44 protein-coding genes (1 of these 44 running past the window's edge) are annotated in these 57,671 nt (G+C 63.6%); 21 read left to right on the forward strand and 23 right to left on the reverse strand.

Annotated features, from left to right (window positions below; all coding sequences use genetic code 11):
• Positions 1-80: 80 nt before the first annotated feature.
• Together HU729_RS02955 and HU729_RS02960 are read left to right on the forward strand one after the other, a co-directional pair.
• Positions 81-1,169 carry a polyamine ABC transporter substrate-binding protein gene (locus HU729_RS02955; RefSeq protein WP_186664490.1) on the forward strand — a complete coding sequence of 363 codons (1,089 nt, stop codon included), beginning with the start codon at positions 81-83 and terminating at the stop codon, positions 1,167-1,169.
• Positions 1,170-1,183: 14 nt separating this feature from the next.
• On the forward strand, positions 1,184-2,479 hold the full coding sequence (locus tag HU729_RS02960) for an FAD-binding oxidoreductase (RefSeq protein WP_186708291.1): 1,296 nt from the start codon (positions 1,184-1,186) through the stop codon (positions 2,477-2,479).
• Here HU729_RS02960 and HU729_RS02965 read toward each other — a convergent pair whose 3' ends face one another.
• Positions 2,480-2,785, reverse strand: coding sequence for a DNA-binding transcriptional regulator (locus HU729_RS02965; RefSeq protein ID WP_186664486.1), 306 nt, complete (start codon positions 2,783-2,785; stop codon positions 2,480-2,482).
• On the reverse strand, positions 2,766-3,149 hold the full coding sequence (locus tag HU729_RS02970) for a type II toxin-antitoxin system RelE/ParE family toxin (protein WP_186708294.1): 384 nt from the start codon (positions 3,147-3,149) through the stop codon (positions 2,766-2,768). Before HU729_RS02970 ends, HU729_RS02965 begins: the two co-directional genes overlap by 20 nt.
• A 198-nt stretch (positions 3,150-3,347) precedes the next feature.
• On the opposite strand from HU729_RS02970, the gene HU729_RS02975 reads away from it, so the two are divergent.
• Positions 3,348-4,025, forward strand: a complete 678-nt coding sequence (locus HU729_RS02975) for a DUF3313 domain-containing protein (RefSeq protein WP_186708295.1) — start codon at positions 3,348-3,350, stop codon at positions 4,023-4,025.
• 90 nt (positions 4,026-4,115) lie between these two features.
• On the opposite strand, the gene HU729_RS02980 is transcribed toward HU729_RS02975, so the two are convergent.
• The 3 genes from HU729_RS02980 to HU729_RS02990 all read right to left on the reverse strand — a co-directional run bounded on the left by HU729_RS02980 (position 4,116) and on the right by HU729_RS02990 (position 8,031).
• Positions 4,116-4,997, reverse strand: a complete 882-nt coding sequence (locus tag HU729_RS02980; protein WP_186664480.1) for an alpha/beta hydrolase — start codon at positions 4,995-4,997, stop codon at positions 4,116-4,118.
• A 128-nt stretch (positions 4,998-5,125) separates the two neighbouring features.
• A complete protein-coding gene (locus HU729_RS02985) occupies positions 5,126-6,433 on the reverse strand; it encodes a serine/threonine transporter (RefSeq protein ID WP_186708296.1) in 1,308 nt (435 codons plus the stop codon).
• A 221-nt stretch (positions 6,434-6,654) separates the two neighbouring features.
• The gene (locus HU729_RS02990) at positions 6,655-8,031 is read right to left on the reverse strand and encodes an L-serine ammonia-lyase (protein WP_186664476.1); all 1,377 of its coding nucleotides are present in this window, start codon (positions 8,029-8,031) and stop codon (positions 6,655-6,657) included.
• A 146-nt stretch (positions 8,032-8,177) separates the two neighbouring features.
• On the opposite strand from HU729_RS02990, the gene HU729_RS02995 reads away from it, so the two are divergent.
• Positions 8,178-9,113 (forward strand): LysR substrate-binding domain-containing protein, encoded by a 936-nt coding sequence (locus tag HU729_RS02995; RefSeq protein ID WP_186664474.1) that lies wholly within the window; start codon positions 8,178-8,180, stop codon positions 9,111-9,113.
• A gap of 46 nt (positions 9,114-9,159) precedes the next feature.
• Here HU729_RS02995 and mnxG read toward each other — a convergent pair whose 3' ends face one another.
• The 6 genes from mnxG to HU729_RS03025 form a co-directional block, all read right to left on the reverse strand.
• Complete coding sequence (gene mnxG / locus HU729_RS03000) at positions 9,160-15,000, reverse strand: manganese-oxidizing multicopper oxidase MnxG (protein ID WP_186708298.1); 5,841 nt, start codon at positions 14,998-15,000, stop codon at positions 9,160-9,162.
• 146 nt (positions 15,001-15,146) lie between these two features.
• Positions 15,147-16,481: an LLM class flavin-dependent oxidoreductase gene (locus HU729_RS03005; protein WP_186708300.1), complete on the reverse strand. Its 1,335-nt coding sequence runs from the start codon at positions 16,479-16,481 to the stop codon at positions 15,147-15,149.
• 16 nt (positions 16,482-16,497) lie between these two features.
• The gene (locus HU729_RS03010) at positions 16,498-18,606 is read right to left on the reverse strand and encodes a TonB-dependent receptor (protein ID WP_346655283.1); all 2,109 of its coding nucleotides are present in this window, start codon (positions 18,604-18,606) and stop codon (positions 16,498-16,500) included.
• Positions 18,607-19,003: 397 nt separating this feature from the next.
• Entirely contained in the window at positions 19,004-20,419 is a 1,416-nt protein-coding gene (locus HU729_RS03015; protein WP_186664466.1) for an aspartate ammonia-lyase, read from the reverse strand.
• Positions 20,406-21,395, reverse strand: a complete 990-nt coding sequence (locus HU729_RS03020) for a LysR family transcriptional regulator (RefSeq protein WP_186708302.1) — start codon at positions 21,393-21,395, stop codon at positions 20,406-20,408. Before HU729_RS03020 ends, HU729_RS03015 begins: the two co-directional genes overlap by 14 nt.
• Positions 21,396-21,417: 22 nt before the next feature.
• Complete coding sequence (locus HU729_RS03025) at positions 21,418-22,770, reverse strand: MFS transporter (protein ID WP_186708304.1); 1,353 nt, start codon at positions 22,768-22,770, stop codon at positions 21,418-21,420.
• Between the two features lie 268 nt (positions 22,771-23,038).
• Between HU729_RS03025 and HU729_RS03030 the strand changes: the two genes are divergently transcribed.
• Positions 23,039-23,356, forward strand: a complete 318-nt coding sequence (locus HU729_RS03030; RefSeq protein ID WP_186664460.1) for a DUF2388 domain-containing protein — start codon at positions 23,039-23,041, stop codon at positions 23,354-23,356.
• Between the two features lie 84 nt (positions 23,357-23,440).
• On the opposite strand, the gene HU729_RS03035 is transcribed toward HU729_RS03030, so the two are convergent.
• On the reverse strand, positions 23,441-24,253 hold the full coding sequence (locus HU729_RS03035; RefSeq protein ID WP_186708306.1) for an AraC family transcriptional regulator: 813 nt from the start codon (positions 24,251-24,253) through the stop codon (positions 23,441-23,443).
• A 125-nt stretch (positions 24,254-24,378) separates the two neighbouring features.
• Between HU729_RS03035 and HU729_RS03040 the strand changes: the two genes are divergently transcribed.
• From HU729_RS03040 to HU729_RS03060, 5 genes are all read left to right on the forward strand, one after another.
• Positions 24,379-24,897: a carboxymuconolactone decarboxylase family protein gene (locus HU729_RS03040; RefSeq protein ID WP_186664457.1), complete on the forward strand. Its 519-nt coding sequence runs from the start codon at positions 24,379-24,381 to the stop codon at positions 24,895-24,897.
• A gap of 166 nt (positions 24,898-25,063) precedes the next feature.
• Complete coding sequence (locus HU729_RS03045) at positions 25,064-26,077, forward strand: zinc-binding alcohol dehydrogenase family protein (RefSeq protein ID WP_186708308.1); 1,014 nt, start codon at positions 25,064-25,066, stop codon at positions 26,075-26,077.
• Positions 26,078-26,267: 190 nt separating this feature from the next.
• Positions 26,268-27,509: a multidrug efflux RND transporter periplasmic adaptor subunit MexE gene (gene mexE, locus HU729_RS03050; protein ID WP_186664453.1), complete on the forward strand. Its 1,242-nt coding sequence runs from the start codon at positions 26,268-26,270 to the stop codon at positions 27,507-27,509.
• Positions 27,510-27,521: 12 nt separating this feature from the next.
• Complete coding sequence (locus HU729_RS03055; protein ID WP_186664451.1) at positions 27,522-30,701, forward strand: efflux RND transporter permease subunit; 3,180 nt, start codon at positions 27,522-27,524, stop codon at positions 30,699-30,701.
• Positions 30,698-32,113, forward strand: coding sequence for a TolC family protein (locus HU729_RS03060; RefSeq protein ID WP_186708310.1), 1,416 nt, complete (start codon positions 30,698-30,700; stop codon positions 32,111-32,113). Before HU729_RS03055 ends, HU729_RS03060 begins: the two co-directional genes overlap by 4 nt.
• 117 nt (positions 32,114-32,230) lie before the next feature.
• Here HU729_RS03060 and HU729_RS03065 read toward each other — a convergent pair whose 3' ends face one another.
• A complete protein-coding gene (locus HU729_RS03065) occupies positions 32,231-32,779 on the reverse strand; it encodes a TetR family transcriptional regulator (protein WP_186708312.1) in 549 nt (182 codons plus the stop codon).
• A gap of 185 nt (positions 32,780-32,964) precedes the next feature.
• On the opposite strand from HU729_RS03065, the gene leuC reads away from it, so the two are divergent.
• From leuC to HU729_RS03080, 3 genes are all read left to right on the forward strand, one after another.
• Complete coding sequence (leuC, locus tag HU729_RS03070; protein WP_186708314.1) at positions 32,965-34,389, forward strand: 3-isopropylmalate dehydratase large subunit; 1,425 nt, start codon at positions 32,965-32,967, stop codon at positions 34,387-34,389.
• Between the two features lie 3 nt (positions 34,390-34,392).
• Positions 34,393-35,001: a 3-isopropylmalate dehydratase small subunit gene (gene leuD, locus HU729_RS03075; protein ID WP_186708316.1), complete on the forward strand. Its 609-nt coding sequence runs from the start codon at positions 34,393-34,395 to the stop codon at positions 34,999-35,001.
• A 189-nt stretch (positions 35,002-35,190) separates the two neighbouring features.
• A complete protein-coding gene (locus HU729_RS03080; RefSeq protein WP_186664442.1) occupies positions 35,191-35,619 on the forward strand; it encodes a hypothetical protein in 429 nt (142 codons plus the stop codon).
• A 105-nt stretch (positions 35,620-35,724) separates the two neighbouring features.
• Here the strand turns inward: HU729_RS03080 and HU729_RS03085 are convergent, their stop codons facing one another.
• Complete coding sequence (locus HU729_RS03085; RefSeq protein WP_186708318.1) at positions 35,725-36,639, reverse strand: LysR substrate-binding domain-containing protein; 915 nt, start codon at positions 36,637-36,639, stop codon at positions 35,725-35,727.
• An 82-nt stretch (positions 36,640-36,721) separates the two neighbouring features.
• A complete protein-coding gene (locus tag HU729_RS03090; protein WP_186708320.1) occupies positions 36,722-38,041 on the reverse strand; it encodes a Na+/H+ antiporter NhaC family protein in 1,320 nt (439 codons plus the stop codon).
• Between the two features lie 252 nt (positions 38,042-38,293).
• On the opposite strand from HU729_RS03090, the gene HU729_RS03095 reads away from it, so the two are divergent.
• Positions 38,294-40,438, forward strand: coding sequence for a methyl-accepting chemotaxis protein (locus HU729_RS03095; protein ID WP_186708322.1), 2,145 nt, complete (start codon positions 38,294-38,296; stop codon positions 40,436-40,438).
• A gap of 38 nt (positions 40,439-40,476) precedes the next feature.
• Here the strand turns inward: HU729_RS03095 and HU729_RS03100 are convergent, their stop codons facing one another.
• The gene (locus tag HU729_RS03100; RefSeq protein ID WP_186708324.1) at positions 40,477-42,372 is read right to left on the reverse strand and encodes a S8 family serine peptidase; all 1,896 of its coding nucleotides are present in this window, start codon (positions 42,370-42,372) and stop codon (positions 40,477-40,479) included.
• 177 nt (positions 42,373-42,549) lie between these two features.
• Here HU729_RS03100 and HU729_RS03105 point away from each other — a divergent pair, with 177 nt between their 5' ends.
• On the forward strand, positions 42,550-43,575 hold the full coding sequence (locus HU729_RS03105; protein WP_186665417.1) for an ABC transporter substrate-binding protein: 1,026 nt from the start codon (positions 42,550-42,552) through the stop codon (positions 43,573-43,575).
• A gap of 149 nt (positions 43,576-43,724) precedes the next feature.
• Positions 43,725-44,810, forward strand: coding sequence for a TerC family protein (locus tag HU729_RS03110; protein WP_186664432.1), 1,086 nt, complete (start codon positions 43,725-43,727; stop codon positions 44,808-44,810).
• A gap of 23 nt (positions 44,811-44,833) precedes the next feature.
• On the opposite strand, the gene HU729_RS03115 is transcribed toward HU729_RS03110, so the two are convergent.
• A complete protein-coding gene (locus HU729_RS03115) occupies positions 44,834-46,063 on the reverse strand; it encodes an acyl-CoA dehydrogenase (protein ID WP_186664430.1) in 1,230 nt (409 codons plus the stop codon).
• Between the two features lie 141 nt (positions 46,064-46,204).
• On the opposite strand from HU729_RS03115, the gene HU729_RS03120 reads away from it, so the two are divergent.
• From HU729_RS03120 to HU729_RS03135, 4 genes are all read left to right on the forward strand, one after another.
• The gene (locus HU729_RS03120) at positions 46,205-47,143 is read left to right on the forward strand and encodes a LysR family transcriptional regulator (protein WP_186708326.1); all 939 of its coding nucleotides are present in this window, start codon (positions 46,205-46,207) and stop codon (positions 47,141-47,143) included.
• Between the two features lie 94 nt (positions 47,144-47,237).
• Positions 47,238-48,281, forward strand: a complete 1,044-nt coding sequence (locus HU729_RS03125) for a hypothetical protein (protein WP_186664426.1) — start codon at positions 47,238-47,240, stop codon at positions 48,279-48,281.
• A 156-nt stretch (positions 48,282-48,437) separates the two neighbouring features.
• A complete protein-coding gene (locus HU729_RS03130) occupies positions 48,438-49,592 on the forward strand; it encodes an aminotransferase class V-fold PLP-dependent enzyme (protein WP_186664424.1) in 1,155 nt (384 codons plus the stop codon).
• A gap of 105 nt (positions 49,593-49,697) precedes the next feature.
• Positions 49,698-50,330, forward strand: coding sequence for a LysE family translocator (locus HU729_RS03135; protein WP_186664422.1), 633 nt, complete (start codon positions 49,698-49,700; stop codon positions 50,328-50,330).
• A 6-nt stretch (positions 50,331-50,336) separates the two neighbouring features.
• Here HU729_RS03135 and HU729_RS03140 read toward each other — a convergent pair whose 3' ends face one another.
• From HU729_RS03140 to HU729_RS03160, 5 genes are read right to left on the reverse strand one after another with little or no spacing between them, the layout of a single operon-like run.
• Positions 50,337-50,714, reverse strand: a complete 378-nt coding sequence (locus tag HU729_RS03140; RefSeq protein WP_186708328.1) for a response regulator — start codon at positions 50,712-50,714, stop codon at positions 50,337-50,339.
• A gap of 44 nt (positions 50,715-50,758) precedes the next feature.
• Entirely contained in the window at positions 50,759-51,985 is a 1,227-nt protein-coding gene (locus tag HU729_RS03145) for a hybrid sensor histidine kinase/response regulator (protein ID WP_186664418.1), read from the reverse strand.
• A complete protein-coding gene (locus HU729_RS03150; protein ID WP_186664416.1) occupies positions 51,979-52,554 on the reverse strand; it encodes a chemotaxis protein CheB in 576 nt (191 codons plus the stop codon). The genes HU729_RS03145 and HU729_RS03150 overlap by 7 nt, the downstream gene beginning before the upstream one ends.
• The gene (locus HU729_RS03155; RefSeq protein WP_065862793.1) at positions 52,551-53,372 is read right to left on the reverse strand and encodes a protein-glutamate O-methyltransferase CheR; all 822 of its coding nucleotides are present in this window, start codon (positions 53,370-53,372) and stop codon (positions 52,551-52,553) included. The genes HU729_RS03150 and HU729_RS03155 overlap by 4 nt, the downstream gene beginning before the upstream one ends.
• Positions 53,369-56,836 carry a response regulator gene (locus HU729_RS03160; protein WP_186708330.1) on the reverse strand — a complete coding sequence of 1,156 codons (3,468 nt, stop codon included), beginning with the start codon at positions 56,834-56,836 and terminating at the stop codon, positions 53,369-53,371. Before HU729_RS03160 ends, HU729_RS03155 begins: the two co-directional genes overlap by 4 nt.
• Positions 56,837-57,096: 260 nt before the next feature.
• On the opposite strand from HU729_RS03160, the gene HU729_RS03165 reads away from it, so the two are divergent.
• Positions 57,097-57,447, forward strand: a complete 351-nt coding sequence (locus HU729_RS03165) for a response regulator (RefSeq protein ID WP_186664412.1) — start codon at positions 57,097-57,099, stop codon at positions 57,445-57,447.
• 8 nt (positions 57,448-57,455) lie between these two features.
• On the opposite strand, the gene cobF is transcribed toward HU729_RS03165, so the two are convergent.
• Positions 57,456-57,671 carry the 3' portion of a precorrin-6A synthase (deacetylating) gene (cobF, locus tag HU729_RS03170; protein WP_186664410.1) on the reverse strand. 534 nt of this gene lie beyond the right edge of the window, so only the last 216 of its 750 coding nucleotides appear in the window; the start codon falls outside the window, past its right edge; its stop codon occupies positions 57,456-57,458.

Here is a 57,671-nt window from a genome sequence, read left to right on the forward strand (position 1 = left end):
GAGCGGCTGCTCCCGCAGGCAACGCGCTGCCCTGCTTCTGCTTCATCGAACCCGAAGAACAAGACCAACGAGGTGCCGACATGCGTCACTTGCAAACCCTGATTCCCGCAGCCTTCGCCCTGCTGTTCGGCGCGGCCGCCCATGCCGAGCCCACGGTCAGCGTGTACAACTGGACCGACTACATTGGCGACACCACCCTGGCCGACTTCCAGGCCAGTACCGGGATCAAGGTGGTGTATGACGTCTTCGACTCCAACGAAACCCTCGAGGGCAAGCTGCTCGCCGGGCGCACCGGCTACGATGTGGTGGTGCCCTCGAACCACTTCCTCGCCCGCCAGGCCAAGGCCGGCGCGTTCCTGCCGCTCGACCGCAGCAAGCTGCCGAACTGGCAGCACCTGGACCCGAAACTGCTCAAGCAACTGGAGCAGAACGACCCGGGCAACCAGTACGCCGTACCGTACCTGTGGGGCACCAATGGCATCGGCTACAACGTCGAGAAGGTCAAGGCCGCGCTGGGCATCGACAAGGTCGACTCCTGGGCCGTGCTGTTCGAGCCAGAAAACCTGAAGAAACTCAAGCAATGCGGCGTGGCCTTCATGGACTCGCCCGACGAGCTGTTCCCGGCCATGCTCAACTACCTGGGCATGAACCCACGCAGCGAAGACCCGAAAGACTACGCCAAGGCCGAAGCACGGCTGATGGAGCTGCGCCCGTACATCACCTACTTCCACTCCTCCAAGTACGTCTCGGACCTGGCCAACGGTGACGTGTGCGTGGCCTTCGGCTACTCCGGCGACGTGTTCCAGGCGGCCAACCGCGCCGTGGAAGCCAAGAACGGCGTGAAAATCGCCTACAGCATTCCCAAGGAAGGCAGCAACCTATGGTTCGACCTGCTGGCCATCCCCAAAGACGCCAGCAATCCTGACCAGGCCCTGGCTTTCATCAACTACCTGCTCGACCCGAAAGTGATCGCCAAGGTCAGCGCCACGGTCGGCTATGCCAACGCCAACCCTGACGCCAAGGCGTTCATGGACAAGTCGCTGGTGGAAAATCCCGAGATCTATCCGCCCCAGGAAGTGCTGGACAAGCTCTACGTCTCCAGCACCCCCAGCCCGCAGATCATGCGGGTCATGACTCGCTCCTGGAGCAAGATCAAGTCCAACCGCTGATTCGAGTGTTTCCGATGCCTCATCAAACCGAACACACCGCCTCCTACTACGCCGCCACGGCCCGCGCCACGGCCCCCTACCCTGAGCTCGAAGGCGAGTTGAGCGCCGACGTGTGCGTGGTCGGCGGCGGCCTGACCGGCGTCAACACCGCGCTGGAGCTGGCCGAGCGGGGCCTGTCGGTGATCCTGCTGGAAGCCCGGCGTATCGGCTGGGGCGCAAGCGGGCGCAATGGCGGGCAACTGATCCGTGGTATCGGCCATGACGTGTCGGGTTTTGCCCGCTACGTCGGCCAGGACGGCGTGCGTTACCTCAAGCAGGCAGGCCTGGACTCGGTCGAACTGGTGGCCAGGCGCATCGAGCAGTACAACATCGAGTGCGACCTGCGCTGGGGCTTCTGTGAGCTGGCCAATACAACGGCGCAGTTCGATGCGTTCAACGACGAACTGCAGGACCTGGCCGAACTGGGCTACCGGCACGAAACCCGGCTGATCGCCCCAGAGCGCATCCGCGAGGTCGTTGCCAGTGACCAGTACGCCGGCGGCCTGGTGGACATGGGCTCCGGCCACCTGCATCCACTGGACCTGGTGCAGGGCGAAGCCCGCGCCGCCAGCAGCCTTGGCGTGCGCATCTTCGAGCAGACCGCTGTGCAACGCATCGAACACGGCCCTACCGTCACCTTGCACTGCGCCCGCGGGAAGGTACGGGCCAAGAGCCTGGTGTTGGGGTGCAATGCGCACCTGGACGAGCTGGAGCCGCGCTTGACCGGCAAGGTGCTGCCCGCCGGCAGCTACGTGGTGGCTACCGAACCGCTGTCAGAAGCCCTGGCGCGCAGCCTGATCCCGCAGAACATGGCCCTGTGCGACCAGAAGGTCGGCCTTGACTACTATCGCCTGACCGCCGACCGCCGCCTGCTGTTTGGTGGCGCCTGCCACTACTCCGGGCGCGATCCGAAGGACATCGCCGCCTACATGCGCCCGAAAGTGCTGAAGGTGTTCCCGCAACTGGCCGATGTGCGCATCGACTTCCAATGGGGCGGCATGATCGGCATCACCGCCAACCGCTTCCCCCAGGTGGGCCGCCTGAGCCAGCATCCGAACGTGTATTACGCCCAGGGTTACTCCGGGCATGGCCTGAACGTGACCCACTGGACCGCCAAGCTGTTGGCCGAGGCCATCGCCGTCGGCCACAGCCAGGGCCTGGATATCTTCAGTACCGTACCGCACCTGACCTTCCCCGGCGGCAAGGCCCTGCGCTCGCCGCTGCTGGCACTGGGGATGTTGTGGTATCGCGTACGGGAGGTGCTGGGCTGATCAGAGAATGGCCTGGAGGCCCTTGTCGGCAATGATATTGAGCAGTTTCAGCGCGGGCCCGGCTGGCCGGGTCTCCCCCTGCTCCCATTTGCGTACGGTAGACGCACTGGTATGCAAATGCAGTGCGAAAACCGGCTGGCTGAAATTGAGCGCCTCGCGCAGGCGCTTGATGTCCAGCGCAGTGAAATCCCTGACGGGCGCAGGACAGATGGCCTCGAATTCGCGCATCGTTACCTTGCCAACCACGCCAGCCTGGTAAAGCACAGACAGGTCGTCACGCAACGACTCAATCAATTTGCTGGTCACAATACACCTCCTCAAGTACGCCGCAACTTATTGCCTTGGCCAAGTTTTGCGACGACATTTCAACCAGTACCCTGCCCATCAACTGCAGCGCTTTTTGCTCAGTTGGGGTGACGTTTGCTTTTTCAGCCTTGGCGAACCCATGAAGAAACACATAACGCTCACCCAAACGGGCAGATAACAATGTTCTGTATCCGCCACTCTTCCCTGAACCAGGCGAGGCAATGCGTTTTTTGAAGAGCAACCCTCCGAGACTTGCATCCACCAATCCGCTTTGCATTTCCCTGACTGCTGTGCATAGCAGCGAGTCCGATAGCTTCTCGCGGGCCTGCCAACGGGAAAAATCCCTGCGTTTGTAAATACTCACTTTTCACCATCAAAACATACCCGTGACGGGCATAGATTTCCAGTGATCCACCTAGAGCGATAGCCAGACGGCTCTTGATTTCCTGTGGGAATTCACATCACCGAACCAAGGACGCCTACCAACCCACCTGCACACTGGCCAATCGCCAAGCACCTGCTAGCGTTGATCTGGCCTCCCCCTCAATGGACGCTACCGATCATGAAACCGCTGCCTCGCGCCACCCTGCTGTGCGCTGCCTTGCTTGCCCTGGCCGCCTGCTCCAGCAACCGCGTCGATCCGAGCCAGTATTCCGGGTTTCTCAAGGACTACAGCCGGCTCAAGCCGGCAGAAAGTGTTTCCGGGGCGCCGGTGATGCGCTGGATCGACCCGGGGCTCAAGGCCAGCCAGTATCGACAGGTCTACATCGAGCCCAGCCAGTTCTATCCCAAGCCACAACCCACCGCGGTGATCTCGGCGCAGACCCTGCAGGCGATCACCCGCTACTTCGACGACGCCATGCGCCGGGAACTGGGCAGCGTGCTGACGGTGGTCAGCGCTCCAGGCCCGGGAACGATCGTGGTACGCCCCGCAATCACCGCAGTGTCGACCAAGACCGAGGGCCTGAAGCCCTATGAAGTGGTGCCCATCGCCCTGGTGGCGGCAGCGGTGAACACCGCCGCCGGCGGTCGTGACCAGGAAGTGGACATCGCCGTGGAGGCGGCCTTCCTCGACGGTGCCAACCAGAAAGTGCTGGCCCAGGTGGTGCGCAAGGGCGCCGGCGAGGCGCTGGAGAACGACACCGCGCAGCTCAAGCTGGAGAACGTCAAGCCGTTGCTCGATGGCTGGGCCAGCGACATGCGCCGCAGTGTCGTGGAGCTGCGCAGGAAGGGCCAGTGAACGGCGCCGGGTCAGTCTTTCGCGACCGCGGGAAACAGCACAGCGAGGCTCCTGTAGATGTTGATGTCGTCCAGGACAGGTCAGGTCGTATCAGGCGTGCTGCAGGAACGGCAGGGCGTGCTCGAGCAGGGCTTGCGGGGCTTCTTCGGGAATGTAGTGACCACAGGGCAGCTCGTTGCCGCGCACGTCCTCGGCACAGGCGCGCCACTCCTTGAGCGGGTCGAAGCACTTGCCGATCACGCCGTCACGGCCCCACATCACCAGCAGCGGGGTCTTCACAGCGTTGCCGGCATCGATATCGGCCTGGTCATGTTCCAGGTCGATGCCTGCAGCGGCCCGATAGTCTTCGCACACACCATGCGCCGCGCCCGGTAGCGACAGGCAGCGACGGTACTCGGCGAACGCCTCGTCGGTGAACGGCGCAAGGCCGGCACTGCGCCCGCCCATGACACTGCGCAGGTAACCTTCCGGGTTGGCTTCGATCAAGGTTTCAGGCAGCGGCGCCGGGCGGATGAGGAAGAACCAGTGCCAGTAGGCACGGGCGAAAGCTTCGTTGGTCTGGCGGTACATCGCCAGGGTCGGGGCGATGTCCAGCAGCACCAGGTGGGTGAGGCGCTGGGAGTGGTCGAGCGCCAGGCGATGCGCGACCCGCGCGCCGCGGTCGTGGGCCATCAGGGCGAATTGCTCGAACCCCAGGGCCTGCATGAGCCCGACCATATCGGCCGCCATGCGGCGCTTGGAATACGCCTCATGCCAGTCGTCGGCCTCAGGCTTGGCCGAATCGCCGTAACCGCGCAGGTCGGCGGCGACCACGGTGAAATGCTCGGCCAGCTTCTCGGCCACCTTGTGCCAGATCACATGGGTCTGCGGGTGGCCGTGCAACAGCAGCAATGCCGGCCCCTTGCCGCCGATACGGTAGGCGATCTCGATACCTTCGACGTGCTGGAAGGCTTTCTTGAAACCCTGGAACATGCCAATCACTCCGTTTCGTGTGCACTCAGGCCGCAAGGCGACCCTCCAGGTGCCGAGCATAGCTGCGGCACCAAAGGCATCAAGAACGCAAATGCAGAGCGAAGCAACACGAATCGTGGAGCATGGCCTCAGGCAACGAAGCCGTAGAAGATCGCCGACAAGGTGATCAACCCCACCAGCACGACGAAGACGTTCGACAGCGCGCCCGAGTACTTGCGCAGCGAAGGCACCTTGCGCACTGCATACATCGGCATCAGGAACAGCAGGCAGGCCAGCACCGGGCCACCGAGGCTTTCGATCAGGCCGAGGATGCTCGGGTTGAGGGTCGCCACGATCCAGCAACCCAGCACCATGAACAGCGCCGTGACACGCTCCAGGCGCTTGGCCGACCAGCTTTTACCGCGGCTGCGCAGGCTCTTGACGATCATGCCCTGGAAGCCTTCGCTGGCACCGATGTAGTGGCCCAGGAACGATTTGGTGATCGCCACCTGAGCAATCAGGGGCGCGACAAAAGCGATGACCGGGGTCTGGAAGTGGTTGGCCAGGTACGACAGGATCGAGATGTTCTGCACCTTGGCCGCAGCCAGGTCGGCCGGGCTCAGGGCCAGCACGCAACTGAAGCAGAAGAACATCACCGTCAGCACCATCATCAGGTGGGCGGTGGCCAGGGTGCGGCCGCTCTTGCGGTCGGCGTCGGCGCCGTAGCGGTGCTTCTGGTCGACGGCGAAGGCCGAGATGATCGGCGAGTGGTTGAACGAGAACACCATCACCGGAATCGCCAGCCACAGGGTCAGCAGCAGCCTGGAGGCGCTCAGGCCTTCGCTGGCCTGGGCAAAGAAGGCGCCGTTCCAGTTGGGGATCAGGCTCAGGGCCAGCAGCAGGAGCGAGGCGACGAAGGGATAGACCAGCACGCTCATGACCTTGACGATGATCTGCTGGCCGCAGCGCACCACCACCATCAGGCCGGCGATCAACAGCAGCGACAACAGCGCACGCGGCGGCGCGGTCACGTGCAACTGGTGTTCGAGGAAACTGGTGAGAGTGTTGGTCAAGGCCACGCTGTAGACCAACAGGATGGGGAAGATCGCCAGGAAGTAGAGCAAGGTGATGAGCTTGCCGGCGCCCACACCGAAATGCTCCTCGACCACCTCGGTGATGTCTTCGTTGCCGCCACGGCGCCCGGACAGCACGAAGCGGGTCAGCGCACGGTGCGCATAGAAGGTCATCGGGAAAGCCAGCAGCGCGAGGATCAACAGCGGCCAGAAGCCCCCTACCCCGGCATTGATCGGCAGGAACAGGGTGCCGGCGCCGATGGCGGTGCCGTACAGACCCAGGGCCCAGGTGGTGTCGTGGCGGTTCCAGCTGCGCGTGGCTGTGGTCGAAGCCGGCGCAGCCGAATCCGCACGAACGGTCGTGGAGTTGTGTACATCAGTCATGGGTTTCGCCTTTGTAGTTGTTTTTGTTGCTCGGTGAAGCGGGTGTTGCAGGTGGATTCAGGCGTGTTGAGTCGGGCTCCTTGAGCGCCTGTGCTCGGTCCTCTGCACCGACGCGATACCTGTAGGAGCGGGCTTGCCCGCGAAAAAGACACCGCTGCCTGGCACGGGCTACGCCCGTGTTCGCAGTTGCGCCTTCAGGGCTGGGTTGCGAACAGGGCGACTCAACACTCGACGAAGGCGACGGCCAGGCCGCCGCGCGAAGTTTCCTTGTAGTTGGCGTGCATGTCCGCGCCGGTGTCGCGCATGGTGCGGATCACCCGATCGAGGGAGATGAAATGCTCGCCATCACCCCGCAAGGCCATCTGTACGGCGTTGATCGCCTTCACGGCGGCGATGGCATTACGCTCGATGCACGGCACCTGGACCAGACCGCCGACCGGATCGCAGGTCAGGCCGAGGTTGTGCTCCAGGGCGATTTCAGCGGCGTTTTCCAGCTGCGGCGGGGTGGCGCCGAGCACTTCGGCAAGGCCTGCAGCGGCCATGGAGCAGGCCGAACCGACCTCCCCCTGGCAACCCACTTCGGCGCCGGAGATCGATGCGTTTTTCTTGCACAGGATGCCGACCGCCGCCGCTGCCAGCAGAAAGGCCACCACGTCGTCATCGCAGGCGCCCGGGTTGAACTTCATGTAGTAGTGCAACACCGCCGGGATGATGCCGGCCGCACCATTGGTCGGTGCCGTGACCATGCGCCCGCCCGCGGCGTTCTCTTCGTTGACTGCCAGGGCGAACAGGTTGACCCACTCCATCGCGCTCAGGGTCGAGCCGATCACGTTCGGCTTGCCCAACTCCTGCAGGCTGCGATGCAGACGCGCAGCCCGGCGCTTGACCTTGAGCCCTCCAGGCAAGATGCCTTCATTGCGCAGGCCGTTGTCGACGCACTCGCGCATGGCCGCCCAGATATTCAGCAAGCCGCTGCGGATCTCATCTTCGCTGCGCCAGGCCAGTTCGTTGGCCATCATCAACTGGCCCACGGTCAAGCCATGGGTCTTGCACAACGCCAGCAGCTCGGCGCCTGACGAAAACTCGTAGGGCAACTCGACCTGCGCGACGCGACTGACCGGGGCATCGATTTCAGCTTGCTCGATGATGAAGCCGCCACCCACGGAGTAGTAGGTCTGGGTCAGCAGGCTGCCCTGCCCGTCCAGCGCTTCCAGGCTCATGGCATTGGGGTGATAGTCCAGGTTTTCGTCGAGCAGGCGCATGTCGCGGCTGTACTGGAACGCCACCGGGTGCGAGCCATCGAGCATCAGGCACTGCTCCTGCATCAACTGGTCGATGCGCGGCTCGATGCTGTGCGGGTCGATGCGGTCCGGCCACTGGCCCATCAGGCCCAGCAGGCAGGCGCGATCGGTGGCATGACCGACGCCGGTGGCCGACAGCGAGCCATACAGGCGCACCTCGACCCGCTGCACCTGGGCCAGCAGGCCGCGCTCGCGCAGCAACCGGGCGAAGGTGGCGGCGGCACGCATGGGCCCCACGGTGTGGGAACTGGACGGCCCGATGCCGATCTTGAAGAGGTCGAAAACACTGATAGCCATGCTAATGCCTGACCGCCGCGACGTTACTCGCCGCTGCGCGGCCCTCCGGAAAAATTGATGGGTACTGCGAATTTGCGCGATACTGCCGCGCTCGCCTGGCGATGACCAACGAAAATTCCTAAGCAAGCCTTTAGCAGGACTAAACAATGAAAGGGCAGCTCAACGGCCAGGTGTTCGTCTGGTTGCATGTGTTCTCCTGTGCCGCGCGGCACCTGTCGTTCACCCGCTGTGCCGAAGAGCTGCACATCACCCCCGGGGCGGTCAGCCAGCAGATGCGCCAGCTTGAAGAGCGCCTGGGCTTCGCCCTGTTCCTGCGCCGTGCCCGTGGCGTGGAGCTGACAGCCGAGGGACAGCGCCTGGCGCAGACCGTGGCCGAGGCCTATGGCAGCATCGAAGCTGAACTGCTGCGTCTGGACGCCGGCGAAATTCGCGGTACCTTGCGCCTGCGCTCGATCCCTTCGTTCCTCGCCAAATGGCTGACCCCGCGCCTGCCGCGCTTCCAGCAGCGCTACCCGGACATCGAGCTGCGCCTGGTGGCCGAGGACAGCAAACAGGCCCTGCACGACGGCGATTTCGACCTGGCGATCGACCTCAACGACGGCAGCTATCCTGGAATGCTCTCGACCCCACTGCTGGACGAACAGATCTTCCCGGTCTGCTCCCCGGCCCTGCTGCGCGGTCGCCCGCCCCTGCACGGCCCGGCCGATCTGGTGCACTACCCGCTGCTGCACGACATCACGGCCTGGCGCGGCAGTTCGGAGTACGCGGAGTGGGAGTTCTACCTTGACGGTATCGGTGCGGGTGGCCTGAACGTACGACGCGGCCACACCTTCAACCGCAATCACCTGACCATCGAGGCGGCGATTGCCGGTATCGGCGTTGCGATTGCGCGGCGGACCTTGCTCAACGACGAACTCGAGCGCGGCACGCTGATCGTTCCGTTCGGTGTACCGATCCCCAATCACAAGCGTTATGTACTGCTCTACCCGCCTGGTGGCCTGACCCAACCCGGCGCCCGCGCAGTGCATGACTGGCTGGTGGAAGAAGCACAGACCTTTCGCGCCCTGCATCCGCTGATGTGAAACGGCCCCGCTGCTGGTTGCCTGGCAGCGGGGCCGCACACCCTGGTTACTGTGCTGGTGCAGTGGTCGGTGGCGCTTCGTTGGTCACCCGCAGGATCCCCCATAACCCGGCGGTATTGCCGTAGGCGGCGTAGTCGCGGAACAGGTAGTCCCCCGGCACCGCGTTGGCACCACCCGCGCTGGGCAGCATGAAGCTGAAGTGCGCCGCCGGCAGCACGCTCTCCTGCGCGCCGATGTACATCGCCATCGGGTTGTAGCCGAAGCGCACCGAACCGATGCCCGGCAGGCCCATGGGGTAGCCGTCCAGGTCGTTCTTCTCGGCCTGGTAGGCATGCAGCGGCCACAGGTGCCCGTCGAGCTGGTAGGTGATACCGCGGCTACCACCACTGGGCATCAGCACATGGCTGCGCAGCGGTTGACCGGGCTTGGCCCAAAGCACCGGTGTCTGCGGATCGCCGTTGACCAGGGCGTTGCTGTAGGCCATATGGGCGTTGGGGACATCGGCGAAGCCATGACCATCGGCGTGGCCGAAGGGGGCATCCGGTGCCAGGCCGAAGCGCAACCACAAGGGCTCGGTCTTGTAGTTGATGGCCATGTTGCCATTGTCTTTCGGATCACCCGGCACGCCATTGCCCTCGGTGGCGATCCCCTCCACAGGACGCCCATCGGCCCAGCGCATGTTCAGCGAGCGTTGCCATACCGTCACCAGGTCACGGTAGTCCGCCTGGCCGCTGACCTTGACCGTGGCCTGGGCGCGGCTGGCGCTGTCTTCGGTCCAGGTGGCGGTCTGTGGAAGGACGCTCATGGCGCCAACAAGACCTTTCTGAGGCTGCTTGATGAAGTCCGCCGGGGTCAGGTTGAGCCCGCCGAACTCGATGGCGGTGGTGTTGATGTTGTCCACCGTACGCCCCAGTTGCAGCACCGGCTTGCCCTCGCGCTCCAGATGCCCGGCGTAGTACTGATACACCTTGCTCGGGTACGTCCCACTGTTGCCCGCCCGTGGCGGGACAGTCTGCACGGGGTTGAGGCCGACGTTGGCGCCATCGGACTTGGTGATGTCGTACGCCAGCAACTGCGCATGCAAGCCAACATGGCTGGACGGGCGCATCAGGTTGTTGTTGAAGGCCGTGGAGCCCTCGCTGGCATTGCGATCACGCTTGACCACGTTCTGCATCACCGCCGTACTGGGCAGGTCCGGCATCATCAGCGGCAGGCGGTTCTCCAGGGTGATGCTGATGCAATCCCCCGCATTGGCACGCAGTACCAAGGGTTCTACTGGAATACCTGGCTTGAGTTTGCCGGTCACGGCATCGAGGTCGGCCTTGCGCACATACAGCACCGCCGTCGGGTCATGCAGCGGCGCACTGTGGCCGCCCAGGGTGAAGGTCGTGCCGTCCTCCTCGTCGGTCACGGTTGCCAATGGAATGCTGGTGCGCCGACTGTTGAACACCAAGGTCCCGCCGTTGCTCTTCAACGGCCCGCCGACGTGCTGGTTGACCCCCGCCGGATCGCTGATGCTGACACCCTGGCGGTTCTCCAGAATGTCATTGGCCAGCGCGGCAACCACTTCATAGCTGCGCTTGACCGTCGGCCGGGTGCCGATGCCATTGGCATTGGTCGTGGTTTTCGGGCAGATGCCGTCGAAGTTCACGGTGTTGCGCATGGCCACCGGTTGCGGGTTGTTTGGCAGAGCAATCAAGTCTGGCCGCTGCGCCGTGTAGTTGCGCATTACCCCCCAGATGCCGTTCCAGTAACCCTCCAGCGCCGCATCCAGCGAATACAGGTAGTCGCCGTTGGTGGCGGCGGAGCTTGAGATCATCGACACCGGTGCCATGAAACCCATCTGCTCGGAGATACCCACCATCTGCGAGGCTTTCCACCCCGAGTTGGAGCTGCTGCCGAAACCTGAACCGTTCTGCAGCCACTTCACGCCATGCAGGGTCACGTTGTGCTCCTCTTCATGCCCACCGGCGTGCATGCGCAAGCGCACGTTGTCCCCGGAATAGGTGCGCAGCATCGGGGTGAACGGATCGCCTGGCTCGGTGCCCTTGTTGATGTGCGGCGGGAACAGCGTGGTGCCGCCAGTAGGGCCGATCGCCGAGGTGATTGCCGAGGGCGCCAGGTTCATCGCTGGAATCGCCCGGTCGGTGCGGGTCTGCAGGGCATAGGCCAGGTCGCCACCCAGGCCGTCGGCCTGCATGCCGCGCTTGCCGTCCGGGCCGACCTTGTTGGGGTCGAACACACGCAGGGCCAGCGGTTCGTTGCGGTAGTTGACGACGAACATCCCCGGATCATCCACCGAAATCGCCTGTGGGCACGGCCGGGTCGGACAGCCTGGGCTCAGCCCGCCGCGCGACTCGACCACCGCCTCCAACAGGTTCGACGCCTTCTGCCGCACCGGCGGGTTGATGGCGTAGCGGAAGCTGTCGGCGGTGGCCGGATACGCCTGGCCGTTAGGCACGCCATCGGGGCCGGCCCCCACGTACACACCCGCTTCATAGGCATGCTGGAAGTCGCTGTACTCGAGGAAGAACTCGCGGTAGCTGTCGTTGCGCCCGTCGCCATCGTGGTCGCCGGTCTGGATCACGGCCTGCCACGAAGTCGGCCCGCCATCCTGGCGCAGGGCCGGGTTGTACAACTGCTCGCCGGTTTCGGCGTGGTACCAGGTGGAGCCTGCGGGTTCTGCCAGCACGGTGGCATACAGGCCCAACTGCTGATGGGTCGATGGGCCGAGGTGGTCGTGGGTGAAGATGGTGCCCAGGCCACGGTCGACGTTGTACACGTTGATCAGAGGATCGGCGAACCAGCGTTGCATGGCCGTGCGCGCGCCGAGCCAGTCTGCCCGGCCGAAGCGGCCGAAGTACGGATGCTGGCGTGCTTTCGGGCAGGCCGCCGAGCCATCGCGGGCATCGCCCTCGCTGCAGCCGTTGTAGGCGCGGATGGCATCCACGCGCTCGACCACGCTGCCGGGCGAGAGAATGCCATCTTCGTAGTTCCAGCCATTGGCAGAGCCGTCGGCGGCGGTCAGGTCCCATTTGGGCAAGTGGATGTGCTGGCCGATCACGTCGGTCGGGGTGCGCACCTGGTAGTCGTCCATCTCGTAGAACGAGGGGATCAGGTTGGTGTGCACGTACTGGGTGCAATCGAAGGTGTTCATGCGCATCACCAGCGGCTCCGGTGGGCGCTGCTTGGTGATCACCGGCCAGGCGTCTTCCCACAGGGCCAGGATGCGCGCCTGCGGGAAGTGGTAGCCGACCTTGTTGTACACCGCATCGAACTGGATATTGGCGGCCTTGTAGACGCGCGGACGGTCGGCGGTGAAGGTCGAGGCGCCGCGAAAACTCATGCCGGTGAGGCTTTCGCCGCTGGCGAATTCACCCACCCCGGAGGATTGGGTCAGGCGCTTGCCGCGATCATCCATGCAGGGTTCGTAGAATGGCGCGCCTGCGGTGGGCAAGGCGCCGTTGGTACGGAAGGCCTTGGCCACCGGTGCACTGCCGGGTATCAGGGCGAAGCTTGGGTGCTCGGCCTTGGCGTGGAACTGCATGGCGGCCTGTTCGACCTCGGTGCCCTCCTCGGGCAGGTAGATCGGCTTGGCCTTGTGCACCACCTTGGAGAAATCCAGTTTGGTGGTGGTGGTCACCGCCTCGCCGCCCGCCGATACGCCGTCCAGCGCATGGCGACCGAGGCCGCCGTCCCAGCCATCGACCTGGTTGGGGTCCAGGTTGGCCCACAGTGCCTTGCCGCTGTCCTTGAGCTGGCGAGCCAGGGCCGGGTCGAGCATGTCCAGCGGTGGGGTTGGCGGACGCTGACCGACACTGCTTTCCATGCCACCGACCCAGAACGGATAGCCGGGGTTCTTCAGCGTTCCGTCGGCATTGCGATTGGTTTCGCTGCGATCGACCAGGGCCAGCGACCCCACGGTCCGTGGCGCGCTGGCGCCCTGCCCATGGTCATCGCCACCCTCCTCTTGAGCTTCGTCGTCACCCTGTTCGGCGACGAGGGTCTCGGCCAGTTTCGGCACCACGGTCACCTTGCCCGGCATCGGCGCCATGGCCTTGCCTGGCAGCGGCACGACCGCCGGAATCGGCGTACCGGCGACGATCTCGCCGTCGGGCAGCGCCCGGGCGCCGCTGGCTGGCTTGCCATTGCGCAAGGCGAACGGCGTAGCGTGGAAGCCATTCTCGCTGTCACCGCTCACGGCCAGGCGCGTGCCGGGCTCGAACACATCGTGCACCCGCCACATGGCCCACATGCCCTGGGCAAAGTGCGGATAGAAGTGACAGTGATAGATCGCATCGCCCGCCACGCGGTTGCGGTTGCCCGAACCGCCATTGGCGATTTCATAGGTGTAGCCGACCCCCGGGCCGATGCCCTGGGCGTCGATATAGTCCGAATTGTCGTCGTTGGGGTTGAACAGCCACTGGTGGCCGTGCAGGTGGAAGATATGCTGCTCGTGGCCGTTGTGGGTGTTGCGGAACTTGGTGAAGTCACCGATATAGCTGTGGTGCACGTTGGACGGCTCGGCCGGGTACAGGGCCATGCTCGCCTTCACCCCTGTGGCGCTGGCCGGCGGCACTTCGCCAGGGCGGATGTGCTCGAGGCCGACGTTGGCCGGAACATCCACCAGGGTGCCGATATCGCCGACGGTATGGGCGCTGAGGAAGAACTCCTCATAGGCACACGACAGGCAGTCGTGCATCGGCCCGACGCCCAGACGGTTGGCCACCACCTCGGCGCCCATGCCGCCAGAGCCGTAGTTGATCATGAACGAGTCACGTGCCGGCTCCAGCACATGCCCCATCACCGGGTCCGCCCAGTAACCGGGGAAGGCCTGGGTGCCGGCCACCTCGTCGGCGAACTGCGAAGCGAAGTCACGGAAGGCTTCGAGGCGATTGGGCAATGCCGGGTTGCGCTTGCCGACGCTTTCCAGCGGGTAGGTCGCACGCGGGAAGCTGCCATCGGGGTTGGGGCCCATGACGATGGCATCGGTTTCGCTGCTGAGGATCTCGTTGCCATCGACCATGGCAATGATCGGTTTGCCGGCCTTGCCTTCGGCGATCCACGGTTGGACCTGCGGATAACGTGCCTCGTAGTCGATCACTGGCTGGCCGGTGGCGGTACGGCCTGAGGTGGCCAGGCGCATTTCCTCTTCGGTCAGGGTGTTGCGATAGGTCCGTCCGGCCTTGGGCACCACCACCACCTGGCCAAACAAGCCATTGGCGACATTCCCGGCATTGCCTTCACCGCCAAAGGGCGCGCCACGGCTTGAGGCGGCAAAGGCGCCCTCGCGCTCGGCGTAGAGCGTGTAGCTGCGGGTGCCGCCCGGGGCGATCAGGAAGTTGGCGTTGCGCCCGGTATTGGCGGCGATGTCGGCGATGCTGTTGACCGCCTGCATGCCATTGACCTGGAAGCCGACATGGCGATCGCTGACCTGTTCGTCGGCGACGAAGTGTTCGTCGCCCTCGACTTCAGGTAGCTCGACCTCCTCGCCCTCGGCTTCCTCGGGGTGAATGCCGTGCTTGTTGGGATTGGCCTGGTAAGCGAGCAAGTTGGTGAGGTTGACCGTCAGGCAGTCGCCTGCGGCAACCCGCAGCACGATCGGGCGCGGGCGTTTGTCCGGGCGCAGGGTGACCTTGCCCGGCACCGCAGCGCCGCCCTGGCTCAGCGGAACGTGATGCTCATCGACCACATCGTGGCGCAGGGCGAACATCATGCCATTGGCGTTCTGCGCGCCCAGGCGGTTGAACATCAACGGCTGGTCCAACGCCACCACATTGGCCACCAGGGTGCGCTGGCACTGCACGGCCGCTTCGCCAGTGGCCTGCCAGGCCAGCACGGCCAGGGCGAGTGACGTCAGGATGGAGCCTTTGGGCGGGGTCTTCATGCTGCACCTCCGGGGACACAGGGACTCTGCGAGGTGCCGGAGCAAGGGTCATGCCATGGGAAAAAATCTTGTGCTTTCAGTAGCTTGTATGTCCAAAGGGATCGCAGTGGGGGCGATTCCCCACTGCAATTCCCCTTTATCGGGGGTCATGTCCGCAACGAGAACTGGTTCACTGCCTTGGGCAGGCCAAGGTGCTCGCGCAGCGTGCTGCCCTGGTATTCGCGTCGAAACAATCCGCGCCGCTGCAGCAACGGCACCACTTCCTCGACGAACACCCGCGCGCCTGAAGGAAACATGTCGGGCATGATGTTGAAACCATCTCCCGCCCCGGCCAGGAACCACTCGGCCAGAGTGTCGGCGACCTGCTCAGGGGTGCCGACCGCCAGCCGATGGCCCACCAGGATGCGTCGTGACAACTGGCGGATGGTCAGGTTTTCGCGCCGGGCCAGGTTCAGCTGCGCCTCGAGAAAGCCATGGGAGCCCTGCTCGAACGCTGCCACCGGGCCGATCCTGGCCCAGGGCAAGGGTGCATCCGGGTCCAGCTCGCGGGCATCGATACCGATGCGTCCGGCCACTTGCTGCAACAGGCCATGCTCGCCATGCCAGGCGTTGAGCTCGTCGAAACGCGCATGGGCCTCGGCCTCGGTGCTGCCGATCACCGTCGACAGCCCCGGCATGATCTTCAGGTGCCTCGGGTCTCGCCCCCAGGCCTTGGCGCGGGCCTTCATCTCCCGGTAGAAGGCTTGCCCGTCAGGCAAGGTGGTCTGGGTGGTGAAGATTGCATCGGCATAGCGCGACCCCAGCGCCTTGCCGCCTTCGGAAGAACCCGCCTGGACCAGCACCGGACGCCCCTGGGGCGAGCGTGGCAGGTTCAGCGGACCTTTGACCTGAAAGTGCCGCCCCTTGAAATCGAGGGTGTGGATCTTGTCCGGATCGGCGAAACGCCCTCCCGCCCGGTCACCGATCACGGCATCTTCTTCCCAGCTGTCCCACAGCTTGAGCGTCACCTCGAGAAATTCCTCTGCGCGGCCATAGCGATCGACATGCAGCGGCGCACCCGACAGGCCGAAATTCTGCGCGGCCGCGTCGCCGGCGTTGGTGACCACGTTCCATGCGGCGCGCCCACCGCTGATGTGATCCAGCGAGGCGATGCGCCGGGCCAGGTTGAACGGTTCGTTGTAGGTACTCGAACAGGTGGCGATCACCCCGATGCGCTCGGTGGCGGCGGCCAAGGCGGTCAGCAGCAGGGTCGGTTCCAGCCGTCCACCCGGCTGGCTGGCGACATCGCCGGGCAACGCCGGGCCATCCGCGAGAAAGACCGCATCCAGACAACCCTTTTCCGAAATCCGGGCAATATCCCGGTAGTAGGCGACATCGACATAGGCGTCGATGGCCGCCTCGCCCTGGCGCCACGCTCCGGCGTGGGCGCCGAACCCCAGGATGTTCATGCCCAGGCTCATCTGCGCTACATCTGTGCTCATGAGGCTCTCCGTGCACTCAGAATCGGAAGGCAACGCCAGTGGTCACGTTGAACGCGTCCCCTGGGTAGAAATTCGCAGAATCGCGCCCGCCTGCGTCATAGGCCGTGTTGGTGGCACTGGCATAGCGCTGGTTGGTGAGGTTGCGCAGGTCGGCGAATACCTCCCACTTGCGGTTTGGCGCCTGGTAGCCGAACTTGGCGCCCCACAACAGGTACGACGGGGTCTGCCAGGTGTTGGCGTAGTCGATGTAGTAGCTCGACGCCGCACGCAGGTTGAGCGAGGCGTAGAAACCACTGGCCTGGCGATAGGCGAGCTCGGCCTGGTAGACCTGGCGCGGCAGGCCGGGCAGCTCGTTGTCGCCGAAACGTTCGTCGTGGCGATACTTGAAGTCGTTGAGGGTGTAGGCCTGGCGCAGGTCGAGCGTGTCGCCGTTGGCACCGGTCCACAGCAACGCATTGAGCCCCGCCTCGATGCCTTGATGCAGGGTCGGGCTGGCGTTGGAGGTGGCCGTGAGCTGGTCCTGGGTGGCGGTTGCCTGTTGCACGACCACGGTCAACAGCTCTTTCTGCACCCAGGAGCGATACAGGGTCAGGCTGCCATCGAAGATCCCGTGGTTGCCGCGCACCCCCACCTCGAAGGTGGTGGCCTTCTGCGGCCGGACATCGTAGAGGAAAGGATTGCTGGTGCTGCCCAGTTGCCAGGTCACCGGCGGGTCGATACTGCGGCTGACGTTGCTGAACAGCTGGAATTCGGGGTTGATCTGGTAGCGCAGGCCCAGGCGCGGCGCCAGGTCGTTCTCGACGTATTCGACGCTAGTGGGGAAGTTGCTGCGGTTGGCCGCGGTCAGGGTGCTCGCCTCGATCTCGCCCTTGCGGCGGATGTTGACGAACGAGAGCCCCGACGACAACCACAGGTCATCGGCCAGTTGCAGCTCGTTGGCCAGGGTCAGCACGGTATCGCGCGAACCGGTGTAGTTGGTTTCCTGGGTCTTGAGCCCGGTGGCGCGGCTGTGCGCCTTGACATCGGCCAGGTAGGCGCGGGTGTTGCTGAAGATCACGCTGCTGTCACTGGGCAGGCCGAGGAAGGTGTCGCCGGTACGCAGGTAGCGCAGGGTCAGGTTGATATCCTTCGAGCGCCAATCCTGCGGCGCCACGGCATAACGCCAGCCATTGAGCAGCGGGTAGTTGTTGTACGACGCGCCGACTTCGAGCCTGGCGCCATCGTCGAAGGTGTAGGTGGTCTTGTTGCCGATGAAGGTGGTGCCGTCCTTGCGCCGCCCGGTGGGCACCAGATTGCTGCGCGGATCATGCTTGAGCTGTGCGCGGGTCAGGGTGTTGCCGTTGATCAATTGCTCTTCGCGGTACTTGAAGAACACACGGGTCTGCAGCTTGGGGCTGAACACGTGGCCGAAGTTGGCGGCGATGCCACGGCCTTCGTTGCTGGCGTGGTCCTGGTAGCCGTCGCGCTCGTTGTGCAGCACGTTGATGTAGTAATCGCTGTCGCCCACCACTCCACCGGTGCTCAGCTGCTGCTTGCGGTAGCCATAGCTGCCGACTTCGAAGCGCGCGTAGTTGCCGGGGTCGGTGCGGCCGGTCTTGCTCACCATGTTGATCGCCCCGCCCAGCGCCAACGCGCCGTACTCGTAAGCGTTGGCGCCGTAGAGCACCTCGGTGTGATCCACCGCCTGCATGTCGAGAAAGTCTTCCTGGGTGCCGCCGGGGCCGGTGATCGGCAGACCGTCGAAGAGGAACTTGGTGCCCAGCACGTAGCCTTGGTAGAAGGTGTTGAGCCCCGAGCCGCGGATCGAGATCTTGTTCGCAGCAGTACCGCTGGTGCCCTGGGCGAACACACCGGGCTGCAGCGCCAGTACGTCCTCGGCGTTGGCCGCACGGCCCTGCTCGACTTTGCGGTTGTCGACCACCGCCGTGTTGCCAGCAACCTTCTGCAGGCGCTTCTGGTCCTGCTGGGCGCCGGTTGCCGCAGCGCCGGTGACCGTCACCGTGCCCAAGGTGGATTCCTCGGCGGCCAGCGTTGCCGGGCTGAAGGCGGCCAGTAACAACGGCAGGCTGGCGGCGGTCATCAGGCTGAAACGCGGCTGAGCGGAAAATCGGACTTTCGCACGCACTACTGATACTCCCCATTTATAGATAGGACCGTGTTTCGCTGTTGTTCACGAAGTACGGTCGGGTATTCAAATGGGGTTATTGCAGTTGTTGTGCCAAGGCACTGAATACAATATTTCAGCGATTCACGTGTTGGATGACGGGCTATTTGTACAACCCGCTGTTCAATAAACAACAGTTCAAGGCCACACCAGAAAATTCAGCTTTGATTCGGGCATTTCGATATAACGACCGCTGTTCGAAACTCAACAACCGGCCAACAGAAGTTCTCTGGTAACACACAACTTTCAATCCTTCGCGCGCTGTATCGGGCGTTCCGGCGCCTTCGCGGGCAGTCGAGGCGCCGAACCGCCGCGCCTGCAGCAGGTGGTAACCTGTCTGCAGGTGCGGATTCATCAATCAACGCTGCTCGAACACCGGATACGACGCCTGCTCGATCGCTGCCATGGCCTGCGCCTCGGTCATCACACCGGACTCGGCCAGGATCGCCAGCAGCGAGCGCCCTTCACGCACCGACTGACGCGCCAGTTTGCTGACCTGGGCATAACCCAGGCGCGGCACCAGGGCCGTCGCCACCGCCATCGAATCGGTCAAATGCGCCAGGTTGCGGGCTTGGTCAGCCTGGATGCCGGCCACGCACTTTTCACGAAAACGCTGGATGCCCTGAGTGAGCAAGGTGATGCTGTCGAACACTCGCGAGGCCACCACCGGCTCGAAATGGTTGATCTCGAGCTCGCCGTACTGCACTGCCTGAGCCACTGCCACATCGTTGCCGATGATCGCGAAGCTCAGCTGGATCATCGCCATCGGCAGCACCGGATTGACCTTGCCGGGCATGATCGAGGAGCCGGCCTGGGCTTCGGGCAGCTTGAGTTCGCCCATGCCGCCCACCGGCCCCGACGATAGCTTGGTCAGGTCGGCGGCGATTTTCGCCAGCGAGGTGGCGCAGGTACGCAGCTCACCAGATACGCGGCCGAACACATCCATGTTCTGCATCGCATCGAAGGGGTTGGCTGGCGCCTGGTAGGCGACACCGGTGATCTTCACCAGATGCCGGTAGACCGCCGCGCGGTAAGCCTTCGGCGCGCCGAAACCGGTGCCGATGGCGGTGCCGCCCAAAGGCAGTGTGTGCAGCTTTTCACGCACGGCAACCAGTTCGTCGGCCAGGCGGTGAGTCAGCGCGGCGTACCCCCCGAACAACTGCCCCAGACGCATGGGCTGGGCGTCCTGCAGGCAGGTGCGGCCCAAGTGCAGGATATCGGCGAACTGCAGCGCCTTGGCATCGAACACCTGGGCCAGCAGGCGCACCTGCTCGATCAGCCCGGCAAGCATGGCGTGGGTGGCGATCTTCAATGCCGCCGGGTACACGTCGTTGGTGGACTGGGAGATGTTGACGTGGTCGTTGGGGTGCACCACCTCATAGCTGCCCGGCGCATGGCCGAGGAACTGCTGGGCACGGTTGGCGATGACTTCGTTGAAGTTCATGTTGGTCGAGGTGCCGCCTGAGCCCTCCAGCAGATCGACGATCAGCGAGTCGTCGCATGCACCGGCCATCACCGCCTGGCAAGCTTGGGCAATGGCGTCGGCCTGGGCCTGGGCGATCACGCCGCATTCATGGTTGGCCAGCGCAGCGGCCCACTTGCACTGGGCAAAGGCATCACGAAAGGCCGGGTAATGGGCGATGCTCAGCGGCGACACGCTCAGGTTGTCGAAGCCGCGCAGCGAGTTCACGCCATAGAGTTTGTCGGCGCCAATTCGCACTTCGCCCACATAGTCCTGCTCGACGCGTGTATCGAGGCGATCAAAAGTACTCACGGGTATTTCCCTCTTCGAATTTGACTAATGCCTCGACGCCCTTGCCCAGCGCCGCAAGCCGCGGCAGGAAGGCATCGAGGATGACAGCACGCGCCGACTCGCAGGCATCTGCGAAGAAGGCGCCGTATTCGTTGCGCCGCGCCACCAGATAGAGCGAGCGCTCCAGGCTCAGCTCAGGCGTCAGGTGCGCGGTGACGTTGTCGACCCAGGGCATGGCCTGCAGAAAGCACATCGGGCTGGTCACCGCCCAGCCGATGCCTTCGGCGACCATTGCGGTCAGGGCGTCGGCGTTGTCCAGCTCCAGGCGGTTGGGCACCCGCACATTGAGGCCGCGCAGGTGCCGCTCGATCTGCAGGCCGACCTGCGACAGGCGATTGAAACGCACCACCGGCAACACATTGGCCAGCGCCCGCACATCGTCGAGGCTGTGCAGCTCTCGCCCCAGCGCCTTGGGCGTAATCACGAAATAGCGCTCGGTGAACAAGCGATAGCGGATCACGTCGTTGGCATCCATCAGCGGATCGCTGGTGACGATCAGGTCCAGGTCGCGGCGCAGCAACGACTCGCCCTGCTGCGGGCTGAGGCCGGTGCGCACCGACAACTGCGTGACCTGGCCAAGCATCTGGCGGGTGAACATCGAGCCACAGGTAGCGGCGAAGGAATCGACCAGGCCAATGCGCAGGTCGGGTTTGACCCCGCGCCCGGCATCGAGCACCTGCGCCTTGAGATTGGACAACTCCTCGCTGAGCAGCGCGCCGCGGTTACGCAGGGCCAGGCCGAACGTAGTCAGGGTCAGCGGCCGCGTGGTGCGGTCCACCAGCACCACGCCAAGATCGTCCTCCAGCTGGCGTACCAACTGCGACACCCCGGATTGGGAGATGCCCATGCGACTGGCCGCACCGGACATGCTGCCCTCCTCGGCCACAGCGATGAACACCTGGACCGCGTACATGTCGATGAGTCTGTTGCCAGGCATGCTCAAGCTCCCGTGTTGATGATCAATGGGCGTTCAACGGCCGTTCTTCCGGCTTGCCGGCACCATCGTCCGGCGTCACCGCTGCCAGGCGCTCCTGGCTGGTTTCCGGGGCGAACAGGTGGCAGAACACACCACCAAACAGCAGCACCCCGACGCACACGCCCAGCGCCGTGTGCACCCCCAGATGCTGCACGGCGATCGGCAACAGGAAGGTGGCGAACGCCGAGCCGAAGCGGCTGGCGGCCACGGCCAGGCCGATGCCCGAAGCACGCAGGTGGGTGGGGAACAGCTCCGGCGGGTAGACGAACTCCAGGTTGACCGCTGCCGCAAGCACGCAAGCAAAGAAGCCAAACGCGATGATGGTGCCCAGCGCCCCGAAGCTGGCCCAGGCCAGTACGGCCAGGCCCACGGCGCTCAGATAGAAGGTGCCGATCAGGAAGCTGCGGCGCGAAATGCGGTCGATGATCAGCAGGCCGAACAATGCGCCAAGCATCAACAGCACGTTGTAGACCAGGCCGCCGACGAACTTGTCCTGCACGTTCAGTGCTTCGAGCACACGCGGCGCGAAGGTGCCCAAGGCGAAGAACGGAATCACCTGGCAGGTGTAGAACACGCAGCCGACCAGGGTGTTCTTGCGCCAGCGGCGGCTGAACAGCTCGCTGAAGCTGCCGCGTTGCTGCGCCGCTGCCGGTGGTGCGGCAGGCAAGGTCACGTGCGCACCGAACTTGGCCTGGACGATGGTCAGCGCCTCGGCACTGCGACCGCGCGCCATCAGCCAGATCGGCGACTCCGGCACACCCAGGCGCAACGGCAGGATCAACAAGGCCGGCACGCCGCTCAAGGCCAGCATCAGGCGCCAAGCGTCCGGGCCGATATCACGAATGGCGAAGCCCACCAGGTATGCGGCGACATAACCTGCGGCCCAGGCGGCGGCCAGGACACTCAACAAACGCCCGCGATAACGGCGTGGGGCGAACTCGGTGACCAGCGACTTGCTCACCACATAGTCGAACCCCAGCACCAGTCCGAGCAGCAGGCGCAGTGCCAGAAGTTGCTCGGGGGAAGTAACGAAGAACTGCGAAGCTGAAATAACCGCGAACAGCAACATGTCCCAGGCAAAGATACGGCGCCTGCCGAACTTATCGGCCAAGGGCCCTGCAAACAAACTGCCGAGAAACAGACCGGCCAGTGACGCCGCGCCGAGCAAACCCATCCATAGCGCATTCAATTGCAACGGCCCCGCCGCCATGCTGACCGCGATGCCGATAATCCCTAGCACGAATCCGTCACTGAATTGACCGCCCGTACCACTGAACACCGTCTTGATATGAAAACGGCTGAGTGGGAGGTCTTCGAACGAAACTTGGCTACTCATTCGTGTCTCCACTTGCTTCTTGTAGTTGTGAGCCGGCTCGGGTGGCCGGTTACGAATGAGTCTACGGTCACAACTTCAGCAAAACAGCAGGTGCACTGACAGTATCAAGAATGCTGATAGTGTAAGCCGCAATTGTTGATGAAGCCGGGCAGCCGATATGCGGTCGCTCGTCTGGCAATTACTTGCAGGGGGAACTCTGGCCAATGGCCTCATCTCTTAATTGCATGCACGAGATCCCTTGGGCTGTAATGCTTCTGGAGGACTGATCATGCGTTATTCACTGCTTGTTCCGGCACTGCTGCTGTGCATCCCCGCAGGGTCCGCCCTGGCCCGCGTCGACGCGGGCGACGTGGCCACCTCGGCAGGTGTTTCTGCTTCGCTCTACTCCACATTCAAGGATGACAAACGGATCATCCCGGCACGCGACGAACTGTCTGCGTTCGTGGCCAGTGGCGGCGCGATTCGCGGAGCCTATGTGGAGTCGGCGCTGGAGCAGGTGCGCAAGAGCCATCCTGGGTTGCAGGTCAGTGATGAAGAGCTGGCCAAGGCGCTGCTGTCGCAGGATGAGGTTGTCGCGGACCATTGATGACGGTGGTGCTCTTTTCGCGGGCATTGGATTGCCTTTGCCGGAGCAACCTTGCCCGCGAAAAGAACAGCCGTGATCTCAACCTTATCCCCGCCACTGTGAAGGGCTCACCCCAGTCTTGCGCCTGAACACTCTGGCCAGCGCCGAAGGGCTCTGATACCCCACCTCATCCGCCACCAGAGCCAGCGGCCTGCCCTCGCGGATACGCTTCTGCGCAAGGCCGATACGCCAATCCGCCAGGTAGTCCCCCGGCGTGCTGCCCACCACCGTCCGAAAGTGCGCGGCAAAGCTCGCCCGCGACATCCCTGCCAAGGATGCCAGCGCCTCCACGCTCCAGCTGTGCGCAGGCGCGTCATGCATCGCCACCAGCGCCCGCGACAAGCGCTTGTCGGCCAGCCCCGCCAACATGCCCGAAGCCATCTGGCCCTCCCCGAGCAACTGTCGCAACAGCTGGATCACCATCAGCTCGAACAACCGGTTGAGCACCAGTTCGCGACCGCAATCGTCGCCGAAGGCTTCAGTGAACAGCCAGTCGCTGCTGGCCTGCAGCCCGGTCAGGGCGCTCAGCGGGCTTACCAGCGCGTCCGGCAGTGCACGGGTCAGCGGATTGTCCGGGCCGCCGGTGAAATCCAACGTGGCGCAGACCAGCTCGGCATTGTCCGCCTCGCTGGCCAGCAGTTGGTGGGACTGAGGGCGTACCAGCAAAATCAGGCTGGGCTCTTCCAGCACCTGCTCCTGGCCGGCCGGCTCCCTGAAACGCAAGCGACCTGCGCGCAGCAGATGCACATGACCACTGCGCTGCTCGCCTTCGAAGCGCGAGATGCCGCAGAAGCCGCCTTGGTGGAAGGTCGAGGCGTGGAAGTCGAAATGGTTGAGCAACGTGGCGAGGCGGTCCATGGCAGGTCCAGCTTTAGACGATCAGTCGCATAAGCTGGACGATCTGAACCCGAATAGCAATTCCTGCTGGGTAATCTGTACCCAAGCTTGAACAACAAGCTCCCCACTCAGACAGGAGATTCACCATGACTCGCATCGCCGCCCTGACCCTCGAACAAGCCCCTGAAGCCGCCCGCCCTGCCCTGCAAGGCGTGGAAAAAGGCCTGGGCTTCCTGCCCAACGCCTTCGCCACCATGGCCCACTCCCCAGCCGCACTCAACGGCTACATGGCCTTGGCCCAGGCCATGGGCAAGAACAGCTTGACCCCGGCGGAACGCGAGGTCGTGGCACTGGCTGCTTCCCAGGTCAATGGTTGTGAGTACTGCGTGGCCGCGCACAGCTTCTTCGGCGGCAAGTCCGGGCTGAGCGAGGCCGATATGCAGGCCGCACGCGCCGGCACCCTGAATCCGGTGGCCGTGCTTGCCCGCGCGGTAACGCTGAACCGCGGCCAGGTACCCGACGGTGTGCTGGCCGAAGTGCGCGCCGGTGGCCTGGACAATGCGCGGATCGTCGACGTGATCGCCCAGGTGACGCTGCTGACCCTGACCAACTATCTGAACAACGTGGCCCGGACCGAAGTGGACTTCCCACCACGCGGGGCCTGATCGGCCAGCAGAACAGCCCTCTCGCGGGACAGCCCGCGACAGGGCTCGCCCTGCCACAGCACACTTTCAAAAAAAACCTGAAAGTCTAACTTCCATAACGATGTTTTTCAGCCAAACCACGTTAGCTAAGGTATGCCCATCGCTCATCGATACCCAAGGAACCCCCATGAAAGCCATCGTCTTCACCGAACACGGTCTGCCCATCGACAGCGACCAGGCCCTGTTCGACAGCGAACTGCCCCGCCCCACCCCAGGCCCACGCGACCTGCTGGTGGAGGTCCAGGCCATTTCAGTCAACCCGGTCGACACCAAGATCCGCGCCGGCGCCGGCAAGACGGCCCCGCGGGTACTGGGTTGGGATGCGGTCGGCACCGTCCGTGAAATCGGCACCGAAGTCACCCTGTTCCAGCCCGGTGACCAGGTCTATTACGCCGGTGCCATCGATCGTCCCGGCAGCAACAGCCAATTGCACCTGGTCGACGAACGCATCGTCGGCCACAAGCCCCGTAGCCTGGACAACGCCAGCGCCGCAGCATTGCCGCTGACGTCGATCACCGCCTGGGAATTGCTGTTCGACCGACTGGGCGTCCCTGAAAACGGTGGTCACGGCCAGAGCCTGCTGATCATCGGGGCGGCCGGTGGCGTGGGTTCGATCCTGCTTCAACTGGCACGCCAACTCACCGGCCTGACCGTGATCGGCACCGCCTCGCGCCCCGAAACCCGTCAGTGGGTGAGCGAGCTGGGCGCGCACCATGTGATCGACCACAGCCAGCCGCTGGTCGAGCAACTGAACGCCATTGGCTACCCCGAGGTCGACCTGGTGATCAGCCTGACCCACACCGATAGTCACTTTGCGCAACTGATCGCGGCGCTGCGCCCGCAGGGCAAGCTGGCGCTGATCGACGATCCGGCCAGCCTCGACGTGGTGCCGCTCAAGCGCAAATCGCTGTCGCTGCACTGGGAGCTGATGTTCACCCGTTCGCTCTATCAGACCAGCGACATGATCAAGCAGCACGAGTTGCTGGAGCGGGTGGCGAAACTGATCGACGATGGTGTGCTCAAGACCACGCTGGGTGAGCATTTCGGCACCATCAATGCCGCCAACCTTCGTCGCGCCCATGCGCTGATCGAAAGTGGACGGGCCAAGGGCAAGATCGTGCTGGAAGGGTTCGAGGACTGACTTCGCCATGTGGTGAGGGGGTACGCGGGCACGTCGAAACACTGCGCCCCTCACTGCCACATGTGTCGCCATCGATAAACAGGCTCGACATATCATTCCGCGTGATAATGACCTTCGCGCCATTCGATTCGTTCCTGTAACGCAACACACTCATGATCCGCCCACTATCAATACAGTGGCGGAGTTCTCCATGGAATATTCATTCAAGGCCCTGCGCTATCCCCTCGCTGCCCTGGCAGTGGCGGTGATCAGCGCTTGCGGTAAAACCCCCGACGCCATGCAGGCTCCCGCCGCCCCCAAGGTGAGCGTAGCCAAGGTGATCGAGCAGCCGATCAACGAATGGGATGAGTTCACCGGACGCCTGGAAGCCCCGGAAACCGTGGAAGTCCGCCCGCGCGTCTCCGGCCAGATCGACTTGGTGGCCTTCACCGAAGGCGCCCAGGTCAAGAAAGGCGACCTGCTGTTCCAGATCGACCCACGCCCGTTCCAGGCTGAAGTCCGTCGTCTCGAAGCCCAATTGCAACAGGCCAAGGCCACCGCCATCCGCAGCGCCAACGAAGCCCGCCGTGGCGAGCGCCTGCGCGACAGCAACGCCATCTCCGCCGAGCTTGCCGAATCGCGCAGCAGCGCCGCCGCCGAAGCCCGCGCCGGGGTGGATGCGATCCAGGCCCAGCTCGACCTGGCCCGTCTGAACCTGAGCTTCACCCGGGTCACCTCGCCGATCAGTGGCCGCGTCAGCCGTGCCGACTTCACCGCTGGCAACATCGTCACCGCCGACGTCACCCCGCTGACCAGCGTGGTCTCCACCGACAAGGTCTACGCCTACTTCGACGCCGACGAGCGCGTTTACCTCAAGTACACCCAGCTTGCCCGCCAGGGCCAGCGCGGCCAGGCCACCCCGGTGTACCTGGGCCTGACCAACGAGACCGGCAACCCGCACCTGGGCCAGATGAACTTCGTCGACAACCAGGTCAACCCGCGCACCGGCACCATCCGTGGTCGCGCCGTGTTCGACAACAGCGACGGCCAGTTCACCCCGGGCCTCTACGCCCGCCTGAAGCTGGTCGGCAGCGCCAAGTACGACGCCGTGCTGATCAATGACGAAGCGGTCGGCACCGACCTTGGCAAGAAGTTCGTGCTGGTCATGGACAAGGACAACAAGGCCGCCTACCGCGCGGTGGAACTGGGTCCGAAGCTCGAAGGCCTGCGTATCGTGCGCAGCGGCCTGAGCAAGGACGACCGCATCGTGGTCAAGGGCCTGCAGCGTGTGCGCCCAGGCTCGCCGGTCACCCCGGAGGAAACCCCGATGGCCAGTGAAGAAACCCTCGCCACCCTCGCCCGTCAGCGCCAGGCGCTGGAAGCCAGCAATCCGGCACCGGCGGTGGCAGGTTCGAACGTGAAAGTCGCCAGTGCCCAGGCACCGCGCGGTTAAGGGACAACATCGATGAACTTCTCGAAATTCTTCATCACCCGCCCGATCTTCGCCGCCGTGCTGTCGCTCGTGTTGCTGATCGCCGGTGGCATCTCGCTGTTCCAGTTGCCGATCAGCGAATACCCGGAAGTAGTGCCACCGACCGTGGTCGTGCGCGCCAACTTCCCAGGCGCCAACCCCAAGGTGATCGGCGAAACCGTCGCCGCACCGCTTGAACAAGCCATTACCGGTGTCGAGAACATGCTGTACATGTCCTCGCAGTCCACCGCCGATGGCAAGCTGACCCTGACCATCACCTTCGCCCTGGGCACCGACCTGGACAACGCGCAGGTGCAGGTACAGAACCGCGTGACCCGGACGCAGCCCAAGCTGCCCGAGGAAGTGACGCGCATCGGTATTACCGTCGACAAGGCATCGCCCGACCTGACCATGGTCGTGCACCTGACCTCGCCGGACCAGCGCTACGACATGCTCTACCTGTCCAACTACGCCATCCTCAACATCAAGGATGAGCTGGCGCGCCTGGGCGGTGTCGGTGACGTGCAGCTGTTCGGCATGGGCGACTACTCCCTGCGTGTATGGCTGGACCCGAACAAGACCGCCTCGCGCAACCTGACGGCCAGTGACGTGGTCGCGGCGATCCGCGAACAGAACCGCCAGGTCGCCGCCGGCCAATTGGGCGCTCCGCCCGCCCCCGGCTCGACCAGCTTCCAGTTGTCGATCAACACCCAGGGCCGTCTGGTCAGCGAGGAAGAGTTCGAGAACATCATCATCCGCGCCGGTGCCGATGGCGAAATCACGCGCCTGAAAGACATCGCCCGGGTCGAACTGGGCTCCAGCCAGTACGCCCTGCGCTCGCTGCTGAACAACCAGCCGGCGGTGGCGATCCCGATCTTCCAGCGCCCAGGCTCCAACGCCATCGAGATCTCCGACGAAGTGCGGGCGAAGATGGCCGAGCTGAAGAAAGACTTCCCGGAAGGGATGGACTACAGCATCGTCTATGACCCGACCGTGTTCGTGCGCGGCTCGATCGAAGCGGTGGTGCACACCCTGTTCGAAGCCCTGGTGCTGGTCGTGCTGGTGGTGATCCTGTTCCTGCAGACCTGGCGCGCCTCGATCATCCCGCTGATGGCCGTACCGGTCTCGCTGATCGGCACCTTCGCGGTGATGCACCTGTTCGGCTTCTCGCTCAACGCGCTGTCGCTGTTCGGGCTGGTACTGGCGATCGGTATCGTGGTGGACGATGCCATCGTCGTGGTGGAGAACGTCGAGCGCAACATCGGCCTGGGCCTGCAGCCGATGGAGGCCACGCAAAAAGCCATGAGCGAGGTGACCGGCCCGATCATCGCCACCGCCTTGGTACTGTGCGCGGTGTTCGTACCGGCGGCGTTCATTTCCGGCCTTACCGGACAGTTCTACAAGCAGTTCGCCCTGACCATCGCCATCTCGACCGTGATCTCGGCGTTCAACTCGCTGACCCTGTCGCCGGCCCTGGCTGCGGTACTGCTCAAGGACCACCATGCGCCCAAGGACCGCTTCTCGCGGTTCCTGGAAAAACTGCTGGGTAGCTGGCTGTTCAAGCCGTTCAACCGCTTCTTCGACCGTGCCAGCCACAGCTACGTCGGCGGCGTGCGCCGGGTCATCCGCTCCAGCGGCATCGCCCTGTTCGTCTACGCCGGCCTGATGGGCCTGACCTACCTGGGCTTCTCGTCCACACCGACCGGCTTCGTTCCGGCGCAGGACAAGCAGTACCTGGTGGCCTTCGCCCAGTTACCTGACGCCGCCAGCCTCGACCGCACGGAGGCAGTGATCAAGCGCATGAGCGAAATCGCCCTCAAGCAACCGGGCGTTGCCGACTCGGTGGCCTTCCCGGGCCTGTCGATCAACGGCTTCACCAACAGCCCCAACAGCGGCATCGTGTTCACCCCGCTCAAGCCGTTCGACGAGCGCAAGGACCCGAGCCAGTCGGCACAGGCCATCGCGGCAGCGCTGAACGCGCAGTTCGCCGATATCCAGGACGCCTACATCGCGATCTTCCCGCCGCCACCGGTACAGGGGCTGGGCACCATCGGCGGTTTCCGCCTGCAGATCGAGGACCGCGGCAACCTGGGCTACGAGGCGCTGTACAAGGAAACCCAGAACGTCATCGCCAAGAGCCGCAGCGTGCCTGAGCTCGCCGGTTTGTTCACCAGCTACCAGGTCAACGTGCCGCAGGTCGATGCTGCCATCGACCGGGAAAAGGCCAAGACCCATGGCGTGGCGATCACCGATATCTTCGACACCCTGCAGGTCTACCTGGGCTCGCTGTACACCAACGACTTCAACCGCTTTGGCCGGACCTACCAGGTCAACGTCCAGGCTGAACAGCAGTTCCGTCTCGACGCCGAGCAGATTGGCCAGTTGAAGGTGCGCAACAACCTGGGCGAGATGATCCCGCTGGCGACCTTCCTCAAGGTCAGCGACACCTCCGGTCCCGACCGCGTGATGCACTACAACGGCTTCATCACTGCCGAAATCAACGGTGCCGCTGCCCCAGGCTACAGCTCTGGCCAGGCCGAGGCGGCGATCGAGAAGCTGCTCAAGGAAGAGCTGCCCAACGGCATGACCTACGAGTGGACCGACCTGACCTATCAGCAGATCCTCTCGGGCAACACCGCGCTGTTCGTGTTCCCGCTCTGCGTACTGCTGGCCTTCCTGGTGCTGGCTGCCCAGTACGAAAGCTGGAGTCTGCCACTGGCGGTGATCCTGATCGTACCGATGACCCTGCTGTCGGCCATCACCGGCGTGATCATCTCCGGGGGTGACAACAACATCTTCACCCAGATCGGCCTGATCGTACTGGTGGGCCTGGCGTGCAAGAACGCGATCCTCATCGTCGAGTTCGCCAAGGACAAGCAGGCCGAGGGCCTGGATCCACTGGCCGCCGTGCTGGAAGCCTGCCGCCTGCGTCTGCGTCCGATCCTGATGACCTCGATCGCCTTCATCATGGGTGTGGTGCCGCTGGTGTTCTCCTCCGGTGCCGGTGCCGAGATGCGTCATGCCATGGGCGTGGCGGTGTTCTCGGGGATGATCGGGGTGACCGTGTTCGGCCTGTTCCTGACGCCGGTGTTCTTCAACCTGATCCGCCGTCACGTCGAACGTCGCCAGGCCCGCAAGGCCGAGCGTGTGCAAGCGCTGGAGAATCATGCATGAACCTGCTCAAACCCCTGACTCCTAGCCTTCTGGCGCTGGCCCTGGCGGCCTGCGCGGTGGGCCCGGACTACAAGACCCCAGATACCCAGCCTGCGCGTTTCGATACTGAAACACCGGCCAAGGCCCTGGACCGCAGCCGCTTCGAAAGCAGCTGGTGGAAGCAGTTCGACGACCCGACCCTGAACCAGCTGGTGCAGGCATCGCTGCAGGGCAACCGTGACCTGCGCGTGGCCTTCGCCCGCCTCAAGGCCGCACGCTCGATCCGCGAGGACGTCTCCAACGACGACCTGCCGGTGGTCACCAGCCGCGCCAGCAGCGACATCGGCAAGGGCCAGATACCAGGCCAGACCGAGCGCCGCGTCAACAGCGAGCGCTACGACCTGGGCCTGGACATGGCCTGGGAGGTCGACCTGTTCGGCCGTATCCAGCGTCAGATCGAGGCCAGCAAGGCTCAGGAAGACGCCGCCGAAGCCGACCTGCAACAGTTGCAGGTCAGCCTGATCGCCGAGCTGGTGGACGCCTACGGCCAGCTGCGTGGCGCCCAGTTGCGCGAAAAGATCGCCCTGGCCAACCTCAAGACCCAGGAAGACTCGCGCAGCATCACCGTGACCCTGCGCGACACCGGGGTCGGCAACGAGCTGGATGTGGTGCGTGCCGATGCCCGCCTGGCGGCGGTCGAGGCCACCGTGCCGCAACTGCAGGCCGAACAGGTGCGGGCGCGCAACCGTATCGCCACCCTGCTGGGTGAGCGCCCGGACGCGCTGAGCGTGGACCTGTCGCCCAAGCAACTGCCGGCCATCGCCAAGGCCCTGCCCGTCGGCGATCCAGGCGAGCTGCTGCGCCGCCGCCCGGACATCCGCAGCGCCGAGCGCCAGCTCGCCGCCGCGACCGCCAATGTGGGCGTGGCCACGGCCGACCTGTTCCCACGGGTCAGCCTGAGCGGCTTCCTTGGCTTTACCGCCGGACGCGGCTCGCAGATCGGTTCCTCCGCGGCCAATGCCTGGGCACTGGGCCCGAGCATCAGCTGGGCAGCCTTCGACCTGGGCAGCGTGCGTGCCCGTCTGCGCGGCGCCAAGGCCGACGCCGAAGGCGCGCTGGCAACCTACGAGCAACAGGTATTACTGGCACTGGAAGAATCGTCCAACGCCTTCAGCGACTACGGCAAGCGCCAGCAACGGCTGCTGTCGCTGATCCGCCAGAGCGATGCCAGCCGCAAGGCCGCTGACCTCGCGTCGGTGCGCTACCGCGAAGGCACGGTGGATTATCTGGTGTTGCTCGATGCCGAGCGTGAAAAGCTTGCGGCCGAGGATGCCCAGGCCCAGGGCGAAGTCGAGCTGTATCGCGGCATCGTCTCGATCTACAAAGCGTTGGGCGGTGGCTGGCAGCCTGAGACCGTGGCCAGCGTGAAGTAAACCCGCCCGACCTGTTTCAACCTCTCCTTTGGTTGGTCCTCCCCCAACCCTTTGCCCCGCCGACCTTGGTCCGCGGGGCTTTTTTTGCAGCCTTGGCCGCGCGCACCCGTGTCAGGCTCATGACAAGGCGCGGATCAACGCCAGGATGTCGTCCCGGCTCACCACGGTGCGGCTCAGCGCATTGTGAATGGTGAAGCCTTCGATCAGCGCATCCAGTGCCCGCGCGGTCTTCTCGTCGAAATGCGCCTGCAACGCCGCCCGCGAGCGAGCCAACCAGTCATCCATGATGTAGGTGTAGTCGGGGTGGCGCGAGACGAAGGCATAGAGTTCGAAGATCAGCAGCATCTGCCCGGAAGCTTTCCACAGCTCGCCACAGATCAGGTCGGCCAGCAGTTCGCGGGCATGCTCGGCATCACGCGCGTCGCCCAGGCGAGTGAAGTACTGATCGGCGATGCGGTTGGTCATCTTGACGAAGGCCGCCGCGACGATCTCCTGAATCGTGCTGAAGTGGTAGGTCATGGTCCCTGGCGAAACCCCGGCCTCGCTGGCGATGCGCCGGTAGGTGGCGCACACCGAACCGTCGCGCTGGATCACTCGCAATGCGGCGTCGATGATCTGTGCCTTGACGTCGCTGTCGCTGCTGTCCTGTTTTCGCGGCCTTGCCATGGTGGTCTCTTGAGGTGGATTCGCTGCAGAGCATACCAGCCAGGACGCTCGCCCGACATGCCGCACGATTCGTGCATCACAGCATTACGATGACCACGTTGTTCCACGATCTGAACGGAATAAGCTGGACCCGGGCGCTTACCGTGACGCCTACGCCTATGACCATTCGATCGCGAGTGACAGCCATGCATCGCCCCAGAACCCTCTACGACAAGCACCTCGATGCCCACACCGTCTGCACCCTGGACGACCAGGGCCATGTGCTGCTGTACATCGACCGCCAGGTCGCCAACGAATACACCAGCCCCCAGGCATTCAGCGGCCTGCGCGAAGCCGGGCGGCAAGTCTGGCGCCCGGCCTGTACGCTGGCTGTGGTCGACCACGTCAACCCCACCGCCCCTGTGCGCATCGCGACCATGCCTGACGCCGGTGGCGCACTGCAGGTTTCCTACTTCGAGCAGAACTGCCGCGACTTCGGCATCGAACTGTTCGATGTGCTGGACAAGCGCCAAGGGATCGAGCACGTGGTAGCGCCCGAGCAAGGTTTCATCCTGCCCGGCATGGTGGTCGCCGCTGGCGACAGCCACACCACCACCTACGGCGCGCTGGGCGCCTTGGGTTTCGGCATCGGCACCTCGGAGATCGAGCACCTGCTGGCCACCCAGACCCTGGTCTACAAACGCCTGAAGACCCTGCGTGTCACGGTGACCGGCGAGCTGGGCGCAGGCCTGGTCTCCAAAGACATCATCATGCAACTGATCCGCCGCATCGGTGCCTCCGGTGCCACCGGCTATGCCATCGAGTTCACCGGCCCGACCATCAGTGCCCTGAGCGTCGAGGCGCGCATGACCATCTGCAACATGGCCGTGGAAGCCGGTGCCCGGGGTGCCTTCATGGCGCCTGACCAGAAAGTCTACGACTACCTTGCCGACAAGCCCCGCGCGCCCAAGGGCGAGCTTTGGGAGCAGGCGGTGCAGACCTGGCGCGACACACTGTTCAGCGACCCGGGCGCGCAGTTCGATCTGGAAGTTGCCCTTGATGTCGGCGAGCTGGCGCCGATGGTCACCTGGGGCACCAGCCCCGACCAGGCCGCCCCGATCGACCAGCAGATACCCGACCCGCTGCAAGAACCCGACCTGATCCGCCGCCAGGACCTGCAACGCGCCTTGCGCTACATGGACCTGACACCCGGCATGCAGCTCGACCAGATCCCCATCAGCCATGCCTTCATCGGTTCGTGCACCAACGCCCGCATCGAAGACCTGCGCGATGCCGCCCGTGTGGTGCGCGGACGCCAGGTGGCGGCAGGCGTACGCGCAATGATCGTGCCCGGCTCCACCCAGGTGCGCGAACAGGCCGAACGTGAAGGCCTGGCGCAGTTGTTTCTCGATGCCGGTTTCGAATGGCGCCAGTCGGGCTGCTCCATGTGCCTGGCGATGAATGACGACGTGCTCAGCCCCGGCGACCGCTGCGCCTCGAGCACCAACCGCAACTTCGAGGGCCGCCAGGGCGCCGGCGCACGCACGCACCTGATGAGCCCCGCGATGGTCGCCGCCGCAGCCGTCAGCGGCCACCTGGTCGATGTCCGCACTTTCTCCCTGGAGGCCTGAGCCATGCAACCCTTCCTCACCGAGACCGGCATCGCCGCCCCGTTCCTGGCCGCCAACGTCGACACCGACGTGATCATGCCCAAGCAGTTTCTCAAGGGCATCGATCGCAATGGCCTGGACCGCGGGGTGTTCTTCGACCTGCGTTTTGCCGCAAGCGGCGCGCCGACCCCGGAGTTCGTGCTCAACCAGGCACCGTGGCAGCAGGCGCGCTTTCTGGTGGTCGGCCCCAACTTCGGCTGCGGCTCGAGCCGCGAACATGCGGTATGGGGCCTCAAGCAACTGGGCATCCGCGCACTGATCGGCAGCAGCTTTGCCGGGATCTTCTTCGACAACTGCCAGCGCAACGGCGTGCTGCTGATCCAGCTCGCCGAAGCTGAAGTCAAGGATATTGGCCAGTGGGTCAGCACACCCGACAGCGCCGAACTGAGCATCGATCTGGAGCAGCAGCAGATTGTGCTGCACGACGGTCGCTGCATTGCCTTCGAGATCGACCAATTGCGCAAGCAGGCGCTGCTGCTGGGGCTCGATGCCATTGGCAGCACGCTGCAGCGCACCGAGCAGATCCGCGCCTTCGAAGCACGGTATCTGCAGGCCCATCCGTGGGTGGCTTGAACTTTCATGAACGGCCTTGTATCGCGATCACGCGCGCCGCAGCGGTATTCAGGCAAGCGGGCGACGCATGAGATACCTGATATTTTTGTCAGGTTCGCAATGAAATCCGATGGGTTATGTTTCGAGTGTGCCAACGCCAAAAACTTTCGGTTGCTGGAACCGCTCAATTAACCCCTGGGAGTCAACTTCATGAAAACGACATCGAACGCCGCGCTGCCCATCGAACTCCAGCCGCCTACCTTCGAGCCTTTATACAATGGAATTGTCACCTGTGAATCAGCCAGGATCGGCGTGAGGTTGATCAGGCCTGTCGTCGCTGGGATGCGAGCAGGTGCTGTAGTGCACGTGTCGATCATCGGAAAGGATGAGCAAGGAGTGGAAGTAGGGTCGTACGAGTTTTCGGTGTTGGTCACCAACCCAACACAATCAGACATCATTTTTGTTCCGTTGAACCTGCTAAGCGAAATCTTCGTTGGTGAGATGATCGCCACGTATTCAGTATTTCAAGATGGCACTGCAACCCTTTCCCCCTCACAGAAAGTGCAGGTGTACCTGAGACTCGCCGGCGGACCCAGTTGCCTTGTACATGAAGGGGTGAAGAACACGTTCAAGGTGTAAGCAAATGCGCGTGCGAGCCGAGCCGACTCTTCGGCAATGCTCGCCGCTCTCTTAATCATCAGCGACCTATGCACGGAACGTTGCCAGGCTGATAAGAACCTTTTCTCAGCCCATCAACACCCTGAAGTGCCGCTCGAGAAACTCCACGCACACGCGCAGTTTCGCCGAATCCGCCAAGCGCGTCGGGTACACTGCCCAGACGTTGGCGCTCTGGGTGTAGTCGTGCAGCACCTGCACCAGCCGACCGCTCTCCAGCAACGGCCGCACGTCCCAGTACGAACGCAGCAGGATGCCCCGCCCGCCCAGGGCCCACTGCAGCACGATCTCGCCATTGTTCGACGACAGCGGCCCGCTGACCCGCACCCTCTCTTCACGCCCTGCATGCTGCAACTGCCACACACCGAACGGATTGTTGCGTTCCTTGAGCACCAGGCAGTCGTGATTGTCGAGATCCTTGAGGGTCAGCGGCGTACCCCGCTGGGCAAGGTATTCGGGGGTGGCGCACAGCACCCGCTGGTTACTCGCCAGCTTGCGCCCGATGTGCTGCGCCGGCAGGTCGTCGCCGATACGGATTTCAAGGTCGAAGCCTTCGGCGACGATATCCACCACCCGGTCGAACACATCCAGGCGAATCTCCAGGGCCGGATACGCCGCCGACAACTGCGCCACGGCAGGTGCGACATGGTTGCGGCCGAAGCCGAAGCTGCTGCACAGGTGCAGCACGCCGCGTGGTTCCTGGCGCACCTGCTTCATTTCGCCAACGAAGTCGTCCATGTCACCGAGAATGCGGATGGCCCAGCGCTGGGCACGCTCCCCGGCGTCGGTGAGGGCAATGCTGCGGGCGTTGCGGTGCAGCAGGCGCGTGCCCAGTGCGGACTCCAGCAAGCGGATGCGCTTGCTGACATAGGCTGGCGACAAGCCCAGCTCGTCCGCGGCCGCTGCGAAGCCTGACTTGCGGATCACGGTAAGGAACACCCGCAGGTCTTCGGGCAGCGGCGACTCGGCACGAGGTGTGTTCATTGCAGGGATTCTCGGGGCATTGAATTCACGCTTTGAGCATGATGCCACCGCACCCGACCCGCCACAATCGAGCTGCTATCGCCTACAGCACCATCGCCGCCACCCAACCGAACGCCAGCAGCGGCAGGTTGTAGTGGATGAAGGTCGGCACCACCGTGTCCCAGATATGGTGATGCTGACCATCGACGTTCAGGCCCGAGGTCGGCCCCAGGGTCGAGTCCGAGGCAGGCGAGCCAGCGTCGCCCAACGCACCGGCTGTGCCGACGATGCACACCGTGGCCAGCGGGTCGAAGCCCAACTGCACACACAGCGGCACGAAGATCGCGGCAAGAATCGGCACGGTTGAGAAGGAAGAGCCGATGCCCATGGTCACCAGCAGCCCCACCAGCAGCATCAGCAAGGCACCGATACCCTTGCTGTGGTCGATCCACTGCGCCGAGGTCTCGACCAGGCTCTTCACCTCGCCGGTGGCCTTCATCACTTCGGCAAAGCCCGAGGCCGCGATCATGATGAAGCCGATCATGGCCATCATCTTCATGCCCTCGGTGAACAGATCGTCGGTCTCGCGCCAGCGCACGATGCCCGACAGCGAGAAGATCAGGAAACCGACCATCGCACCGATGATCATTGAATCCAGCCACAACTGGATGATGAATGCCGCAGCGATGGCTGCACCGGCCACCAGCAAAGTCAGCGGGTTGTACTGCACGCTGACCTGCTCGACCTCTTCGATGCGAGCCAGGTCATAGTCACGCTTGCGCCGATAGCTGATGAACACCGCCACCAGCAGGCCAACGAGCATGCCCGCCGCTGGGATGGCCATGGCGTGGGTGACGTTGACGCCGCTGATGTCCACGCCCGCACGGCTGACGTTGGCCAGAAGGATCTGGTTGAGGAAGATATTGCCAAAACCCACGGGCAGGAAGATGTACGGGGTGATCAGGCCGAAGGTGATCACGCAGGCGATCAGGCGCCGGTCGATGCGCAGGCGCGTCAGCACGTACAAGAGTGGTGGCACCAACAGCGGGATGAAGGCGATGTGAATCGGCAGAACGTTCTGCGACGACACCGCAACCACCAGCATCAGGCCAATCAACAACCACTTGAGCGTGCCGCTCTGTACCTGCCCCTGGCGGTCGATCATCGCCAGCGCGCGGTCAGCCAGGGCGTGGGCCAGGCCGGACTTGGCGATGGCCACGGCGAAGGCACCGAGCAACGCGTACGACAACGCCACCGTCGCGCCGCCGCCCAGGCCGCCATTGAAGGCTGCGAGCGTACCTTCGATCCCCAGACCACCGACCAGGCCACCGGTCACGGCGCCAACGATCAGGGCGATGACCACATGCACGCGGGACAGGCTCAGTACCAGCATGATACCGACCGCGGCGATCACTGCATTCATGGTGTGCAATACCTCATTACGACAGACAAAAAGCGGGCGCTCCGGCGACAAGCTGCGCTGGGCAGCGGCCGGACCAGGGGTGTTGTTATGGAGGGCGCACACTCTGAAGCACTGGGGGGAGGATGTCAAAACTGCCGAGGAATGGCGGTTGTGAAAGCGCTTTTATCTTTATTGAACGTTCATATAAAGAAAAGCCATGCGCCGCCGAAACAGTCGTCAGCCCCAGCTCTACTATTACAAGGGATGTACACCATGCCGTTGCGTCAACTTTCCATCCAATGGAAGATCACCCTGCTCGCCGGATTGTGCCTGGCCAGCATCGTCACATTGCTCGTCGGCCTTTCGTTGTATCGCATGGACCACAGCTCGGACCTGGTCAAGGCCAGCAGCTCGCAGATGCTCACCGAATCCGCCCAGGCCCGCATCGAATCTCAAGGCGAGGTCCAGGCGCTGAGCATTCGTCGTCGGTTCATGGACGCCTACCAGTACGGTGCCGGCTTCGCCCGTCAGGTCCTGTTCCTGCGCGAACAGGCCGAAAAGCGCTTCATCGACGCCCACGACCTGCGCCAGGACATGACCGCCCAGGTGCACGCCGCACTGCAGGCCAACCCCGACCTGCTCGGCCTTTCGCTGGTGTTCGAAGCCAACGCCCTGGATGGCAAGGACAAGCTGTTCAGCGACCTCGCCGAGCTTGGCAGCAACGAAACCGGGCGCTTCGCCCTGTACTGGTCGCAGCCGCGCGCAGGCCAGTTGACCGCCATGGCGTTGCCCGAGCGTGACATGGCCAACACCCAGATCGGCCCCAGCGGCGAGGCGGCCAATACCTGGTGGGCCTGCCCGCGCAGCACCGCCAAAGTCTGCGTGATCGAGCCCTACTTCTATGAAATCGCTGGCCAGCAAGTGCTGATGACCAGCATCGTCTTCCCGCTGATGGTAGATGGCAAGGTTATCGGCACCCTGTCCATCGACACCAACCTGAACAGCTTGCAGGCCCTGAGCGAAGACGCCAGCCGCAGCCTGTACGAAGGTCGCACCAAGGTCGGCATCCTCAGCCCCGCGGGCCTGCTGGCCGGCTACAGCCCGGACGCCGGCAAGCTGGCCGAGCGCTTCGACCAGGTCGATACCCGCCAGGGCGCCGAGCTGGTGCGCAAGCTGACCGCTGGCAAGCTGCAGGTGCTTCACGACCAGCAACGCCTGAAGGTACTGGCCGCGTTCGCACCGATTCCCGGCGGCAAGCCCTGGGGCGTACTGCTCGACGTACCGGAAAGCGCCCTGACCGGCCCTGCCGACGCGCTCAAGCGCGAACTCGACGTGCTCAACACCAGCGGCACCCTGCTCGAGCTGGGCCTGGGCCTGGCTGCGGCGATCGCCGGCCTGCTGGCGGTGTGGCTGATGGCGCGCGGGGTAACCCGGCCGATCCTCGGTGTGGCCGCGATGCTCAAGGATATCGCCAGCGGCGAAGGTGACCTGACCCGTCGCCTGAACTACGACAAGCGCGACGAACTGGGTGAGCTGGCCGGCTGGTTCAACCGCTTCCTCGACAAACTGCAACCCACCATCGCCGAGGTGAAACGCTCGGTGCAGGCAGCACGCGGCACGGCCGACCAGTCTGCTGCCATCGCCAGCGAAACCAGTGCGGGCATGGAGCAGCAGTACCGCCAGGTCGACCAGGTCGCGACCGCCTCCCACGAAATGAGCGCCACCGCCCAGGACGTCGCCCGCAGTGCGGCCCAGGCAGCGCAAGCCGCGCGCGATGCCGACCAGGCCACCCGCGAAGGCCTGGCCGTGATCGATCGGACCACTGATAGCATCGATGCGCTGGCCGCCGACATGAGCAGCGCCATGGCCCAGGTCGAGGGGCTGGCGCAAAACAGCGAGAAGATTGGTTCGGTGCTGGAGGTGATTCGCTCCATCGCCGAGCAGACCAACCTGTTGGCCCTCAACGCGGCCATCGAGGCCGCGCGCGCCGGGGAAGCCGGGCGCGGCTTCGCGGTGGTCGCCGACGAAGTGCGCAACCTCGCGCGGCGCACCCAGGAGTCGGTGGAAGAGACCCGCCAGGTGATCGAGTCGCTACAGGCCGGCACCCGCGAAGTGGTCGGCGCCATGGACAGCAGTCATCGCCAGGCCCAGGGCGGCGTGCAGCAGGTTGGCCAAGCGGTTACCGCGCTGCAGCGCATCGGCCAGGCGGTCACCGTGATCAGCGACATGAACCTGCAGATCGCCTCGGCCGCCGAAGAACAGAGCGCGGTGGCCGAAGAGATCAATAGCAATGTGGCCACCATTCGCGACGTGACCGAATCGCTGTCAGGTCAGGCCAACGAATCGGCGCGGGTCAGCCAGTCGCTCAATAGCCTTGCCAACCAGCAGCAGGGGCTTATGGACCAGTTCCGGGTCTGAACAGAAAGCCTGCGGCGCAATTGCCGCCGCAGGCGCGCTCAGCCTTCGTTTTTTTGGGGCGAGTAGAACCGGCCGCCATCAAGAATCCTGTCAAGCCGCCTCAACGCGGCGTACACGTTTGGCCGAACGCCCATCGGCGGCTGGGATTCATGGGGGAACATCGCGTCGGTGTAGCCTGTCTGCATCAGCAACATATGCATCTCGTAGGCGTTCAGGTAGAGATGGTGCTGTTCCATGGCGTAGGACTGGATCAGCGTCAGCGCGCCACCTATCATCGCTGTCGCAGACGAGGTGCCGCCATAGATGTTGGTGTAGTCCCTGTCATTGCCGTCCTTGTCCTGCAAGAACCCAGTGGGTGACAAACCAAGTGTCACCACCGAGTCTCCCCAGGCGTTGAGCATGCGATAGGGATAGTTGTAGTTGGATTTTCTGTGGGGATGGCCAGACCATGACTCACACGCCCCTACCACGATGGCACCAATGTCTTTCGTGGCATCGAAGTAACGCCATCGCGACAGGTTCACCCCAGTCCCTGCCACTGCCCCGATATCGCTGTTGTCCTGGTTGAACCCATTACCCGCTGCACATACGACCACAGCCCCACGGTCAACCAATCGTTCGATTACGCTCGACCACATCGCGGAGTGCAACGTCGGCAGGTACGCCTCCGGCCTTTTAGCATCGTGGACCTGACGGACTATGGTGACCACATCGCCGGGCATGACCCGGATCAGCAGTTGATCGAGCGTGCGCCTTCCTGCCTCGGAGTTGTAGAAGAACACTTCCGACTGATGGCTGATGCCTGTAACCCCGGTACCGTTGGCAGAGGCGATTATCACCCCTGCCGATGAGCTGCCGTGATCAGGGCTACCGTTTGGCTCCAGGACAATGACCTTGATAGCGCTGTTGCCGCGCAGCTCTTCATGATTTGGGTAAAGGCCACCATCGACCAGATGCACGCGTGCCCCTCGCCCCTTGACCTCCCTTTCCCAGGCCTTGCGGATGTTAAGACCCTTGATCAACGCATCCGGCTCGTCAAGGTAGCGCTGAAGCGCTTCGAAATCGGGGGTGGGCTGCGACTCGTCATATGCCTTGTTACCGTAGTGAACGGCGACCCCGGTCAGCACCGTCGCCAAGGCACCAGCGAGAAGCAATGGCCCTGCGGCCGACTGTTCGCCCACGGGGGGCAGGTGCACATGCTCCACATAGTCCAGTTGCGCCACATGTTTGCCGAGCACGATGAACGTGTCGTTGTTCATGCTGGCGGGCTGTTCGATCTGCCAATAATCGCGCAATGCCTGCAAGCTTTCGATATCGCGTTGCTCGGGCTCAAGGTACTGGCGCCATTGCAAAAGATGCTCCAGCCCCGGCCAGCGCCGCATCAGCAGGGAGTTCGAATCCGCTTGCATGTCTGCGGCGAAGCGCTCGGCACCACCCTCGGCAAACTTCACCAGCAAAGGGCCGACCGCAGGTTTGAAGTTGATAGGGTCGTGTTGCTGCAGCATGTCGTCGACCAGCTCGAACGACTGCGGCATCTTGCGCGCCGCCGGATCAGACGTGGTGTCGCGCCTGCTGCGGCCCGAGCCAAGAAAGGTACGCGTCGATTCCCCGGGCTGAATGTCGAACTCCAGTGGCGCAAATGTGCGCGTAGCGCCACCCGCCTTTTGAATCCAGGTCACGGTAGGCGTGATGGCGAAACGACCGTAAGGCGCATCGACCTTGAACGTAATGGGGCAGCCATAGTCGGTCAACTCACCACTGGAGGCATGTGAAGGTGCCGTCTCGGTCTGCAGCAAGCTGACGCTATTCCCGTCTTTCCTGTGCAACTGGTAGGTGATGCGCTTGATGTTCTCAAGATCACTTCCGGTACAGCGAACGAGCAGTAGCCCATCGAAGCGGTAGCTGCGGTAATGGACAAATTTCAGGTCAGTCATCACAAGCCCTCGGGGCAAGAAAGTAGAAGTGGGGGCCGGCAAGCAACCATCCGCCGGTGGGACGATGATTGGGCAGGTCAGGGTTTGCTTGCAGAGGGAAGCAGCATCGCGAGCCCGGCCCTACCATGCCCTGGTCTACACTGCCCAGTTGGCAAGCCCACAAACGAAGAGGTCATGATGAAAAAGATTCCCACGCTGCTGGCCGGGCTGCTGCTCGCGCTGGGCCTGGCCAGTACCGACAGCGCGGCACGCGCCGAGTCAGCCAAGCCTATCCAGTTCGGCGCCATCGGCTGGGAAAGCGGCGCCCTGACCACCGAAATCCTGCGCCTGATCGTCGAGAAGGGTTACGGATACCCCACTGACACCCTCCCCGGCAGTACCGTCAGCATGGAAGTGGCACTGGCGAAAAACGACCTGCAAGTGATCGCCGAAGAATGGGCCGGCCGCAGCCCCGCTTGGGTCGACGCCGAGAAAAAAGGCCTGGTGTTCGCCTTGGGCGATACCGTGAAGAACGCCGTGGAAGGCTGGTATGTGCCGGCATACGTGATCAAGGGCGACCCGGCGCGCAACCTGAAGCCGCTGGCGCCAGAACTCAAGAGCGTCGCCGACCTCAAGCGCTACCCGCAGGTATTCAAAGACCCCGAGGCGCCGACCAAAGGCCGCTTCCTCAACAGCCCCAGCGGCTGGACGTCGGAAATCGTCAACACCCAGAAGCTCAAGGCTTACGCACTAGAGGGGCTATACACCAATTTTCGCACCGGCTCCGGCGCCGCCCTCGATGCCGAGGTCAGCTCGGCGATTCGGCGCGGCCAGCCCGTGCTGTTCTATTACTGGAGCCCCACGCCCCTGATGGGCCGCTTCGACCTCGTACGCCTGGAAGAGCCGCCTTACGATGCCCAGGCCTGGGCCACCTTGACCGACCCGGCCAACCCCGCCCCACGCGGCAGCAGTTCGCTGCCCGCCAAACTGTCGATTGGCGTATCGCGGGCTTTCAAGACGCAGTACCCGGACCTGGTGGCCCTGTTCGAAAAAGTCGACTTGCCAATCGACACCCTCAATCAGGCCCTGGCCATCATGAGCGAGAAACGCCAGGACCCGCGGGAGGCGGCCAAGGTATTTCTGCGCGAGCATCCGCAGGTCTGGGAAGCCTGGATGCCGTCCGAAGTGGCGCGCAAAGTCGTCGACGCGCTCGGGAAACCCTAATCAGGCAAAGAAATGTAACACCCCTCCCCTTGGCCCCGGCACTCCATGGACTAGGCTTACACCCATGTGATGCCGGGCCCCTCTGACGGTTTGCGCCGCCATGTCGGAATCACTGTTGCCATGCAACGTCGACAATCAAGGAGGGGCTCATGACAGCTCTGCAGACATTCCTCACAACACCCCTGCTCGGCACCAGCACTTGGTTATGGCTGGTCTTCGTCACCATCGTCATCGCCCTGCTGGTCCTCGACCTGGGCGTGCTGCACCGCCAGGAACGTGAAATCGAAATGCGTGAAAGCCTGCTGCTGTACTCAGGCTATTTCAGCGTGGGCGTGCTGTTCGGGGTATGGGTGTGGTACGAGCTCGGCGCCCAGTCGGCACTGGAGTTCTACACGGGCTTCCTGGTCGAGCAGTCGCTGTCGATGGACAACGTGTTCGTCATGGCGATGATCTTCAGCTTCTTCGCCATCCCTCGCCGTTACCAGCACCGCGTGCTGTTCTGGGGCATCCTCGGCGTGGTAGTCCTGCGTGCGATCATGATTGGCGTGGGCGCTGCGCTGGTACAGAACTTCGCCTGGGTGCTCTACCTGTTCGGTGCGTTCCTGCTGTTCACCGGGGTGAAGATGGCGCTTTCCAGGGAAGACAGCCGTCCGGATCTGGCCAACAACCCGGTGCTGCGCTTCGTGCGCAGGCACATGCGGGTCACTGACCAGATCCATGGCAAGCACTTCTTCGTCCGTCTCACGCCACCCGGCCAGAGCAAGGCGTTGCGTTACGCCACTCCACTGTTTCTCGCCCTGGTGCTGATCGAACTGGCCGACCTGGTGTTTGCCGTCGACAGCGTGCCGGCGATCTTCGCCATCACCCAGGATCCGTTCATCGTCTACACCTCGAACATCTTCGCCATCCTTGGCCTGCGCTCGCTGTACTTCGCCCTGTCAGCGTTGATGCACCGCTTCGTCTACCTCAAGTACGCCCTGGCGATGGTGCTGATCTTCATCGGTTGCAAGATCTTCTACCACGGGTTGGTGGGCAAGGTGCCGGCGCTGCTGTCGCTGGGCGTGACATTCGGGTTGCTGCTGGGCGGCGTGGTGCTGTCGCTGTTCAAGACCCGAGCCAGCGAAAGGCAAGAACCTGCCTTGGCCCAAGAGAGCCCGAGCAAGGCCGAAGCGCCCCCTGGCGACGCCGCGCCAGGATCATCCACGGCCCCTGCCACGAACCACACCGGCCCTTGACGGCACGTACATGCCCAGCGGGCTTACTGCCCGCTGCGCAGCATCTCCTTGGGCACATACTTGCCGATCTCGTACTTGCCGATCGCCGCCCGGTGCACTTCATCGGGCCCGTCGGCCAGGCGCAAGGTACGCTGCATGGCATACATGTAGGCCAGCGGGAAGTCGCCGCTAACACCCGCACCACCATGAATCTGGATCGCCCGGTCGATCACCTTGAGCGCGACATTCGGCGCCACCACCTTGATCTGGGCAATCTCGCTACGCGCCACCTTGTTGCCGGCGGTGTCCATCATGTACGCCGCCTTGAGGGTCAGCAGGCGCGCCATATCGATTTCCATCCGCGAGTCGGCGATCTTGTCGACATTGCCGCCCAGCCGGGCCAGCGGGCGACCGAACGCGGTGCGGCTTACCGCACGCTTGCACATCAGCTCCAGGGCACGTTCAGCCATGCCGATCGACCGCATGCAATGGTGGATACGGCCTGGCCCCAGGCGCCCCTGGGCAATCTCGAAACCACGCCCTTCGCCGAGGATGACGTTGTCGTAAGGCACGCGCACGTTGTCGAACAGCACCTCGGCATGACCATGGGGCGCGTCGTCGTAACCGAACACCGGCAGCGGGCGAACGATCTTCACCCCGGGAGCATCGGTGGGCACCAGCACCATCGAGTGCTGCTGGTGGCGCGGGCCATCGGGGTTCGACAGCCCCATGAAGATCATCACCTTGCAGCGCGGGTCGCAGGCGCCGGAGGTCCACCACTTGCGCCCGTTGATCACCCACTCGTCACCATCACGCACGGCGGTGGCAGCCATGTTGGTGGCATCGGACGAGGCCACGTCAGGTTCGGTCATGGCAAACGCCGAGCGGATTTCGCCGCGCAGCAGTGGTTCCAGCCACTGCTGTTTCTGCGCCTCGCTGCCATAACGCACCAGGACCTCCATGTTGCCGGTATCCGGCGCCGAGCAGTTGAACGGCTCCGGCCCCAGCAGCGAACGGCCCATGATCTCGGCCAACGGTGCGTATTCCAGGTTGGTCAGCCCCGCGCCGTACTCGGACTCGGGCAAGAACAGGTTCCACAGCCCTTCGGCCCGGGCCTTGGCCTTGAGCTCTTCCATGATCGCAGTGGGCTGCCAGCGATCACCTTCGGCAACCTGACGCTCGAACACGGCTTCGGCGGGATAGACATGGGTGTCCATGAACGCGGTGACGCGCTCGCGCAGAGCCTGGACCTTGGGCGTATAGGCGAAATCCATCTGGGCTACCTTTGCGGAATGAAGAACATGCACAGAGCCTAGAGCAGCCCAGGTAAATCCACCTAGTCTATTTTCCGCGTGTATTAACATTCATAACCGATATATGATCGACGAATAACATCAACAACGCGTGGCGCCCCTATGAACCTCAGCAAGGTCGATCTCAACCTGTTCATCGTCTTCGACGCCATCTACACCGAAGCAAACCTGACCCGTGCCGGGCAGATCGTCGGCATCACTCAACCTGCCGTTTCTAACGCCCTGTCGCGCCTGCGCGAAACCTTCAACGACCCACTGTTCGTGCGCACCGCCCAAGGCATGGTGCCGACACCGATGGCGCAGAACATCATCGGGCCGGTGCGTAACGCCTTGGCCCTGCTGCGCACTTCGGTGCAGGAAAGCCGAATCTTCAATCCGCAGCAGGCCAGCAAGACCTTCCGCATCAGCATGACCGACCTCACCGAGGCGGTGGTCCTGCCTCTGCTGTTCCAGCGCTTGCGCCGCCTGGCGCCGGGTGTGGTGATCGAGAGCTTCCTGTGCAAGCGCCGCGAGACCACCAAGGAGCTGGCCGCAGGCCGCCTGGACTTCGCCGTCGATGCTCCGCTGAACACCGACCCCCAGGTGCGCCACGTCAAGCTGATGCAGGATCGCTATGTCTGCGCCCTGCGCCAGGGCCACCCGCTGGGCGAGGCCAAGCTGACGCTCGATAGCTACCTGGGCATGACCCATATCCATATTTCCAGCCGTCGCAACGGCCTGGGCTACGTCGATCTGGCGCTGGGCAAGATGGGCGTGCAGCGCAAGATCGCGCTGCGCTCGCAACACTACCTGATGGCCTCACAGGTGCTGCAGCAGACCGACATGGTGATGACCGTACCCGAGCGCTTCGCACGCCGCCATCAGTTGCGCTACCTGACGCTGCCGGTAGAAGTCCCGCCACTGGAAACGCACTTGTACTGGCATGAAAGCACTGATCAGGACCCGGCCAACCGCTGGATGCGCGAACAGATCATCGAGCTGTGCCAGCAGGTGGTGGCACAGGATGAGCGGGAGATTGCCGCGCAGGCCGCTGTCGACTGAAGCCCAGGCGGCGCAGTCGATGATGGCACACTGGACGAACTGTGCCATCACCTCTAGCATCTGCACCGCCCTCACCCAACGCTCAAGGACGATCATGCTCGCCACCGCAGCACGCTCCATCACTCTGGTTGCCGCCTGCACACTGCTCGGCGCCTGCAGCTTCAACGGCACCTACCAGGACAGCAGCCGCACTGACGCGTCGAAACTGCGCTACGTCGCCAACACCTCCAACTCGACGCTGGATGTCTACCGAGGTCCCCGGTGCGAGGGCAGCACCACCGGCCTGCTCAACAATTTCCTGGCCAGAGACACTCGACGCCGCGCCGACATGCGCGTGCCGCCCACCGCCGACACCCGTGGCTACCTGGAGATCCGCCTGGAGCCCGACCAGCCACTCTATCTATTTGCCAACACCTTGAGCACCGGTGGCGCGCCTTGCTCGATCGGGGTCACCTTCACGCCCGCCGCCGGTTCGGAATACGAAGTGAGCGTCGATCGCAGCGACGGTTACTGCATGCTTCAACTCACCCGCCTGCAACGCATCGACGGCAAGGATGTTCGCATCCCCTACCCACTGAGCGATGAGCCCCTGGCAAGCTGTAGCGGCACCTCCCCGCTGTTCCCGCTACCGCCCACTCCACTGCCCGCCTCCGTGCAACGCAGCGCAATGATCGAAGGCCTTATCAATGACAGCCTGACCTCGTCCGGCGCAGTGATCGACATACTGCAAGCCAGCAACCTGCAGCAACCTCCGGCCGATCGGCAGATCGCCGAACGTCGCCAGGCCTTGGGCAATGCCACGCTGCCCGATGCCTACTGGGACCAGTACCGCGCCAATCTGCAGCATTTCGAGCAAGCCCTTGGCCAGGTCAAGGCCCTCACCCAGGCCAGATTCCGCGACAATAACCGCCAATACCTCAACAGCGTGCAGGATCAGCAGTTGCAGATCTGGGCGGGCCTGGAACCGGGTAATCGCTACAACGGCCGCGAGGTACGCATGCGCGACATGGGCCGTTACTACGTGCGGGTCTACCGCCAGGTCACCGCTGAAGCGAAGCTCGAACACCTGCGGGCCATGGCGCAGCTTGACCGGCAATATGGCGTTTGCGAACGCTTCGAAGGATGCTGGAGGCTTTGATGCAAGGCCGGCCAGAATATTTTTCTCCTGACCGGCCTTGCGACGAAAAATATTTCCATCAACCGCTGAAAAAGGCGAAAACAAGGAAAACTCATTCCCCCGCGGTTCCCCTAGCATGCTGACATTCCTCAGCCTCTGCCCGCACGGACCCGCCTGATGCACAACTTGCCGCTGTACCTCGACTACGCCGCCACCACCCCGGTCGATGACCGGGTCATCGAAAGCATGCTTGACTGCATGGGCCGCCAGGCTCATTTCGGCAATCCTGCGTCCAGCGGTCACGCCTATGGCCAGGCCGCCCGCGAGCTGGTGGAACAGGCCCGCCGCCAGGTCGCCGAGCAGGTCGGCGCGGCGACCGAATCGCTGGTATGGACCTCCGGTGCCACCGAGTCGAACAACCTCGCCCTCAAGGGCATCGCCCAGGGCGCCGGCCAGCCAGGCCACTTGATCACCAGCCAGTTGGAACACAAGGCCGTGCTCGACACTGTCGCCGAACTGGAGCGTCAGGGCTGGGCGGTCACAAGGCTGGTGCCGGATGCACAGGGGCTGATACAGCCAGAGGTCGTCCAGGCCGCCCTGCGTGGCGACACTCGTCTGGTGTCGTTGATGGCGGTCAACAACGAGCTGGGCACCATCACCGACTTCACCCGTATCGGCGAATGCGTCCGCGAACACGGCGCACTGCTGCATGTGGATGCCGCCCAGGCCGTGGGCAAGGTCAACATCGATCTGGCGCGACAAGCCGTCGACCTGATGTCATTTTCCGCACACAAGGTCTACGGCCCCAAGGGCATTGGCGCGCTGTACGTCGGCAGCCGTGCTCGCCCCTGCCTGCATGCGCAGATGCATGGGGGCGGCCACGAAGGCGGGCTGCGCTCCGGCACGCTGCCGGGGCATCAGATCGTCGGCATGGGGAGTGCCTTCGCCCTGGCCGGTTCCCTGGCCGCAAGCGAGCACCAACGGATCCAGGCACTGTCGCAACGCCTGCGTGGCGGCCTGCTGGCCTTGCCGGGTGTGAGCCTCAACGGGTGCGCCGAGCAACGTATCCCGCACACCTTGAACCTGTGCATCGAGGCCAAGGGCTTCAGCAGTGCGGCACTGGCGAGCGAACTGGCCATCTCCACGACCTCGGCGTGCAACTCGGCCAGCAACGCCGCGTCCCACGTGCTGCTGGCCCTGGGGCTGAGCGAGCAGCAGGCACGCAGCAGCGTACGCATCAGCCTGGGGCGCTACAGCACCGAAGCTGATGTGGATAAGGCGCTCGAAGTATTTGGACGGGTCATTGCAGCGGGCGCCGTGGCGCTCTGGTAGCGACGCCTTCTGTCAGGTACGGACAGTGCAGAAATACCCATTGCCATGGCATCCGGCGCCGATTGCTGGCATCTTGACGCTTTCCCCTGCGAAGGACCGCGCTCCATGGCACTGCACCTCTGGCTGACGTTTTCACTGGCCTACCTGATCACCTCGCTCACCCCTGGCCCCAACGTCCTGCTGACCGTACGCAACGCCCTGCGTTACGGCCCGTCCGGCATGGGCATGACGCTGCTGGGCAACCTCAGTGCGCAGTTGCTGCTGATCAGCGGTGTGGCGATGGGTGTCGGTGCGCTGTTGATCTCGCTGCCAGCGGCATTTCTGGCGTTGAAGCTGGTGGGCGCCGGGTATCTGATCTACCTTGGCCTGCGGCAACTGCTGTCACGGGACAAGCCCAAGCTGCCTGCAGGCGAAATCACACCGGTCGCCCCTCGAGCGAAATGGCGGATCGGCGTCGAGGCCTTTCTGGTGTCGGCGAGCAATCCCAAGACCCTGGTGTTCTTCTGCGCCTTCCTGCCGCAATTCCTCGAACCTGGCCGGCCGATCTTCGGCCAGTTCGCGGCAATGTTCATCAGTATCGCGGCCATCGTCGGGCTGGTGCATTCGTTCTACTGCTTCACCGCCTACCGCTTCGGTCAACGCCTGAAGGCGTCGCGCCTGGCAGCCTGGTTCAAACGCGCCACGGGCGCGCTGTTCATCGGGCTGGGTGTGCGGTTGCTCAACACCAAGGCGGTATAAGCCCCATTATCTGAGCAATGCCTGGATCTGTTGATGCAGGGTGTCGAGGTCGAACGGTTTGGCCAGGATCGGCGCCTTGCGCGCGATCGGGCTGCCCGACTCGAGGATCTCTGCGGGATAGCCGCTGATGAAGATCACCTTGAGATCCGGTCGCAGCTTGACCGCGGGTTCGGCGATCTCCACCCCGGAAATCCCGCCTGGCAGGCGAAAGTCCGTGACCATCAGGTCCAGGTGCGGCTTGCTCGCCAGAATCGCGAACGCCTGCTCACCGTCTTCGGCGACCAACACGTGGTAGCCCTCGCCTGCCAGGTAGTCGCGCAGGATCATCCGAATGACCGGTTCGTCCTCGACCACCAGCACCACATCTTGTGCATCTTCGCTCATCACAACGCCTTGAATTTCAAATAGTTGGCCATCTGACCACCAGGTCACACAGAGGTTGCCTGTGCCTGGTCACTTTGTTGATCGGCCGTCGCCAGCGGCAGCAGGATGCTGAAGGTCGCACCTTGCCCCTCTTCGCTCTCGACCTGGATTCGTCCACCGTGGGCCTGCACGATCTGCTCGGAGATATACAATCCCAGCCCCAGCCCACCACTGGCCTGATGCGCCGCAACCCGCTCGAACTGCTGGAAGATCCGCTGCTGGTTGGCGGTACTGATGCCAATGCCGTGATCCTGAACCTGCACACAGGCCATGCCGCTTTGCTCGAACACCCGCACCTGGACCGGGCGTCGCTCACCATAGCGCAAGGCATTGGACAGCAGGTTGGCCAGCACCTGCTCGATACGGAACTCGTCCCACTCCCCCTGCAGCACCTCGCAGCGTTGCAGTTCGATGTGGGTATCCAGCGCCGTTGCCTGGGCCGCGAAGTTCTCCACCAGGCCGCGCGCCAACTGCGACAGATCGAACGGCCGCGGGCGGATCGACAGCTTGCCGGTGCGGATGCGCGACACATCGAGCATGTCCTCGATCAGTCGGATCAAGCTGTTGATCTGCCGTTCGTCGCGCTCGACCATCGCCTTCAGGTGGGTTTCGCTGAACGCCGCGAGGTTGCCACGCGACAAATGCATCTTGCGCAGTTGGGTCTCCAGGATCAGGCCATTGAGCGGCGTGCGTACCTCGTGGGAGACGATCGACATGAAGTCATCGCGCATGCGCACCGCACGCTCCAGTTCGCTGCGCGCCACCTGCAACTGGGCCAGCAGTTGCTCCTGCTCCTGCCGGCTGCGCTCGAGCGCTTCCAACTGACGACCGAGCACCTGGCGCTGACGATAAAGGTCGACGAACACCGACACCTTGCTCTTGACCGCCTGGGTGTCCAACGGCTTGTGCAGGAAGTCCACCGCGCCGCTCTCGTAGCCCTTGAAGGCGTAGTTCATCTCGCGGCCAGCAGCGCTGACGAAGACGATCGGAATGTTCTTGGTCTTCTCCATGCCGCGCATCAGCTCGGCCAGCTCGAAGCCATTCATGCCCGGCATCTGCACATCGAGGATGGCCAGGGCGAACTCGTGCTCGAGCAGCAGCGACAAGGCCTGCTCGGCCGACTGGGCGCGGTGCACCTCACGGTCCTCACCCTGGATCAGGGCATCGAGGGCCAGCAGGTTTTCCGGCAGATCGTCGACGATCAGCAGTTTGGCGATGATGTGGCTTAGCATGCGCTGGGTTCCAGGGTGGCGAGCAACTGTCCGATACCGCTCAGAGAAAGAATATGGTCGGGGCAATGCAGGGCCAGTGCGGCCTCGGGCATCAGCGCAACCTGTGCGTCGCGGGGGTCCTGGACCACGGTCCGGCCTCCGCACTTCTTGATGTAGGCTAGGCCCTCGGCGCCATCTTCGTTGGCACCGGTGAGCAGGACGCCGAGCAGCCCTTCGCAATAGGCATCGGCAGCCGAGGCGAAGAGGAAGTCGATCGCCGGGCGTGAAAAGTGTACCGGTGCCTCCTGGCTCAGCGACAAACTCAGGTCGCGCTCCACCGACAAGTGATAACCGGGCGCTGCAACATAGATCTGCCCGGCCTCTATCCGTTCCTTGTCACGAGCCTCGCGCACCGGGCGATTCACCCGGCGCTGCAGCACTTCGGCCAGTTGGCTGTGGCGATCATCCGGCAGGTGCAGCACACACAGCACCGGCTGGGCAAAACCTTGAGGCAAGGCGCCAAGCACTTCGAACAAGGCCGCGACGCCGCCGGCCGAGGCGCCGATGACCACTGCGCGCACGCCGTTCATGTCTTGCGGTAGATCCGCTCGGGCCTTACCAAAGGCTCGAAGCGGTCACTATAGGCCGAGAAATCCACCGACTCCTTGCTGCCCAGGAACAGGAAGCCGCGATGGCACAGCGACTCGTGGAACAACCCCAGGGCGCGGTCCTGCAAGTCCTTGTTGAAATAGATCAGCACATTGCGGCATGACACCAACTGGGTTTCGGAAAACACACTGTCGGTGGCCAGGCTATGGTCGGCGAAGGTCACGTTGTCGCGCAGGCTGCTGTCCATGATCGCGTTGCCGTAGGCGGCGGTGTAGTACTCGGAAAAGTCGCGCCGCCCTCCGGCCTTGCGGTAGTTCTCCTCGTACTCACGCAGGCTCTGCATCGAATAGATGCCCTGCTTGGCCTTCTCCAGAGAACTTGGGTTGATGTCGGTAGCGTAGATGATGGTGCGCTCCAGCAACCCTTCCTCACGTAGCAGGATGGCCATGGAGTACACCTCCTCCCCCGTGCTGCAACCGGCGATCCAGATCTTCAGTGATGGCCAGGTGCGCAGCAGCGGCACCACCTCCTCGCGCAGGGCGAGGAAGTGGCCTGGGTCGCGGAACATCTCGCTGACCGGGATCGTCAGGTATTGCAGCAACTGCATGAACATGCCTGGGTCGTGCAGTACTCGCTCCTGCAGCGCAGTCACGGTACGGCAGTCGAACTGACGCAGGGCATGGAGGATCCGGCGCTTGATCGAAGCGCCTGAGTAATCACGGAAGTCGTAGCTGTACTTGAGGTAGATCGCCTCGATCAGCAGCCGGATCTCGATATCGGTGTTGCGTTCGCTAGTCAAATTCGCTCCAGTTGCGGCAGCCAGACGCGGATCAGGGAGAACAGGCGGTCCAGGTCGATCGGCTTGGCCAGGTAATCGTTGGCGCCCGCCTGCAGGCAACGCTGCTGGTCATCCTTCATGGCCTTGGCCGTCACGGCGATGATCGGCAGCTTGCGCCAGCGTGCCTGCTGGCGGATCAGGCGGGTCGCTTCATAGCCGTCCATTTCCGGCATCATCACGTCCATCAGCACCAGGTCGATATCCTCGTGCTGTTCGAGGCGCTCCAGCGCTTCGCGGCCGTTGCGCCCGATCTCGACGATGGCGCCCTTGTGCTCCAGGGCACTGGTCAGGGCGAAGATGTTACGCACATCGTCGTCCACCAGCAGGATCTTGCGCCCCTCGAACACCTTGTCGCGGCTGCGCGCCGTCTTCAGCATGCGTTGGCGCTCGTGGGACAGTTGCGATTCGACCTTGTGCAGGAACAGCGTCACCTCGTCCAGCAGGCGCTCCGGCGAACGCGCGCCCTTGATGATGATCGAGCGCGAGTACTTGAGCAGGTCGGCCTCTTCCTCGCGGGTCAGGTTACGCCCGGTATAGACGATCACTGGCGGGAAGCTGCGGATGTCTTCGGCGGTCATGCGCTTGAGCAACTCGTTGCCGAGCATGTCGGGCAGCTTGAGGTCGATGATCATGCAGTCATAGATGTTCTCGCGCAGCAGTTCCAGGGCCTCCTGGGCCAGGGCCACCGCGGTGATCTCGATGTCGTCGTCACCAATCAGCCGGGCGATGCTCTCGCGCTGCAGGTCGTCGTCCTCCACCAGCAGGATGTGCTTGAGCTTCTGGGTCAGCTTGGCTTCCAGGCGACCGAACACCTCCTTGAGCTCCTCGCGGCTGGCCGGCTTGACCGCGTAGCCTACCGCGCCCATGTGCATGGCGGCCTCGACGCGGTCTTCCACCGAGATGATGTGCACGGGGATGTGCCGGGTGTTGGCCTGTTCCTTGAGGCGCTGCAGCACGGTAAGCCCGGAATGGTCAGGCAGACGCATGTCCAGCAGCACGGCATCAGGCACGTACTGTGCCGCCAGGGCGAAACCTTCATCGGCGCCATGGGCGACCAGGCAGTTATAGTCCAGTTCGTGGGCCAGGTCGTAGAGGATCCGGGCGAAGTTCGGCTCATCCTCGATCACCAGGATGCAGCGATTGGCGAACGGCGCCTGCTCGCGGTCGTCGGCAAATGCCGGAATCGGTAGCGGTTGCTGCGGTGCAGCCAGCGCGCGTGGTGCCGGCGGCAACTGATCGAGGGTCGGGCGCAGGCTATGGACCTCTTCCTGGTTATCGACCGATTCGTAGCGTTCGGGAATGATCAGGCTGAACACGCTGCCCTGACCGGGACTGCTGTCGACACTGATCTGGCCACCGAGCAAGTGCGCCAGGTCGCGTGAGATCGACAGGCCCAAACCGGTGCCGCCATAGCGGCGGTTGCTGGTGCCGTCGACCTGATGGAAGGCACCGAAGATTGCCTGTTGCTGGTCGGCGGCGATACCGATACCGCTGTCACGCACGGCAAAGACGATGCCGATGCCGACCTGATGACTGATGTTCAGGCTCACCTGGCCACGCTCGGTGAACTTGATGGCGTTGGACAGCAGGTTCTTGAGTATCTGCTCCAGACGCTGTCGGTCGGTAAACAGGGTCGCCGGCACCTGCGACTCCAGCTTCACCTCGAAACTCAGGCCCTTGTCATCGGCCAGCGGCTGGAACATGCCGCGCAGTCCTTCGACCAGGCGCACCACCTGGGTGGTCTCCGGACGTACTTCGAGCTTGCCAGCCTCGACCTTGGCGATATCGAGGATATCGTTGATCAGGTTGAGCAGGTCGTTACCGGCCGAATAGATCGATTCAGCGAACTTGACCTGTTCCTGGCTGAGGTTGCCCTCACCGTTCTCGGCCAGCAACTTGGCCAGGATCAGCGAACTGTTGAGCGGCGTGCGCAGCTCATGGGACATATTGGCGAGGAATTCGGACTTGTACTTGCTGGAACGCTGCAAGTCCTCGGCACGTGCCTGCAGTTCCATTTGCGCAGCATTGAGCTCGCTGTTCTTGCGGTCCAGGGCCACGGTGCGCTCGGCCAGTTGCTCGTTGGTCTGCTCGAGCTCGGCCTGCTGGGTCTCCAGGTGGGCCTGGGACTCCTTGAGCACCCGCGACTGCTCTTCGAGCTCCTCGTTGGCAGTCTTGAGCTCCTCTTGCTGGACCTGCAGTTCTTCATTCAACTGCTGGGTCTCGGCAAGCACTTCCTGCAGGCGCTGGCGATAGCGCGCGCTCTCCAGGGAGATGCCGAGGTTGTCGGCGATCCGTTCCAGCAACTCGACATCCCGTTCCTGCAACGGTCGCAGGAAGCCCAGCTCGAGTACGCCATTGACCTGGTTGTTGTCGCTGGCCGGCGCCAGCATAGCGCTGCGCGGCAGCCCGCTGCCCAGGCCGGAGCTCAACCGGTAGTAATCCTGCGGCAGGTCATCCAGGCGCAGCACGCGACGCTCGCGCACCACCTGGGCCAGCAGGCCATCGTGCTCGGCCATCACCTGTTCGCGCCCTTGCTGTTCGGCGTCGAGCCCGTAGCTGGCCACGCGCACCAGGCGGCCATGGGAATCGCGGATGTAGAGTGCACCGACCACACTGCCCAGGTAGCCGGCAAAAAAGCGCAGGATATTGTCGCCCAGCATGGTCAGCGTCAGTTGCCCTAGGACCTCCTGCGACAACTGGGTCTGTCCGTTGCGTAACCAGGCCTGGTGTTCAAGACGCTCGGCCGAACGCTGCTGGGCCTGCAGGTTGCTGACGTAGCTTTCCGACAGCGCCAACAGGTCACGCCGCCCCAGGTAGGCCAGCAGCGCACTGAGGCCGACGATGAACAGCACGAATGCGCTGATCGCGGTGACGGTGACCGTGCTGACCGTCTCGTTGCGCGCCATGCGCAGCTGCTGCTCGGTGGCAACGAAGTCGTCGAATTCCTTGCGGATTTCGTCGGTGATGCGCTTGCCGCGACCACTGCCGATCACGCCGCGAAAATCGCCCTGGTCGCGGCGCGCCTTGATCAGTTCGCTACCGAACTCGTTCCAGGCACGCTGAAGCGCCACCAGGCGGTCGATACGTTCGACCTGCGGTGGGTTGTCCAGGACCATGCCACGCAGGCTGTCCAAACTGCTGAAGATTCTCGGCTTGGCCACCTCGTAGGGGTCGAGGAAGCGCTCGTCGCCGGTGATCAGGAAGCCGCGCATGCCGGTTTCCATATCGATCGACAGCTTGACCGTTTCGTTGGCATTGCCGATCACCCGATCGGTGTGCTCGACCCATTGCATGGCCGAGAGCAAATAGTTGATCACCGCGACAAAGGCGACGGCGCCCAGCAGGCCGACACCCAACGGGAGGCCGACGTTACGGCTCAGCAGCTTGCGAAAGCTGCGTTGATCCATGGAGGCTGCTTGAATCATCTGATAACGCCCGAGCGAAATAAGTCCATTGAACAGTGTGTGGCCACTACATTCAGTCATTGTTGTATGCCGCTGCCACCCTCGCACCTGGTACGAGTCTAACCAGCTTTGCCTGATCTGGCAGGGCATTTAGCCAGTATTTGAAGGTATCCGCGGCCAATCGTTCCATCCAATTGCAGGGGCCGCTATCCTGAAGGAACTTCTGCCCGTGCGGCAGGCACAGAGTAAAGACATTTCCCTTACGCGACAGGATTCAAACCATGCACCTTCTGGTAGTCGAAGACGACGACATCGTTCGTATGCTGATGGTCGAAGTGCTCGACGAGTTGGGCTACACCACCATCGAGGCGCAGGACGCCACCGAAGCCTTGAAGATTCTTGAAGATACCGCGCAGCCCCTGGCGCTGCTGATGACCGATGTCGGCCTCCCCGACATGCGCGGCGACGAGCTGGCGGCCAAAGCTCGGGAAATCCGGCCCCTGCTGCCGGTGCTGTTCGCCAGCGGCTACGCCGAGAACGTCAGTGTGTCCGAGGGCATGCATCTGATCGGCAAGCCATTCAGCATCGACCAACTGCGTGACAAGGTCGTGGGGATCCTCGGGGTGCCCTGACCTCGGCCTCACCCTTCCCGGCGCAACAGGTAGGTATCCATGATCCAGCCCTTGCGCCGCCGCGCGTCCTCGCGCACTTGCACGATATGTGTCTTGACCTCCGCCAGCTTGCCCGCCACCAGAATCTCGTCTGCCGTTCCCAGATAAGCCCCCCAGTAGATCGTCAGGCCCGGGTCATCCAGCGCGGTGAACGCGCACTGTCCGTCGAGCATCACCACCACGTT

Origin of the sequence: Pseudomonas sp. RW10S2, from assembly GCF_014268985.1 — a bacterium.
GTDB lineage: Bacteria > Pseudomonadota > Gammaproteobacteria > Pseudomonadales > Pseudomonadaceae > Aquipseudomonas > Aquipseudomonas wayambapalatensis.

Coding starts and splice junctions, on each gene's coding strand:
- HU729_RS02960 (WP_186708291.1), top strand. CDS start 1,184: ATGCCTCATCAAACCGAACACACCGCCTCCTACTACGCCGCCACGGCC.
- HU729_RS03065 (WP_186708312.1), bottom strand. CDS start 32,779: ATGGCAAGGCCGCGAAAACAGGACAGCAGCGACAGCGACGTCAAGGCA.
- HU729_RS03110 (WP_186664432.1), top strand. CDS start 43,725: ATGACAGCTCTGCAGACATTCCTCACAACACCCCTGCTCGGCACCAGC.
- HU729_RS03135 (WP_186664422.1), top strand. CDS start 49,698: ATGGCACTGCACCTCTGGCTGACGTTTTCACTGGCCTACCTGATCACC.
- HU729_RS03160 (WP_186708330.1), bottom strand. CDS start 56,836: ATGATTCAAGCAGCCTCCATGGATCAACGCAGCTTTCGCAAGCTGCTG.
- HU729_RS02985 (WP_186708296.1), bottom strand. CDS start 6,433: ATGACTGATGTACACAACTCCACGACCGTTCGTGCGGATTCGGCTGCG.
- leuC (WP_186708314.1), top strand. CDS start 32,965: ATGCATCGCCCCAGAACCCTCTACGACAAGCACCTCGATGCCCACACC.
- HU729_RS03130 (WP_186664424.1), top strand. CDS start 48,438: ATGCACAACTTGCCGCTGTACCTCGACTACGCCGCCACCACCCCGGTC.
- HU729_RS03120 (WP_186708326.1), top strand. CDS start 46,205: ATGAACCTCAGCAAGGTCGATCTCAACCTGTTCATCGTCTTCGACGCC.
- HU729_RS03025 (WP_186708304.1), bottom strand. CDS start 22,770: ATGAGTAGCCAAGTTTCGTTCGAAGACCTCCCACTCAGCCGTTTTCAT.
- HU729_RS03035 (WP_186708306.1), bottom strand. CDS start 24,253: ATGGACCGCCTCGCCACGTTGCTCAACCATTTCGACTTCCACGCCTCG.
- HU729_RS03045 (WP_186708308.1), top strand. CDS start 25,064: ATGAAAGCCATCGTCTTCACCGAACACGGTCTGCCCATCGACAGCGAC.
- HU729_RS03165 (WP_186664412.1), top strand. CDS start 57,097: ATGCACCTTCTGGTAGTCGAAGACGACGACATCGTTCGTATGCTGATG.
- HU729_RS03125 (WP_186664426.1), top strand. CDS start 47,238: ATGCTCGCCACCGCAGCACGCTCCATCACTCTGGTTGCCGCCTGCACA.
- HU729_RS02995 (WP_186664474.1), top strand. CDS start 8,178: ATGAAAGGGCAGCTCAACGGCCAGGTGTTCGTCTGGTTGCATGTGTTC.
- HU729_RS02975 (WP_186708295.1), top strand. CDS start 3,348: ATGAAACCGCTGCCTCGCGCCACCCTGCTGTGCGCTGCCTTGCTTGCC.
- HU729_RS03140 (WP_186708328.1), bottom strand. CDS start 50,714: ATGAGCGAAGATGCACAAGATGTGGTGCTGGTGGTCGAGGACGAACCG.
- mexE (WP_186664453.1), top strand. CDS start 26,268: ATGGAATATTCATTCAAGGCCCTGCGCTATCCCCTCGCTGCCCTGGCA.
- HU729_RS03020 (WP_186708302.1), bottom strand. CDS start 21,395: ATGCCTGGCAACAGACTCATCGACATGTACGCGGTCCAGGTGTTCATC.
- HU729_RS03005 (WP_186708300.1), bottom strand. CDS start 16,481: ATGAGCACAGATGTAGCGCAGATGAGCCTGGGCATGAACATCCTGGGG.
- HU729_RS03060 (WP_186708310.1), top strand. CDS start 30,698: ATGAACCTGCTCAAACCCCTGACTCCTAGCCTTCTGGCGCTGGCCCTG.
- HU729_RS02990 (WP_186664476.1), bottom strand. CDS start 8,031: ATGGCTATCAGTGTTTTCGACCTCTTCAAGATCGGCATCGGGCCGTCC.
- leuD (WP_186708316.1), top strand. CDS start 34,393: ATGCAACCCTTCCTCACCGAGACCGGCATCGCCGCCCCGTTCCTGGCC.
- HU729_RS03150 (WP_186664416.1), bottom strand. CDS start 52,554: ATGAACGGCGTGCGCGCAGTGGTCATCGGCGCCTCGGCCGGCGGCGTC.
- HU729_RS03115 (WP_186664430.1), bottom strand. CDS start 46,063: ATGGATTTCGCCTATACGCCCAAGGTCCAGGCTCTGCGCGAGCGCGTC.
- HU729_RS03055 (WP_186664451.1), top strand. CDS start 27,522: ATGAACTTCTCGAAATTCTTCATCACCCGCCCGATCTTCGCCGCCGTG.
- HU729_RS03040 (WP_186664457.1), top strand. CDS start 24,379: ATGACTCGCATCGCCGCCCTGACCCTCGAACAAGCCCCTGAAGCCGCC.
- HU729_RS03085 (WP_186708318.1), bottom strand. CDS start 36,639: ATGAACACACCTCGTGCCGAGTCGCCGCTGCCCGAAGACCTGCGGGTG.
- HU729_RS03105 (WP_186665417.1), top strand. CDS start 42,550: ATGAAAAAGATTCCCACGCTGCTGGCCGGGCTGCTGCTCGCGCTGGGC.
- mnxG (WP_186708298.1), bottom strand. CDS start 15,000: ATGAAGACCCCGCCCAAAGGCTCCATCCTGACGTCACTCGCCCTGGCC.
- HU729_RS03145 (WP_186664418.1), bottom strand. CDS start 51,985: ATGCTAAGCCACATCATCGCCAAACTGCTGATCGTCGACGATCTGCCG.
- HU729_RS03095 (WP_186708322.1), top strand. CDS start 38,294: ATGCCGTTGCGTCAACTTTCCATCCAATGGAAGATCACCCTGCTCGCC.
- HU729_RS02955 (WP_186664490.1), top strand. CDS start 81: ATGCGTCACTTGCAAACCCTGATTCCCGCAGCCTTCGCCCTGCTGTTC.
- HU729_RS02980 (WP_186664480.1), bottom strand. CDS start 4,997: ATGTTCCAGGGTTTCAAGAAAGCCTTCCAGCACGTCGAAGGTATCGAG.
- HU729_RS03030 (WP_186664460.1), top strand. CDS start 23,039: ATGCGTTATTCACTGCTTGTTCCGGCACTGCTGCTGTGCATCCCCGCA.
- HU729_RS03100 (WP_186708324.1), bottom strand. CDS start 42,372: ATGACTGACCTGAAATTTGTCCATTACCGCAGCTACCGCTTCGATGGG.
- HU729_RS03090 (WP_186708320.1), bottom strand. CDS start 38,041: ATGAATGCAGTGATCGCCGCGGTCGGTATCATGCTGGTACTGAGCCTG.
- HU729_RS03080 (WP_186664442.1), top strand. CDS start 35,191: ATGAAAACGACATCGAACGCCGCGCTGCCCATCGAACTCCAGCCGCCT.